This is a genomic window from Paragemmobacter straminiformis, assembly GCF_014243445.1.
GTDB classification, from domain to species: Bacteria; Pseudomonadota; Alphaproteobacteria; order Rhodobacterales; family Rhodobacteraceae; genus Paragemmobacter; species Paragemmobacter straminiformis.
The window spans coordinates 903,678-959,173 of record NZ_JACLQD010000002.1 but is presented as its reverse complement, the minus strand read 5'-3'; the positions used below and the strand labels follow the sequence as shown (position 1 = coordinate 959,173).

General features: G+C 65.5%; 55 protein-coding genes and 1 tRNA gene (2 of these 56 cut by a window edge). 35 read left to right on the top strand and 21 right to left on the bottom strand.

Annotation, left to right across the window (positions count from 1 at the left end):
* The 8 genes from H7F16_RS10450 to H7F16_RS10415 all read left to right on the top strand — a co-directional run.
* Positions 1–258: the 3' end of an ABC transporter substrate-binding protein gene (locus H7F16_RS10450; RefSeq protein WP_185797489.1), read on the top strand. 1,176 nt of this gene lie to the left of the window's left edge; only the last 258 of its 1,434 coding nucleotides appear in the window; its start codon lies beyond the left edge, outside the window; its stop codon occupies positions 256–258.
* A 115-nt stretch (positions 259–373) separates the two neighbouring features.
* Complete coding sequence (locus H7F16_RS10445) at positions 374–1,246, top strand: carbohydrate ABC transporter permease (RefSeq protein ID WP_185797488.1); 873 nt, start codon at positions 374–376, stop codon at positions 1,244–1,246.
* Complete coding sequence (locus tag H7F16_RS10440; protein ID WP_241741354.1) at positions 1,243–2,088, top strand: carbohydrate ABC transporter permease; 846 nt, start codon at positions 1,243–1,245, stop codon at positions 2,086–2,088. The genes H7F16_RS10445 and H7F16_RS10440 overlap by 4 nt, the downstream gene beginning before the upstream one ends.
* Positions 2,089–2,092: 4 nt before the next feature.
* Positions 2,093–2,293, top strand: coding sequence for a DUF2160 family membrane protein (locus tag H7F16_RS10435; RefSeq protein WP_185797487.1), 201 nt, complete (start codon positions 2,093–2,095; stop codon positions 2,291–2,293).
* Between the two features lie 3 nt (positions 2,294–2,296).
* Positions 2,297–3,340, top strand: coding sequence for an NAD(P)-dependent alcohol dehydrogenase (locus tag H7F16_RS10430; RefSeq protein WP_185797486.1), 1,044 nt, complete (start codon positions 2,297–2,299; stop codon positions 3,338–3,340).
* 12 nt (positions 3,341–3,352) lie between these two features.
* Positions 3,353–4,414 carry an ABC transporter ATP-binding protein gene (locus tag H7F16_RS10425; RefSeq protein WP_185797485.1) on the top strand — a complete coding sequence of 354 codons (1,062 nt, stop codon included), beginning with the start codon at positions 3,353–3,355 and terminating at the stop codon, positions 4,412–4,414.
* Positions 4,415–4,424: 10 nt separating this feature from the next.
* Positions 4,425–5,150: an SDR family oxidoreductase gene (locus tag H7F16_RS10420; RefSeq protein ID WP_185797484.1), complete on the top strand. Its 726-nt coding sequence runs from the start codon at positions 4,425–4,427 to the stop codon at positions 5,148–5,150.
* Positions 5,147–5,860, top strand: coding sequence for an HAD-IA family hydrolase (locus tag H7F16_RS10415; RefSeq protein ID WP_185797483.1), 714 nt, complete (start codon positions 5,147–5,149; stop codon positions 5,858–5,860). Before H7F16_RS10420 ends, H7F16_RS10415 begins: the two co-directional genes overlap by 4 nt.
* Here H7F16_RS10415 and H7F16_RS10410 read toward each other — a convergent pair.
* From H7F16_RS10410 to ccmI, 5 genes are all read right to left on the bottom strand, one after another.
* The gene (locus tag H7F16_RS10410; protein ID WP_185797482.1) at positions 5,857–6,771 is read right to left on the bottom strand and encodes a LysR substrate-binding domain-containing protein; all 915 of its coding nucleotides are present in this window, start codon (positions 6,769–6,771) and stop codon (positions 5,857–5,859) included. The genes H7F16_RS10415 and H7F16_RS10410 overlap by 4 nt on opposite strands.
* Before the next feature lie 69 nt (positions 6,772–6,840).
* Positions 6,841–8,205 carry a chromate efflux transporter gene (gene chrA, locus H7F16_RS10405; RefSeq protein WP_185797481.1) on the bottom strand — a complete coding sequence of 455 codons (1,365 nt, stop codon included), beginning with the start codon at positions 8,203–8,205 and terminating at the stop codon, positions 6,841–6,843.
* 148 nt (positions 8,206–8,353) lie between these two features.
* A complete protein-coding gene (locus H7F16_RS10400) occupies positions 8,354–8,581 on the bottom strand; it encodes a DUF1289 domain-containing protein (RefSeq protein WP_185797480.1) in 228 nt (75 codons plus the stop codon).
* Positions 8,571–9,062 (bottom strand): Holliday junction resolvase RuvX, encoded by a 492-nt coding sequence (gene ruvX, locus H7F16_RS10395; RefSeq protein WP_185797479.1) that lies wholly within the window; start codon positions 9,060–9,062, stop codon positions 8,571–8,573. Before ruvX ends, H7F16_RS10400 begins: the two co-directional genes overlap by 11 nt.
* On the bottom strand, positions 9,059–10,270 hold the full coding sequence (gene ccmI / locus H7F16_RS10390; RefSeq protein WP_185797478.1) for a c-type cytochrome biogenesis protein CcmI: 1,212 nt from the start codon (positions 10,268–10,270) through the stop codon (positions 9,059–9,061). The genes ruvX and ccmI overlap by 4 nt, the downstream gene beginning before the upstream one ends.
* Positions 10,271–10,525: 255 nt before the next feature.
* Between ccmI and H7F16_RS10385 the strand changes: the two genes are divergently transcribed.
* The 7 genes from H7F16_RS10385 (at position 10,526) to rarD (ending at position 18,387) form a co-directional block, all read left to right on the top strand.
* Entirely contained in the window at positions 10,526–11,773 is a 1,248-nt protein-coding gene (locus H7F16_RS10385) for a sarcosine oxidase subunit beta family protein (protein WP_185797477.1), read from the top strand.
* 96 nt (positions 11,774–11,869) lie between these two features.
* Positions 11,870–12,193 (top strand): sarcosine oxidase subunit delta, encoded by a 324-nt coding sequence (locus H7F16_RS10380; protein ID WP_185797476.1) that lies wholly within the window; start codon positions 11,870–11,872, stop codon positions 12,191–12,193.
* Positions 12,190–15,210 carry a sarcosine oxidase subunit alpha family protein gene (locus tag H7F16_RS10375; RefSeq protein WP_185797475.1) on the top strand — a complete coding sequence of 1,007 codons (3,021 nt, stop codon included), beginning with the start codon at positions 12,190–12,192 and terminating at the stop codon, positions 15,208–15,210. The genes H7F16_RS10380 and H7F16_RS10375 overlap by 4 nt, the downstream gene beginning before the upstream one ends.
* Entirely contained in the window at positions 15,203–15,751 is a 549-nt protein-coding gene (locus tag H7F16_RS10370) for a sarcosine oxidase subunit gamma (RefSeq protein WP_185797474.1), read from the top strand. The genes H7F16_RS10375 and H7F16_RS10370 overlap by 8 nt, the downstream gene beginning before the upstream one ends.
* Positions 15,752–16,038: 287 nt before the next feature.
* Positions 16,039–16,449, top strand: a complete 411-nt coding sequence (locus H7F16_RS10365; RefSeq protein ID WP_185797473.1) for a hypothetical protein — start codon at positions 16,039–16,041, stop codon at positions 16,447–16,449.
* A gap of 154 nt (positions 16,450–16,603) precedes the next feature.
* On the top strand, positions 16,604–17,206 hold the full coding sequence (locus tag H7F16_RS10360; protein WP_185797472.1) for a superoxide dismutase: 603 nt from the start codon (positions 16,604–16,606) through the stop codon (positions 17,204–17,206).
* A 191-nt stretch (positions 17,207–17,397) separates the two neighbouring features.
* Positions 17,398–18,387 (top strand): EamA family transporter RarD, encoded by a 990-nt coding sequence (rarD, locus tag H7F16_RS10355; RefSeq protein WP_338401992.1) that lies wholly within the window; start codon positions 17,398–17,400, stop codon positions 18,385–18,387.
* On the opposite strand, the gene H7F16_RS10350 is transcribed toward rarD, so the two are convergent.
* Positions 18,327–18,881, bottom strand: a complete 555-nt coding sequence (locus H7F16_RS10350; RefSeq protein ID WP_185797471.1) for an LOG family protein — start codon at positions 18,879–18,881, stop codon at positions 18,327–18,329. The genes rarD and H7F16_RS10350 overlap by 61 nt on opposite strands.
* Positions 18,882–18,988: 107 nt before the next feature.
* Between H7F16_RS10350 and H7F16_RS19635 the strand changes: the two genes are divergently transcribed.
* On the top strand, positions 18,989–20,380 hold the full coding sequence (locus tag H7F16_RS19635; RefSeq protein ID WP_241741353.1) for a LysM peptidoglycan-binding domain-containing protein: 1,392 nt from the start codon (positions 18,989–18,991) through the stop codon (positions 20,378–20,380).
* A 103-nt stretch (positions 20,381–20,483) separates the two neighbouring features.
* Positions 20,484–22,313, top strand: coding sequence for an ABCB family ABC transporter ATP-binding protein/permease (locus tag H7F16_RS10340; RefSeq protein WP_185797470.1), 1,830 nt, complete (start codon positions 20,484–20,486; stop codon positions 22,311–22,313).
* 12 nt (positions 22,314–22,325) lie between these two features.
* Here the strand turns inward: H7F16_RS10340 and H7F16_RS10335 are convergent, their stop codons facing one another.
* Positions 22,326–24,062: a calcium-binding protein gene (locus H7F16_RS10335; RefSeq protein WP_185797469.1), complete on the bottom strand. Its 1,737-nt coding sequence runs from the start codon at positions 24,060–24,062 to the stop codon at positions 22,326–22,328.
* Positions 24,063–24,233: 171 nt separating this feature from the next.
* Between H7F16_RS10335 and H7F16_RS10330 the strand changes: the two genes are divergently transcribed.
* From H7F16_RS10330 to der, 3 genes are read left to right on the top strand one after another with little or no spacing between them, the layout of a single operon-like run.
* The gene (locus tag H7F16_RS10330; protein ID WP_185797468.1) at positions 24,234–24,917 is read left to right on the top strand and encodes a hypothetical protein; all 684 of its coding nucleotides are present in this window, start codon (positions 24,234–24,236) and stop codon (positions 24,915–24,917) included.
* Positions 24,918–24,968: 51 nt separating this feature from the next.
* A complete protein-coding gene (locus tag H7F16_RS10325; RefSeq protein WP_338401991.1) occupies positions 24,969–26,318 on the top strand; it encodes an outer membrane protein assembly factor BamB family protein in 1,350 nt (449 codons plus the stop codon).
* Between the two features lie 47 nt (positions 26,319–26,365).
* Positions 26,366–27,838, top strand: a complete 1,473-nt coding sequence (gene der, locus H7F16_RS10320) for a ribosome biogenesis GTPase Der (protein WP_185797467.1) — start codon at positions 26,366–26,368, stop codon at positions 27,836–27,838.
* Positions 27,839–27,944: 106 nt separating this feature from the next.
* On the opposite strand, the gene H7F16_RS10315 is transcribed toward der, so the two are convergent.
* Positions 27,945–28,646 (bottom strand): hypothetical protein, encoded by a 702-nt coding sequence (locus H7F16_RS10315; RefSeq protein WP_185797466.1) that lies wholly within the window; start codon positions 28,644–28,646, stop codon positions 27,945–27,947.
* Positions 28,647–28,694: 48 nt separating this feature from the next.
* Entirely contained in the window at positions 28,695–29,984 is a 1,290-nt protein-coding gene (gene serS / locus H7F16_RS10310) for a serine--tRNA ligase (protein WP_185797465.1), read from the bottom strand.
* A gap of 306 nt (positions 29,985–30,290) precedes the next feature.
* Here serS and yajC point away from each other — a divergent pair, with 306 nt between their 5' ends.
* The 9 genes from yajC (at position 30,291) to H7F16_RS10265 (ending at position 36,615) form a co-directional block, all read left to right on the top strand.
* Positions 30,291–30,620, top strand: a complete 330-nt coding sequence (yajC, locus tag H7F16_RS10305) for a preprotein translocase subunit YajC (RefSeq protein ID WP_185797464.1) — start codon at positions 30,291–30,293, stop codon at positions 30,618–30,620.
* A 25-nt stretch (positions 30,621–30,645) separates the two neighbouring features.
* Positions 30,646–32,316, top strand: coding sequence for a protein translocase subunit SecD (gene secD, locus H7F16_RS10300; RefSeq protein WP_185797463.1), 1,671 nt, complete (start codon positions 30,646–30,648; stop codon positions 32,314–32,316).
* Between the two features lie 12 nt (positions 32,317–32,328).
* On the top strand, positions 32,329–33,306 hold the full coding sequence (secF, locus tag H7F16_RS10295) for a protein translocase subunit SecF (RefSeq protein ID WP_185797462.1): 978 nt from the start codon (positions 32,329–32,331) through the stop codon (positions 33,304–33,306).
* Positions 33,307–33,318: 12 nt separating this feature from the next.
* Positions 33,319–33,681 (top strand): MTH938/NDUFAF3 family protein, encoded by a 363-nt coding sequence (locus H7F16_RS10290; protein ID WP_185797461.1) that lies wholly within the window; start codon positions 33,319–33,321, stop codon positions 33,679–33,681.
* Positions 33,682–33,751: 70 nt separating this feature from the next.
* Positions 33,752–34,372, top strand: coding sequence for a heme ABC exporter ATP-binding protein CcmA (gene ccmA / locus H7F16_RS10285; protein WP_185797460.1), 621 nt, complete (start codon positions 33,752–33,754; stop codon positions 34,370–34,372).
* A gap of 103 nt (positions 34,373–34,475) precedes the next feature.
* Positions 34,476–35,132 (top strand): heme exporter protein CcmB, encoded by a 657-nt coding sequence (gene ccmB, locus H7F16_RS10280; protein ID WP_185797459.1) that lies wholly within the window; start codon positions 34,476–34,478, stop codon positions 35,130–35,132.
* Positions 35,133–35,187: 55 nt separating this feature from the next.
* Entirely contained in the window at positions 35,188–35,916 is a 729-nt protein-coding gene (locus H7F16_RS10275; protein ID WP_185797458.1) for a heme ABC transporter permease, read from the top strand.
* On the top strand, positions 35,913–36,074 hold the full coding sequence (gene ccmD, locus H7F16_RS10270) for a heme exporter protein CcmD (RefSeq protein WP_185797457.1): 162 nt from the start codon (positions 35,913–35,915) through the stop codon (positions 36,072–36,074). Before H7F16_RS10275 ends, ccmD begins: the two co-directional genes overlap by 4 nt.
* On the top strand, positions 36,067–36,615 hold the full coding sequence (locus H7F16_RS10265) for a DsbE family thiol:disulfide interchange protein (RefSeq protein ID WP_241741352.1): 549 nt from the start codon (positions 36,067–36,069) through the stop codon (positions 36,613–36,615). Before ccmD ends, H7F16_RS10265 begins: the two co-directional genes overlap by 8 nt.
* Before the next feature lie 7 nt (positions 36,616–36,622).
* Here the strand turns inward: H7F16_RS10265 and H7F16_RS19890 are convergent, their stop codons facing one another.
* Positions 36,623–36,751, bottom strand: coding sequence for a hypothetical protein (locus H7F16_RS19890; protein ID WP_277818367.1), 129 nt, complete (start codon positions 36,749–36,751; stop codon positions 36,623–36,625).
* Positions 36,752–36,857: 106 nt separating this feature from the next.
* The gene (gene acnA, locus H7F16_RS10260; protein WP_185797456.1) at positions 36,858–39,545 is read right to left on the bottom strand and encodes an aconitate hydratase AcnA; all 2,688 of its coding nucleotides are present in this window, start codon (positions 39,543–39,545) and stop codon (positions 36,858–36,860) included.
* 284 nt (positions 39,546–39,829) lie between these two features.
* On the opposite strand from acnA, the gene H7F16_RS10255 reads away from it, so the two are divergent.
* The gene (locus H7F16_RS10255) at positions 39,830–40,576 is read left to right on the top strand and encodes a DUF1223 domain-containing protein (RefSeq protein ID WP_185797455.1); all 747 of its coding nucleotides are present in this window, start codon (positions 39,830–39,832) and stop codon (positions 40,574–40,576) included.
* A gap of 6 nt (positions 40,577–40,582) precedes the next feature.
* Here the strand turns inward: H7F16_RS10255 and H7F16_RS10250 are convergent, their stop codons facing one another.
* From H7F16_RS10250 to dddP, 6 genes are all read right to left on the bottom strand, one after another.
* Entirely contained in the window at positions 40,583–41,473 is an 891-nt protein-coding gene (locus H7F16_RS10250; protein ID WP_185797454.1) for a lysophospholipid acyltransferase family protein, read from the bottom strand.
* A gap of 123 nt (positions 41,474–41,596) precedes the next feature.
* Positions 41,597–42,469: a DMT family transporter gene (locus tag H7F16_RS10245; protein WP_185797453.1), complete on the bottom strand. Its 873-nt coding sequence runs from the start codon at positions 42,467–42,469 to the stop codon at positions 41,597–41,599.
* A 311-nt stretch (positions 42,470–42,780) separates the two neighbouring features.
* Positions 42,781–43,821 (bottom strand): flagellar motor switch protein FliG, encoded by a 1,041-nt coding sequence (locus H7F16_RS10240; RefSeq protein ID WP_185797452.1) that lies wholly within the window; start codon positions 43,819–43,821, stop codon positions 42,781–42,783.
* Positions 43,822–44,035: 214 nt separating this feature from the next.
* A complete protein-coding gene (locus H7F16_RS10235) occupies positions 44,036–44,206 on the bottom strand; it encodes a hypothetical protein (RefSeq protein WP_185797451.1) in 171 nt (56 codons plus the stop codon).
* Positions 44,207–44,328: 122 nt separating this feature from the next.
* Positions 44,329–45,630: an adenylosuccinate lyase gene (gene purB, locus H7F16_RS10230; protein ID WP_185797450.1), complete on the bottom strand. Its 1,302-nt coding sequence runs from the start codon at positions 45,628–45,630 to the stop codon at positions 44,329–44,331.
* Between the two features lie 164 nt (positions 45,631–45,794).
* Entirely contained in the window at positions 45,795–47,129 is a 1,335-nt protein-coding gene (gene dddP, locus H7F16_RS10225) for a dimethylsulfonioproprionate lyase DddP (RefSeq protein ID WP_185797449.1), read from the bottom strand.
* 126 nt (positions 47,130–47,255) lie between these two features.
* Between dddP and H7F16_RS10220 the strand changes: the two genes are divergently transcribed.
* Complete coding sequence (locus H7F16_RS10220) at positions 47,256–48,038, top strand: heme-dependent oxidative N-demethylase family protein (protein WP_185797448.1); 783 nt, start codon at positions 47,256–47,258, stop codon at positions 48,036–48,038.
* On the opposite strand, the gene H7F16_RS10215 is transcribed toward H7F16_RS10220, so the two are convergent.
* From H7F16_RS10215 to H7F16_RS10200, 4 genes are all read right to left on the bottom strand, one after another.
* Positions 48,035–48,988 carry a hypothetical protein gene (locus tag H7F16_RS10215; RefSeq protein ID WP_185797447.1) on the bottom strand — a complete coding sequence of 318 codons (954 nt, stop codon included), beginning with the start codon at positions 48,986–48,988 and terminating at the stop codon, positions 48,035–48,037. The genes H7F16_RS10220 and H7F16_RS10215 overlap by 4 nt on opposite strands.
* 208 nt (positions 48,989–49,196) lie before the next feature.
* Positions 49,197–49,907: a hypothetical protein gene (locus H7F16_RS10210; protein ID WP_185797446.1), complete on the bottom strand. Its 711-nt coding sequence runs from the start codon at positions 49,905–49,907 to the stop codon at positions 49,197–49,199.
* Positions 49,908–50,077: 170 nt separating this feature from the next.
* Positions 50,078–51,487 (bottom strand): type I glutamate--ammonia ligase, encoded by a 1,410-nt coding sequence (gene glnA / locus H7F16_RS10205; protein WP_185797445.1) that lies wholly within the window; start codon positions 51,485–51,487, stop codon positions 50,078–50,080.
* Between the two features lie 62 nt (positions 51,488–51,549).
* Complete coding sequence (locus H7F16_RS10200) at positions 51,550–51,888, bottom strand: P-II family nitrogen regulator (RefSeq protein WP_185797444.1); 339 nt, start codon at positions 51,886–51,888, stop codon at positions 51,550–51,552.
* A gap of 169 nt (positions 51,889–52,057) precedes the next feature.
* Here H7F16_RS10200 and H7F16_RS10195 point away from each other — a divergent pair, with 169 nt between their 5' ends.
* The 4 genes from H7F16_RS10195 to H7F16_RS10180 form a co-directional block, all read left to right on the top strand.
* Entirely contained in the window at positions 52,058–53,560 is a 1,503-nt protein-coding gene (locus tag H7F16_RS10195) for an NAD(P)H-hydrate dehydratase (protein ID WP_338401990.1), read from the top strand.
* Between the two features lie 182 nt (positions 53,561–53,742).
* Positions 53,743–53,827, top strand: a tRNA-Leu gene (locus H7F16_RS10190).
* 24 nt (positions 53,828–53,851) lie between these two features.
* Entirely contained in the window at positions 53,852–55,186 is a 1,335-nt protein-coding gene (gene tig / locus H7F16_RS10185) for a trigger factor (RefSeq protein WP_185797442.1), read from the top strand.
* Between the two features lie 176 nt (positions 55,187–55,362).
* Positions 55,363–55,496 carry the 5' portion of a hypothetical protein gene (locus H7F16_RS10180; protein ID WP_185797441.1) on the top strand. Its footprint extends 736 nt past the window's final position, so only the first 134 of its 870 coding nucleotides appear in the window; the start codon lies at positions 55,363–55,365; its stop codon lies beyond the right edge, outside the window.

Here is a 55,496-nt window from a genome sequence, read left to right as displayed (position 1 = left end):
ATCACCAACACGGCCACCTATGACGCACCGGTCGTGAAAGAGATGAATGCCAAGCTCGGCGGCTATTACGACATGCTGCGCGATCAGGGCAAACTCTTTGCCGGTGCGCCTCCGTATCCGTTCCACGCGCAGGTGCGTGAAGCGACCGCGCCGATCTTCTACGACATCCTGACCGGCAAGATCGGGCCGGATGAAGGTCTCGACGCGATGGCCGCCAAGGCAGAGGAAGAACTGACCTCGCTCGGCTACCGCAAGTAAGGGTCTGCTCCCTGACCCGGTATGGGCCGCCCCTGCTTGGGCGGCCCGTATTTTCCGACGCCACGGGCGGCGGATTCGTGATTACACTTCCCCACCAGAGATAGAGGGTGAACCAATGCAGTCGAAAAAGCTGGGCTGGCTGTTGCTGTCGCCGACCCTGTTCATCCTGGGTCTCTTCGGAATCTTTCCGTTCATCTATGTCCTGTGGGTGTCGTTCCACGAGTGGAACCCCTTTGCCGCAAACCCTGAAAAGCTGTTCAACTGGGCTGCGAACTACCGCAAACTTGTGTTCGACGCGCAATTCCTTGCCTCGCTCGGGGTGACGCTGGCCTTTGTTTTCTTTGCCGTCGTGTCGGAAGTGGTGATCGGCTATATCCTTGCGCAGGCCTTCATGAAGGACTTTCCCGGCAAGGCCTTTTTCCGCACCATCCACACGCTGCCGCTGATCATGGCGCCGATCATCGTCGGGTCGATCTGGAAGCTGATGACGACGCCGTCGATCGGGATCATTCCGCATCTGCTGAAGAATTTCGGGATCGACCTGAATATCGGGCAAAGCGCGATTGCGGCCTTTTGCATCACGGTCATCATGGACATCTGGCACTGGACCCCGCTGGTCACGCTGTCGCTGATCGCGGCGCTTGTGTCGCTGCCTGCGGACCCGTTCGAGCAGGCGCAGATCGACGGGGCGAACAAGCGGCAGATCTTCTGGCATATCACGCTGCCGATGATCCGCCCCGCGCTGATCGCCACGGTGTTCATCCGCCTTATGGATGCGATGCGGACGGTGGACGAGGTGCTGATGCTGACAGGCGGCGGCCCCGGATCGGCCACGCGCTATGTCGGCGTGCATATCTACAAAGAGGTCTTTCCCAAGACGAATTACGGCTATGGCTCGGCCATTTCGGTGATCGTCCTGTATCTGACAATCGTGATCTGCTGGCTGCTTTACACCAGCCTGATCGCCCCGCGTAACAAGAGAGGATGACCGTTATGAAGCGGAGTAACCCTTGGCTGGCCGTCGCTCTTTGGACGCTTATCAGCTTCCTGACGCTGTTTCCGATCTACTGGCTGTTCGTCATTTCGGTGAAACCTGCGGTCGACCTGTTCTCGACCCCCGATGTGCTGCTGACCTCGATCGACTGGCAGAACTATATCAAGGTGATGAACGACAGCACGCTGCGCGGCTATATGATGAATTCGCTCATCATCTCGACCGGCAATGCGGTTCTGGTGACGACGCTGGGGTTTCTTGCCTGCTATGCGCTGACGCGGTTCGATCTGGCGGGCAAGGAGAGCGTGTTCTTCTGGACCATCACGAACCGGATGGCCCCGCCGGCCGTGTTCCTGCTGCCGCTGTATCTGCTGCTGACGCAGGTTTACGTGATCGGCGATTTCAAGCTGGCCGATACGCATTTGGGCATGATCCTTGTCTATTGCACCTTTAACCTGCCCTTTGCGATCTGGACGCTGCGGCCCACGCTCGACGGCATTCCGAAAGAGTTGGACGAGGCGGCCTTTGTCGATGGCGCAAGTGCATGGCAGGTGATTTCGGTGGTGATCTTTCCGCTGGCGCGGCCCGGTCTGGCGGTGACGCTGATCCTGACATGGGTCTTTGCCTGGAACGAGTATCTGCTGGCGGCGACGCTGACCAACTTCAACGCCCGCACGCTGACCACCGGCCTGTCGGAATATGTGACCACCACGGGCACGGAATGGGGGATCATGGCTGCGATTTCGGTCTTTACGCTGATCCCCGCGCTGATCGTCTTTGGCATGGTGCAAAAGCATATCGTGGCCGGCCTGACCTTTGGCGCCGTGAAAGGATGATGCGATGAGCGACGATAAAGAAGCGGCAAAACCCGGCTTTCTGCCCATCGAGACGAACTGGTTCGACCGTCTGTTCATCTCGGTCGTGATCTGGGTGGCGCTGTCCCTGTTCTGGCTGCGGTTCATCGAGCCGCTCGGGCTTTCGGTCTGGATCGCGGCTGCAATTTCGGTCGCCCTTGGCGCCCATATCATTCGGAAGGGGTGAGCGATGGAAGCTCTTGTTCTTGAGAAGAAAATGGATCTGTCGCTGCGCGATTTCCCGATCGAGCGCGACGAGGTGATGGGGCCGCATGACGTGCGGATCAAGCTGCACACGGTGGGCATCTGCGGGTCGGATGTGCATTACTACACCCACGGCAAGATCGGCCCGTTCGAGGTGAAGGCGCCGATGATCCTGGGGCACGAGGCTTCGGGGACGGTGGTGGACTGCGGGGCGGCGGTGACCACGCTGAAGGTCGGGGACCGCGTCTGCATGGAGCCGGGGATACCCGATCCGAACAGCCGCGCGACGCGGCTCGGCATGTATAACATCGACCCTGCGGTGCGGTTCTGGGCGACGCCGCCGGTGCATGGCATCCTGCGCCCGTCATGCGTGCATCCCGAGGCCTTCACCTTCAAGCTGCCCGACAATGTCTCGTTCGCGGAAGGCGCGATGGTCGAGCCGCTGGCCGTGGGCGTGCATGCCGCGACCAAGGCCCGCATCCGCCCCGGCGATATCGCGCTGGTGATGGGGGCGGGGCCGATCGGGCTGGTGACCGCGCTGTCGGCGCTGGCCGCGGGCTGCGCGCGGGTGTTCGTGACCGACATCGACGATGCGAAGCTGGAAATCGCCGCGGGCCTTGGTCCGATCACGCCGATCAACGTGCTGAAGGAAAACATGGTCGAGCGCATCCGGCAGGCGACCGACGGCTGGGGCGTCGAGGTGGTGTTCGAGGCCACGGGCAGCCCGCAGGCGGCGGCTACGGTGTTCGAGCCGCTGTGCCCCGGCGGCTGCGTGGTGATGATCGGCGGGCAGCCGAACCCGATTTCCTATGATGCGGGGGCCGCGATGGTGCGCGAGGCGCGGGTGGAGAACATTTTCCGCTATGCCCATGTCTTTCCGCGTTGCGTGGCGATGCTGTCTTCGGGGGCTATCGACGTGAAACCGCTGCTCACCCGCAAATTCGACTTCAAGGACAGTGTGCGCGCGTTCGAGATCGCCGCTTCCGCGCCCAAGGGCGATGTGAAGATGCAGATCGAATTGCCGCAATAGAAAGGGACGACCATGGGAAATGTTCAGATCAAGGGCGTGACGAAAAGCTACGGCGGCGTCCGCGTGATGCATGGCGTCGATGTGGAAATCGAGGATGGCGAGTTCGTGGTGCTGGTCGGGCCTTCGGGCTGCGGCAAGTCGACCTTGCTGCGGATGATCGCTGGGCTTGAAGAGATCAGCGGCGGGCAGATCAGCATCGGCGGGCGGGTGGTCAACGACATTCCGCCGAAAGAGCGCGATATCGCGATGGTGTTCCAGTCTTACGCGCTTTACCCGCACAAGACCGTGGCCGAGAATATGGGGTTTCCGCTGTTGATGGCCAAGCGGCCCAAGGCCGAGATCGCGGAAAAGGTGAACCGCGCGGCGGAAATCCTTGATCTGACGAAATATCTTGACCGATACCCCAAGCAGTTGTCGGGCGGGCAGCGCCAGCGCGTGGCGATGGGGCGCGCCATCGTGCGCGATCCGCAGGTGTTTCTTTTCGACGAACCGCTGTCGAACCTTGACGCCAAGTTGCGCGTGACCATGCGGGTCGAGATCAAGGAATTGCACCAGAGGCTGAAGACCACGACCGTCTATGTCACGCATGACCAGATCGAGGCGATGACGATGGCCAACAAGATCGTCGTGATGCGCGACGGGCGGGTCGAGCAGATCGGGCGGCCCCTCGACCTGTATGACCGGCCCGTGAACCTGTTCGTTGCCGGATTCATCGGCAGCCCTGCGATGAATTTCCTGCAAGGCAAGGTGGCGACGAGGGACGGCCGTCAGGTGGTGCTGACCGATCAGGGGATCGCCCTGCCGCTGGATGGCGTGCAGGTCGAGGACGGGCGCGCGGTGACCTATGGCATCCGGCCCGAGCATATCACCATCGGCGAGGGGGGCATTCCGGTCGATGTGTCGGTCTTTGAGCCGACGGGATCGGAGACGCTGATTTTCGGACGGGTCGGGGGCGTGCCCATCGATGCGCTGGTGCGCGAACGGATCGAGGAGGAACCCGGCAAGACGATGTCGTTCCGGCTTGATCCGCGCAAGGCGCATGTCTTCGATCAGGTCACGGGCCAGCGGTTGTAAGGAGCGGGACATGGATTTCACGGGAAAGCGGGTCATCGTCACCGGAGCGGGCAAGGGGATCGGGCGGGTGATTGCCGAAATCCTGACGGCGCGGGGGGCATCGGTCATCGCGCTGACGCGCAGTGCTGCGGATGTCGAGGCGCTGCGCAAGGATCTGGGCTGCGTGGCCATTCAGGTCGATCTGGCCGATGCCGAGGCCACGCGGGCGGCGGCGCGGGCGGCGATACCTGCCGACCTGCTGGTCAATTGTGCGGGCACGACCGAGTTGCAGCCCTTTCTGGATACCACGGTGGAAGCCTTTGACCATCTGATGGCGGTCAACACCCGTGCGCCGATGATCGTGGCGCAGGAATATGCGCGCGAGCGGATCGCGGCAGGCAAGGGCGGGGCCATCGTCAACGTCTCGTCCGTGGCCTCGTTCATCGGGATTCCGGACCATGCGGCCTATTGCGCATCGAAGGGCGGGTTGGACGGGTTGACGCGGGTGATGGCCAAGGAGTTGGCGCCCAAGGGCATTCGCGTCAATGCCGTGAACCCGACGGTGACGCTGACGCCGATGGCGGTCAAGGCGTGGAGCGACCCGCAGAAGGCGGCGGGAATGCTGAACCGGATTCCGGTCGGCCGTTTCGCGGAATCCTCGGATGTTGCCGAAGTCGTGCTGTTCCTGCTTTCGGACGAGGCGGCGATGGTCAACGGGCTTGCGATGCCGGTCGATGGCGGATTCATGATCGGATGAGGCCGGACGGGAACGGGGACGGGAACGGGAACGGGGACGGGGACGGGGTGCGGCTTTCGGGGATCGAGGGGTTTCTGTTCGACATGGACGGGACGATCCTGACCTCGATCCCGCCGGTGGTGCGGGCATGGACGGCATGGGCCGAACGGATCGGTGCGGATGCCGATGCGGTGATGGGCTTCATGCACGGGCGGCGGGCGGTGGATACGATCGAGCGCTTCTCGCCCGCGGGCACGGACATCGCCGCCGAGGTGCGCTGGCTTGATGCGCGGGAACATGCGGATCTGGACGGGGTGGCCGAGATTGCGGGCGCGGGCGATTTTCTGCGCGCCTTGCCGCCGGATCGCTGGGGGATCGTCACCTCGGCCAACCGGGCGCTGGCTTTGGCGCGGATCGGGGCGGCGGGATTGCCGCTGCCGCGCCTGCTGGTGTCATCGGACGATGTGACGGCGGGCAAGCCCGATCCGCAGGGCTACCGGATGGCGGCGGCGCGGCTGGGCGTCGATCCGGCGGCCTGCGTGGTGTTCGAGGATGTGACGGCGGGCATCATTGCGGGCGCTGCCGCCGGAGCGCGGGTCATCCGCATCGCGGGAGAGCATGGCGAGGACAGTGCCTTGGCCGTGGCGGCCATTGACGGATACGGGCAGGCGACGTTGCTGGCCGAGGGCGGGGCATGGGCCTTGCACCTGTCCGGCGCGGGGCGTGGCTAGGACAGCGACCAGTCCTGCAAGGAGCGTTCGGTAAAGGCCCAGTCGCGGAAGGCCCGCGCCCGTGCCTGCATCTGCGCCGGGCCGGGTGGCCCCCAGAGCAGGAAATAGCCGGTGTCTTCCAGCACCATCACGTCGGACAGGCGGACCAGACGCTGCGCCTCGATATCGGCGCGGACCATCGCGAGCGGGCAGAGGGCCACACCCTGACCCGAAAGGGCGGCGGCGCGGAGCAGGTTGAAATCCTCGAAGATCGGGCCGGTGGTCGGGGCGGGCTGCGCTGCCTTGGCGCGGTCGAACCACTCTTTCCAGCCGGTGTGATCGGTGTCGTGGAGCAGCCCCAGTTTGGCGATGGCCGAGGGCGTGTCATCTGCGGTTGCGATCTGTCGGGCCAGTGCAGGGCTGCAGACCGGAACGCAATGTCCCGGCAGGAAGGGTTCGATCCGCGCGCCGGGCAGCGATGCGCCGCCCTTGGAGAAGGCAAAGGCCATGTGGACATCGCGGAAGTCGATGTCGCGCCCGTGCAGGGCATAGACGATGCGGACGTCGATGTCCGGATGGGCGGCGCGGAAGCCTGCGAGGCGGGGAATGAGCCAGAGCAGGGCGATCGAGGGAATGGCCGCGACGACGAGCGGTTGGATCGTGTTCACCGCGCGGGCGCGCTGGCAGGCGGCCGAAATCTGGCTGAAGGACAGTGACAGGGTGCTGGCCAGTTCCTCGGCGAAGGGCAGGGGTTTGGGGCGGTTGCCGTCGCGGGTGAAGAGGGGGGTGCCGAACCACTCTTCGAGATGGCGGATCTGGTGGCTGACGGCGCTTTGGGTGACGTAAAGCTGGTCGGCGGCGGCTTTGAACGAGCCTGTCCTTACGACTGCCTCGAAGGCGCGCAGGGCGGTGAGGGGAAGAAAATCGGCCATCGGGTCCGCATGAGTTTTTCTCATACTCGGGCAAACGGGCCGTTCGGGCAAGAGGGGCGGAGGGGGAGGTCAGGCCCATCCCGCCAGATGCAGGGCAAGGCCGGCGGCGGCGGCCCCCGCAAGGACGGTTGCCGTGCCGAGTTTGAAGCGGAACACGGCTGTGAGCGCGAGGGCCGAAAGGGCTGCGGCGGGCCAGTTGGTCGAGGACAGGACCGGCAGTTCGAGGCTGAGCGGGCCTGCCGTGACGCGGGCGGTCGCGGTCCAGAGCACATGGATGGCGAACCAGAGGGCGAGGTTCAGGATCACGCCGACGACGGCGGCGGTGACAGCGGTCAGGGCGGCGGCGAGGGCGGTGTTGCGGCGCAACCCCTCCATGAAGGGCGCGCCGAGGAAGATCCACGCGAAGCAGGGGGCAAAGGTGACCCATGTGGCAAGCAGGCCGCCAAGGGTTCCGGCAAGCAGGGGGGACGACCAACCCGCATCGCGGAACGCGCCCATGAAGCCCACGAATTGCAGCACCATGATCAGCGGGCCGGGGGTGGTTTCGGCCATGCCGAGGCCGTCGATCATCTCGCCCGGTTGCAGCCAGCCATAGGTGCCGACGGCTTCCTGCGCGACCCATGCCAGCACGGCATAGGCCCCGCCGAAGGTGAGGACGGCGAGTTTCGAGAAATAGGTGGCGATGTCGGCAAAGACGCTGCCGGGGGCAAGCAGGACAAGGCAGGCGACAGGAAGCAGCCAGAGCAGGAGGGCCACGACCCCCGCACGAAGGGCGTTGCGCTGCGCGGTCGGGGGAAGGGCGAGGTCTTCGCCCAGCAGGGTTACGGCATCGGGCACATGCGGGCCTGACCCCGCCCCGTGACCGCCCGCGCCGCGAAAGCCTGCCACGCCCGCCGCCGATCCGGCCCAGCCGACCAGTGCGGCGGCGGCCACGATGAGAGGGAAGGGCAGCGAGAAGGCGAAGAGCGCGAGGAAGGATGCGGCGGCGACCACGCGCAGGGCGCCGGTCCTGAGCGCCCGTTTGCCGACGCGGACTACGGCTTGAAGCACGATGGCCAGCACCGCGGCCTTGAGGCCGAAGAACAGGGCCGCGACGATGCCGACCCCGCCCCAGATGGCATAGACCCAGCTCAGCCCCATGATGGCGAGGATGCCGGGCAGGATGAACAGACCGCCCGCGACCAGCGCCCCGCGCACGCCGTGCATGAGCCAGCCGATATAGGTGGCGAGTTGCTGGGCCTCGGGGCCGGGAAGAAGCATGCAGAAGTTGAGGGCGTGCAGGAAACGGCCATCGCCGAGCCAGCGCTTTTCCTCGACAAGGATGCGGTGCATGACGGCGATCTGTCCGGCCGGACCGCCGAAGGACAGGGCGGCGATGCGCGCCCAGACCTTTGTCGCCTCGGTCAGGGTGGGGTGCGGGGGATGGTCGGTCATGGCACCCTGTCGCGGAAGGTCATTTCCGAGGGGCATATTGCGCCCGCTGCGACGGTTTCAAGACGGATCGGGCATAAGAACGGGCGGCAAGGGATATTCGGGGGATTTTCCCTGTTTCGGGCCGTCTGGCGAAACCGTTTTTCTGCGGTCAGCCCATCCGTCCCATGCGACCGCCGCGCCGCTTGGCAAGGCGGGGGGCGCGGGCGGGGAGTTCTGCCATGATGGTGCTGCGTTCGGCAGGCGAGAGGCGCGACCACTGCGAGATTTCGTCGATGGTGCGGAAACAGCCGACGCAGATGCGTTCGGCGGGATGGATGGTGCAGAGCTTGATGCAGGGCGACTGGACCTCGTCGCGCTGCCAGACATCATCCTTCACGGGGTTGCTCCATACGCGACATGTGACCGAGGCGATCCAATGCTCCTTGCAGGATATAGCCTGCGGCGACCTGATCGATCACCTCTTTCCGACGCTTTCGCGACGTATCCGCCTCGAGCAGTGCCCTTTCTGCCGCAACGGTCGAGAGGCGTTCGTCCCAATAGGTGATGGGAAGGTCGGTCAGACGCGAGAGGTTGCGGGCAAAGGCGCGGGTGGCTTGCACGCGCGGGCCTTCGGAACCGTCCATGTTGAGCGGCAGGCCGAGGATCAGCCCATGCACGCCCCGCTTGGCGCAAAGCTCGAGCAGGGCTGCGGCATCGAGGGTGAATTTGACGCGGCGGATCACCTCGATCGGGGTGGCGACCGAACGGCGCAGGTCCGAGAGGGCGACGCCGATGGTCTTGTCGCCGAAGTCCAGCCCCGCGATGGCGCGGTTGGGCGGAAGGGTGGCCGCGAAATCGGCAAGCGTTTCGTGGATCATGGGGTGAGGCCCGCGTTCAGGGCGGCTTCCTTGAGGAAGCCTTGCTCGGAGGGGCGGCCCTCGAATTTCGCAAGCGCCTCGGTGTAGATTTTCTGCGCCTCGTCCTTGCGGTCAAGCACGCCGAGCGAGGTGATGAGCTTGGCCCAATCCTCGACCGGTCCGCCCTCGGTCGCGAGACTGTCGCCGAGTTGGGCGACCATGCCTTCGATCATGGCCTGACGGTCGCCTGCGGACATGTCCTGCGCCGCGGCCACGGCTCCGGCGTCGGGGCCTTTGGCATCGGGGAGGGTAAAGTTGATGCCGGCGCGGAAGGCCACGTCCTCGATCTGGGCGCGGACGGGTTCCATCCAGGGCGCATCGGCGGGGCCGTCGAGCAGCGGTTGCCACAGTTCGAAGGTGCGGTCGAAGCGGCCCACCTGTGCGGCCATGACGCCGTAGTAATAGCGGGCGGTCGGGTTCGATGCGTCGAGGGTGAGGGCGGCGGTGAGTTCGGCCTCGGCCTCGGGCGAGACAAGGCCGCCGGTGGCCATGACCATCACCTCGGCCAAGGCGGCGTGGTCCTCGGCGGTGGCGGATTTGCCCTTGAGGGCGATCAGTTTCTCCATCGCCGCGCGTGAGGCCGCGAGATTGCCCAAGCGGGCTTCGTTTGCGGCCAGAAGTTCAAGTCCGCGCTGGTCGTCCGGGCGGGTTTTCATGGCGGCGCGGAGTTCGTCCATCAGCTTGGCGAAGGCCGGATCGACGGGAGGAGCCTCGGGTTTGGGGGCATCGGCCTCCATCTGCGCTTGCGAGGGGCGCTTGGCGCGCATCTCGTCGGACATGGCGAGGCGTTCGGCAAGCGGCAGGTCGGGGTAGCCCGGTGCGCCAAGGCGGTCGTAGACGAGGGCCGAAGCGCCAAGCACGGGAAGGGCCAGAAGAAGCGCGAGGCGGGTCGCGCTGCGTGACGGTGGCGCGGCTTCGGCGCTGGCCTTGCGGTCGGCATCGAGCAGGCGGCGCGAGATTTCGGTGCGCAGGCGGGCGGCTTCCTCGGCGGGAAGGGTGCCGCGGGCGAGGTCGCGGTCCACCTCGGCCAGCTGGTCGCGGTAGACCTGAAGGTCATAGGAGGCGGCGGGGGCGATTGCGGGGCCAGCGCGCAGCAGGGCGCGGTAGATCGTGGCGGCCACGGCGAGAACCATCGCGGCGGCGGCAAGCCAGAATTGCCAGTTATCCATGCGTGACCTGCAAAAGAGCGCCCCTTGTGCCGCGCTGTGCCTGCGGCTTCGGCCTTGCATGTAATGCGGATCGGCGCGGGGAAAAAGCCAAAGAAACGGGAAAGTGAGGGTTTGGGCGGTTGCGCTGCGCTTTGTCGCGGCATGTGTCGCAAAATTCCCGATTGTGCCGCTTGCAGGGATGGTCCATGCGGGGCGATCAGGCCAGAAGAACGGCCAGAGTTATATGCACTTGTCCGGCGCCACGGGAGTCACACCATGAAACGCTATTCCGTCTTTGCCATCGCCCGCGAAGCGATGCGCCATCATACCGGCTGGGAGCGGGCCTGGCGCAGCCCCGAGCCGAAAAAGCAATACGATGTCGTGATCGTCGGGGCAGGCGGCCACGGGCTGGCGACGGCCTATTACCTTGGCAAGAACTTCGGCATCACCAATGTCGCGGTGATCGAAAAGGGCTGGCTTGGTGGTGGCAACACGGGGCGCAACACCACGATCATCCGGTCGAACTATCTTCAGGACCCGTCGGCGGCGATCTATGAAAAGGCGCGCAGCCTGTACGAGACGCTGAGCCAGGACCTGAACTACAACGTCATGTTCAGCCCGCGCGGCCTGCTGATGCTGGCCCAGACGCACCACGAGGTGCGCGGCTACCTGCGGACCGTTCACGCCAATGCGTTGCAGGGTGTCGCGACCGAATGGATCGAACCTGCCCGTGTCAAGGAGCTGGTGCCGATCATCAACATCGACGGGCCGCGCTATCCGGTGCTGGGGGCGCTGTATCAGGCGCGCGGCGGCACTGCCCGGCATGACGCGGTGGCCTGGGGCTATGCGCGGGCCTGTTCGGCGATGGGGATGGACATCATCCAGCAATGCGAGGTGAAGGGCGTGCGGTCGGAAGGCGGTGCCGTAACCGGTGTGGACACGACCAAGGGCTTCATCGGCACGAAGAAGCTGGGGATCGTGGTCGCTGGCCATTCGGGGCAGGTCGCGGATATGGCGGGCTTCCGTCTGCCGGTGGAAGCGGTGGCGCTTCAGGCGCTGGTGTCCGAGCCGATCAAGCCCTGCATGGATGTGGTCGTGATGGCCAATACGGTGCATGGCTATATGAGCCAGTCGGACAAGGGCGAAATGGTGATCGGCGGCGGCACCGACGGGTTCAACAACTTTACCCAGCGCGGCAGTTTCCATCATATCGAGGAGACGCTGCGGGCGCTGATCGAGACCTTCCCGATGATCAGCCGGCTGAAGATGCTGCGCCAGTGGGGCGGCATCGTCGACATGACGGGCGACCGTTCGCCCATCATCTCGAAAACCCCGCTGGGCAACTGCTTCATCAACTGCGGCTGGGGCACGGGCGGCTTCAAGGCCATTCCGGGTTCGGGCTGGGCGATGGCCGAGCTGATGGCCAAGGGCGAGCCGGGGGCCTTGGCCAAGGACTTCAGCATGTGGCGCTTCAAGGAGGGCCAGTTCATCGACGAGTCGGTGGCGGCAGGGGTGGCGCATTGATGTCGCCGCACGGAATGGAGACGCAAATTCCTTTGAAGGAATTTGCAAAGGTTTTCGAAAACTTTTGCGGCTGTGCCGCTGAAATGGAGCGCCAAGATGCTCGTTCTTGAATGTCCCTATTGCGGCGTGAAGGCCGAAGAAACCGAACTCTCGCCCGGATACGAGGCGCATCTGAAGCGCTTCGGACCGGGATCGTCCGACGAGGAGTTCGAAAGCTACATGTTCGCCCGGAAGAACCCCAAGGGGGTGCATTTCGAGCGCTGGCGTCATGTCTATGGTTGCGGGAAATGGTTCCTTGCCGCGCGCTGCACGGCAACGCTCGAGGTGTTCGGAACATATCCCGCGCAATCCTCGGAACCGCCTGCCGATCTGGTGGCGAAGATCAAGGCCAAGCGGCCGGACTGGAAGGGTTACAAATGAGCACCCGTCTTGCAAAGGGCGGCCGGTTGATCGACCGGACCGCGACACAGGAATTCTCTTTCAACGGCAAGCGGTTGAAGGGTTTCAAGGGCGATACGCTGGCGGCTGCCCTGCTTGCCAACGACCAGATGCTGGTGGGGCGTTCGTTCAAGTATCACCGCCCGCGCGGCATCGTGGCCGCAGGGCCGGAAGAGCCGAACGCGCTGGTCAACCTTGGCCGTGGCGGGCGGTTCGAGCCGAACCAGCGTGTCACGACGACCGAGCTTTTCGAAGGGCTCGAGGCCAAGAGCCAGAACCATTGGCCCAGCCTCGAATTCGATGTGGGCGTGGTGAACAACTATGTCGCGCGGTTCCTGCCGGCGGGGTTCTACTACAAGACCTTCATCCATCCGCGCCCCTTCTGGAAGCATGTCTTCGAGCCGATCATCCGCCAGTCGGCGGGTCTGGGCGCGGCACCCAAGGACCGTGACGCGGACCGTTACGAGCAGGCCTATGCCTTTTGCGACCTGCTGGTCGTGGGCGGCGGCATTGCCGGTTTGCAGGCGGCGCTGGTGGCGGGCCGTGCCGGTGCGCGGGTCATCCTGCTGGAGCAGACCGCGCATTTCGGGGGCCGTGCGGTTGTCGACGGCGAGGTGATCGACGGCAAGCCTGCCGATGCTTTCGTCACGGCGGCGCTGGCCGAGCTGGGCGGCATGGCAAATGTCACCGTCAAGGCGCGGACAATGGGCGCGGGCGTCTATGACCACGGCTATGTGCTGGCCGACGAGAAGGTCGCAGACCACACGCCGGGCGACGGGCGGCCCAAGCACCGCCTGTGGCGCATCCGTGCGGGCAAGATCCTGACGGCAACGGGGGCCATCGAGCGGCCGCTGTCCTTTGCCGGAAACGATATTCCGGGCGTGATGCTGGCGGCTTCGGTGCGTGACTATGTGGTGAATTTTGCCGTCTCGCCGGCGGATCGCACGGTCGTTGTCACCAACAACGACGATGCTTACCGGACGGCGATTGCGCTGAAAGAGGCGGGGCTGGCGGTTCCGGCCATCATCGACGCGCGGAGCAATGTGACGGGCGAGTTGCCGGCCAGGGCGCGCAGCTTGGGCATCCGCATCGAAGCGGGGCGCGGGGTTGCCAAGGTTCTGGGCGGCAAGCGTGTCACCGGCGTGTCGATCTGCCTGCAGGCGGGCGAGGGTGCGGTGATCGACGAGATCGCCTGCGATGCTGTGGCCATGTCGGGCGGCTGGTCGCCCGTGGTCCATCTGTGGAGCCATTGCGGCGGCAAGCTGAACTGGGACACGACCAACGCCCATTTCCGCCCCGATGCGGCGCGGCCCCCGCTGAACCATGACGGCGGCGCGATGGTCTATGCCGCGGGCATCGCAAACGGAGCCATGACCACGGCTGCGGTGCTTGCCGATGCCGATGCGCAGGCGCAGGCGGCGGTCACGGCGCTGGGGATGGCGCCGAAACCTGCCGAGCTGCCCTACGCCGCGCCCGTGGTCGAGGGCGCGATGGAAGCGGTCTGGATCATGCCGCAGGGTGCCACCGCACCGCTGAAATCGAAGATGTGGCTCGACTACCAGAACGACGTGAAGGTGTCGGACGTGCAGCTTGCCGCGCGCGAGGGCTACGAGTCGGTCGAACACACCAAGCGCTACACCACGCTGGGCATGGCGACGGATCAGGGAAAACTGTCCAACATCAACGGGCTGGCGGTTCTTGCCGGGGCGCTGAACGAGGATATCCCGCAGGTGGGAACCACCACCTTCCGCCCGCCCTATACGCCCGTGACGCTTGGCGCGCTGGCGGGCGAGGCGCGGGGCGAGATCTTCCAGCCTCTGCGCCGCACGCCGATGCACGCCTGGCACGAGAAGAACGGGGCCTATATGGAACCCGTGGGTCTGTGGCGCCGTCCCTATACCTTCCCGCGCACGGGCGAGACGCATGAGCAGGCCGTGCATCGCGAGGTGCTGAACACCCGCGAGAAACTGGGGCTGCTGGATGCCTCGACCCTTGGCAAGATCATCGTCAAGGGGCCGGATGCGGGGCGTTTCCTCGACATGCTCTACACGGGTGTGATGAGCACGCTGCCGATCGGCAAATGCCGCTACGGTCTGATGTGCAACGAGCAGGGCTTCCTGTCGGATGACGGCGTGGTCGCGCGGATCGACGAGGAGACGTGGCTGTGCCACACCACCTCGGGCGGGGCGGATCGCATCCATGCCTGGATGGAAGACTGGTTGCAGTGCGAATGGTGGGACTGGAAGGTCTATACCGCCAACGTGACCGAGCAATACGCGCAGGTCGCGGTCGTCGGCCCCAATGCGCGCAAGCTGTTGGAAAAGCTGGGCGGAATGGATGTGTCGAAAGAGGCGCTTCCCTTCATGCAATGGGCGGATGGCACGCTGGGGGGCTTTCCTGTCCGGGTTTACCGCATCTCGTTCTCGGGCGAGCTGTCCTACGAGATCGCGGTTCCGGCAAGCCACGGCGCTGCGTTCTGGGAGGCCTGCCACAAGGCGGGAGCGGAATTCGGCGCGATGCCCTATGGCACGGAAGCGTTGCACATCATGCGGGCCGAGAAGGGCTTCATCATGATCGGCGACGAAACCGACGGCACGGTCATTCCGCAGGACCTGAACCTCGACTGGGCGATTTCCAAGAAGAAGGACGACTTCCTTGGCAAGCGCGGCCAGCAACGCAACCACCTTGCCAGCCCCGACCGCTGGAAGCTGGTGGGTTTCGAGGCGCTGGACGGATCGGTCATTCCGGACGGGGCCTATGTGGTGGATAGCGGCGTGAACGGGAACGGGCAGCGCAACGTGCAGGGGCGCATCACCTCGACCTACTTCTCGCCCACGCTGAAGAAGGGCATCGCCATGGGCCTGCTGAAGCACGGACCCAAGCGGATGGGCGAGGTGGTCGAGTTCGGCACCTTCAAGAACGGCGTTCAGGGTACGCTGAAGGCGCGGGTCGTGGATCCGGTCTTCTTTGACAAGGACGGGGAGAAGCAGAATGTCTGATCCGGTAAGCGCGCTGGGTGGCGCAACCTTCGACGGCTTCGCGAGAGTGCGCGAGATCGGCCCGATCGGGATGGTCACGCTGCGGGCCAAGGACGTGGCGGGACTGGCCGAAGCGGTCAAGGCCGTGACCGGCACGGCACTTCCGGCCCCGCGCAAGATCGAAGTGGCGGGCGAGCGGGCCTGCGGCTGGATGAGCCCTGACGAATATCTGCTTGTCCTGCCCTATGCCGAAGCGGGGGCTGCCATCGCCTCGCTGTCCAAAGCATTGGCCGGGCAGCATTTCCTTGCCGCCGACGTGTCGGACGCCCGCGCGGTGTTCCGTGTCGAGGGGGAGAAGGCGGCGCAGGTTCTGGCGAAGCTTTCGCCTGTGGATTTTGCCGCGCTGCAACCGGGCGAATTGCGCCGGACGCGGGCGGCACAGGTGGCGGCGGCCTTCTGGGCCGATGGCGACGGTTTCACCGTGGTCTGCTTCCGCTCGGTCGGGAAATACGTCTTCGACCTGCTTGCAAGCTCGGCCATGGCGGGGTCGGAACTGGCCTGAGCCTGCGATTTTTCTGCGAAAAATCCGGCCCGTCGCGGTGAAGCCCGCGGCGGGCCTTTTCCTGTTCACACCCGCATAAATATCCTCGGGGGGCGGCGCGGCACGCGCCGTGGGGGGCAGACGGCCCCCCGCGACAGGGTTCGGGCCGGGTGCGACCTGTGAAGGCTGCGGGATTTTTCGCAGAAAAATCGGCTTCGTGCCAATCCTTGCGCGCGGTCCGGTTGACCGCGCGCCGCGGTTTCGGGCAGTCTTTGAAGGGCTTAATTATTTTTAACAGGATTGGTCTGATGCGTTTCGGATTTCTGGCGGCGCTGCTGTCACTCTCGCTTTTCCCGGCGCAGGTCGCCTCGGCCGCGGTCTATGACTGCGCGCTCGAGCAACTGGGTGCGAATATGGGATGGGTGCCGCCCAATGTGGTCGTGGCGCATGACGAGGCGGCGGGAAGCGCCAAGGTCAATGACGGCATCATCCTTGCCGTGGTCGGCCAGCCCATCGATGCCAAGGTCGAGACCGACAATGCCAAGCGCACCACGCTGTCATGGAATGTCCTGACCAAGGACGACAGCCAGCAAGGGGTGCGGATGATGTACCGCCTGACCATCGTGAAGGCCGATCTTTCCGCGCGGATCAAGGTTTTGCCCGGCGGCTACGGCAACAACTTCGATGCGGGCGGTGCCTGCAAGCGCGTCGCGGACTGAGGCGGGCGCGGGCGTGCCGCGCCGTTGCGGGTGGCCCGATACCGGACCGATACTGGTCCTGCGTGGAACGCGAGGGGCCGCTTGGGGTTGACCTTGGCGCGGGTTGCACCCTTATTGCATTCAATCGAACGCACAGCCGAACAGGAGACTTCCAATGGCCTTCACCCTTCCCGATCTGCCCTATTCCCATGACGCTCTGGCACCGCTCGGCATGTCGCGCGAGACGCTGGAATATCACCACGACCTGCACCACAAGGCCTATGTCGACAACGGCAACAAGCTGATCGCGGGCACCGAGTGGGAAGCGAAGTCGCTCGAGGATATCGTGCGCGGCACCTATCAGGCCGGGGCCGTGGCACAGAACGGCATTTTCAACAATGCCAGCCAGCACTGGAACCACAACCTGTTCTGGGAAGTGATGGGTCCGGGCGAGGCCAAGGCGATTCCGGGCGCGCTGGAAAAGGCGCTGGTCGAGGCCTTCGGGTCGGTCGCGAAGTTCAAGGAAGATTTCGCCGCTGCCGGTGCGGGCCAGTTCGGTTCGGGCTGGGCCTGGCTGGTCAAGGACAAGGACGGGTCGCTGAAAGTGACCAAGACCGAGAACGGGGTCAACCCGCTCTGCTTCGGCCAGACCGCGCTTTTGGGCTGCGATGTCTGGGAGCATTCCTACTACATCGACTTCCGCAACAAGCGTCCCGCCTATCTGACCAACTTCCTCGAGAAACTGGTCAACTGGGAAGCGGTTGCAGCCAAGCTCTGACCGGCCAATCGGTCGACACGGAACATGGCCCGTCGCAGGACACTGCGGCGGGCTTTTTCCTGCGCGCGCGGGAGAGGTTGCAGCCGCCGGGAGGGCTGTCTGCCCTCCCGGACCCACCCGAGGATATTTGGGGCAAGAGGAAGCGGGGCGGGCGGGAGTGGCGCGGGCGGGAGCGGGGCGGGAATGGCCTTGTGTTTGTCGTGCCTTGGCTTGCGGCGGCCTGCGAGGGGTGCGAGGAGGAGCGCGCAGCGGGAGGGCAGTCGGTGGGCGAGGCGGGCAAGGGAATCGTGGCGATCATGGCGGCCTGCCTGATCTGGGGGCTGGCGCCGATCTATTACCGGCTTGTCGATGTGCCGCCGATGGAGATGCTGGCGCATCGCACGCTGTGGACGCTGCTGTTCTTCGGTTTGCTGCTGGCGGTGCAGGGGCGGTTCCGGGCGGTGCCTGCGTTGATTGCCGGACCGCATCGGCTGCGGGTCTGGCTGGCGGCGGCGATCGTGTCGTTCAACTGGGGATTCTTCATCTGGGCGGTGAAGGGGGGCTATGCGCTGGAAGCGAGCCTTGGCTATTACATCTTTCCGCTGGTCGCCGTGGTTCTGGGCGTGGTTGTCCTGCGCGAGCGGTTGAGCATTGGGCAGGGGCTTGCGGTGGCCCTTGCGGCGGCGGCGGTGGGGGTTTTGACCTACGGGCTGGGGGTCGCGCCCTGGGTGGCGCTTGGACTGGCCTTTTCCTTTGCGCCCTACATGCTGTTGAAAAAGCGCCTCGACGCGCCTGCGGTCGTTTCGGTCACGGCCGAGGTCGCCTTGATGGCGCCCTTTGCCATCGGCCTTTTGGCGATGCAATGGGCCGGAGTGGTGCAGGGCGGGGCCTTTGGACGCGATGCGGGCATCAGCCTTCTGCTGCCCGTCACGGGGTTGATCACGGGCGGGCCGCTGATCCTGTTCTCGTGGGGGGCAAAGCGGGTGCGGCTGTCGACGCTGGGCCTTGTGCAATATCTGAACCCGACCTTGCAGATGCTTTCGGCGGTGGTCGTGTTCGCGGAGCCGTTCACCTTTTGGCACCGGATCGCCTTTGGCATGATCTGGGCAGGTCTGGCGGCCTATAGTTTCGAAAGCTGGCGTCAGGACAGGGCGGCGCGGAGTGCGGCGGTGAGCGACGGCGCATCGGGCACGGTGGTGTAGAAGTCGCGCATCGTCGCTTCGGCAAAGCCCTGCGCGATGATGTGGTCGATCAGCGCGGTGAGCGGGCGCCAGTAGCCGTTGGTGTCGAGCAGGAAGATAGGCTTCCTGTGCAGGCCGATCTGGCGCCATGTCAGCACCTCGAAGAACTCGTCGAGCGATCCCGCGCCGCCGGGCAGGACGACGATGGCGTCGGAGTTCATGAACATGACCTTCTTGCGTTCGTGCATGTCCTCGGTGATGACGAATTGCGCAAGGTCGCGCTTGCCCTTTTCGCGGCCGAGCAGGTGGGTGGGAATCACGCCCATCGTCTTTGCCCCCGCGGCGAGGGCGGCGCGGGCGGTTTCGCCCATCAGGCCCACGTCGCCCGCCCCGTAGACCAGCCGCCAGCCGTTTTCCGCGATGGCCGTGCCGAGGGCGCGGGCTTCGGCGGCATAGGCGGGGTCTTGACCGGAACGTGAGCCGCAGAAGACACAGACGGAGCGGAGCGTGGACATGGGCGCGGGTTTCCTTGGCGGGAATTGTCTTTGATCGTGGTATCGGGATTTGACTACAAAGGAAAGAAGGGCTCCGTTCAGGGGGCTTGAGGTCGGGGGAAGGTTCTATGGCGGCTTGGTCTGAGATGTCGGTCGGGGCACGTGTCGGTGCGGTTGCAGGGGTGGCGGCTGTTGTCGCGGCGATCCTGTGGGGGGCGTGGTCGGTGCGACCCGCGCCGCAGGAGGCGGCGGTGACGGAAGCCGCGCCGGAGGCGACGCCAGCGCCCGAGGCAACGCAAGCGCCCGAGCCGACGCCCGAGGCCGTGGCCACGCCCGAACCCGCGCCGAGTGTCGAGCCTGCCGCGACGCCGGAGCCTGCCGCGACGCCAGAGCCGGAGGCAACGCCGGAGCCCGAGGCGACACCCGGGGCAAGCACGGATGATGCGGCAGCGGAGGGGGGCGCAACCGATGTTGCAGCCGCGCCTGTGCCGCCTGTCTTTGAGCTGGTCAGGGTCGAGCGTGACGGAAGCGCGCTGGTGGCGGGAAGCGCCGCTTCGGGAGCCGAGGTGTCGTTGCGGATCGATGGTGCCGAGATCATCGCCGTTCCCGCCGACGGGGCGGGCAAGTTCGTCGCAATGTTCAACCTTGCCCCCAGCACCGCGCCACGCATGCTGGGGATGGTGATGCGTCTGGCCGACGGGACCGAGGTGGCCTCGGCCCAGACGGTCGCCATCGCGCCGACGCTGGCGCCCGCGCCGCAGGTGGCCGAGGCCGCGACAGGCGATGCGGCTTCGGGTGAGGCGGCTTCGGGCGAGGCCGCTCCGGCCACGGCTTCGGCAGAACCGGTCGCACCTGCCGCGCTGCTGGTGACGGAAGAGGGGGCCAAGGTGCTGCAATCGCCCGAGTCGCTGCCTGATATGGCGTCGAACGTGACCGTGGACAGCATCAGCTACACGGCGGATGGCGACGTTCGGCTTGCCGGTCGCGGTCTGGGAGGATCGGTGGTGCGGGTCTATCTGGACAACCGGCAGGTCGGTGACGGGTTGATCGATGCAGCGGGAAGCTGGGGGTTGACGCTGATCGGCATCGAGCCGGGGATCTACACCCTGCGGGTCGACCAGTTGGACGGATCGGGCACCGTGACGAGCCGCTTCGAGACCCCGTTCAAGCGCGAGACGGTCGAGGCATTGGCTGCGGCGGCAGAGGCGGCCACGGCAGCGGCGGAGCCTGCGGCGGATGGTGCCGCAACCGATGGCACGGGGGCCAATGGCACCGGGACTGATGGCACCGCGGCAGATGCCACCGGGGGCGAAGCAGAGGGCGCCGGGGCGTCTGCGGCGGCGACTGCCGAGGGGCCGGTTTCGGTGACGGTTCAGCCCGGGTTTACCCTGTGGCGCATCGCACGCGAGACGATGGGCGAAGGAGTGATGTATGTTCAGGTCTTCGAGGCGAACAAGGCCCAGATCCGCGACCCGAACCTGATCTATCCGGGGCAGGTCTTTACCATTCCGAAACCCTAGGCCCGCGCGCAGCGTGCAAAAGGGCAGTCCGTCTTGTGACTTTGACGCACTGGTCAAAACAGGGGCAAAGGCTTAGGTAGGGCGCCCAAGAGGAGCCCCGCCTATGCGCCGCATGACGATCACCACCGACGAAAAGCCCGCGAATGGATTGCAGACGATCCGCCGCGTGTTGCCCTATCTTTGGCCCAAGGGCGAGGGGTGGGTGAAACGGCGGGTCGTGATCTCGCTGGTCATGCTGGTGCTGGCCAAGATCGTCTCGGTCTCGACCCCGTTCCTTTACAAGGAGGCGGTCGATGCGCTGGCGGGCGACAAGCCGACGGGGGCGGCGCTGATCGGGCTGACGGCGGTGGGCTTGACCATTGCCTACGGGCTGGCGCGGTTGGGCAATACGGCGTTTCAGGAATTGCGCGATGCGATCTTTGTGCGCGTCGGGCAGCGGGCGCTGCGCAAACTGGCGCTGGAGACCTTTGAGCATATCCACGCGCTGTCCTTGCGCTATCACATCACGCGCAAGACGGGGGGCTTGAGCCGGATCATCGAACGCGGGGTGAAGGGCGTCGATTTCCTGCTGCGCTTCATGATCTTCTCGATCGGGCCGCTGATCCTTGAACTGGGCATGGTGGCGGCGATTTTCGCGGTCGTCTTCGGGTGGCAGTATTCGGCCGTTGTGATCGTGGTGATCACGATCTATGTGCTGTTCACCTTTCGCGTCACCGAATGGCGGGTGAAGATCCGCCGCGAGATGAACGAGCAGGACACCGACGCGAACCAGAAGGCCATCGACAGCCTGCTGAACTATGAGACGGTCAAGTATTTCAGCGCCGAGGCGCGAGAAGCCGCGCGCTATGATTACGCGATGGAACGCTACGAGACGGCGGCGGTCAAGACCGGGCAGTCGCTGTCTTTCCTGAACGCGGGGCAGGCCTTTCTGATCACCACGGGGTTGGTGATCGTGATGGTGATGGCGGCGCAGGGCGTGCAGGCGGGCAAGCTGACCGTGGGCGATTTCGTCATGGTCAACGCCTATATGATCCAGATCACCATGCCCTTGAACTTTCTTGGCACCGTGTACCGCGAGATCCGGCAGGCGCTGGTGGATATGGGCGAGATGTTCGGGCTTTTGTCGCAGCCCGCCGAGGTGGTGGACGCGCCCGATGCCAAGCCCCTTGTCGTGACGGGCGGGGCGGTGGATTTCGAGGCGGTGGAATTTGCCTACGAGGCGACGCGGCCGATCCTGAAGGGCATCACGCTGAATGTGGGGGCGGGGCAGCGCGTGGCGCTGGTCGGGCCTTCGGGGTCGGGAAAGTCGACCATCGGGCGGCTTTTGTTCCGCTTTTACGACATCGACGGCGGGGCCGTGAAGATCGACGGGCAGGATATCCGGTCGGTGACGCAGACGAGCCTGCATTCGCAGATCGGGGTGGTGCCGCAGGATACCGTGCTGTTCAACGACACGGTGCGCTACAACATCGCCTACGGACGCGACGGGGCCTCGCAGGCCGAGATCGAGGCTGCGGCGCGGGCGGCGAAGATACACGATTTCATCGTGTCGCTGCCCGAGGGCTACGAGACCAAGGTGGGCGAGCGCGGCTTGAAGCTGTCGGGCGGTGAGAAGCAGCGTGTCGGCATCGCGCGGACCTTGCTGAAGAACCCGCCCATCCTAATTCTGGACGAGGCCACCAGTGCCCTAGATACCCAGACCGAGCGCGACATTCAGGACAGTCTGCGCGAGATGGGGCAGGGGCGGACGGTGATTACCATCGCGCACCGGCTTTCGACCATCGCGGATGCCGATATGATCGTGGTGCTGGAGGCAGGGATCATCGTCGAGCGCGGGACGCATGACGAATTGCTGGCCAATGGCGGGCGCTATGCCGCGATGTGGGCGCGGCAATCGGCGGAAGAGGAAGAAGAGACGCTGGCGGCCGAGTGAGCCGCCAGCCGTTTACCCTGTTTTCACCAGCTGGAAGTCTGCGGATGTCAGGCTTGACGTGCCGTTGACGACGCAGACCTGCTGGCCATCGAGCAGGATGGCGGTCTGGTTCGACGTCGGGTTCGACAGGGTCGAGATGACGGGGGCGGTGCTGCCCTGCCATTCGATGCGGATGATATCGCCGCTCTGCCAGTCGGTGATGCCGGAATTGCCCGAGACGGCGGGATCGTCGTCGAGGATGAACAGGTCATTGCCCGTGCCGCCCGTGGCAATGTCGCCCTCTCCGAGACGGATCGTGTCGTTGCCCGCGCCGCCGACAAGGGTGTCGGCCCCGTCGGCCGTGGTCGCGCCCGCCGCGGCGGTGCGGTCGAGGGCGTAGCCTGCGAGCAGGTCTTCCCCTTCGTCGCCGTTGATGAGGTCGGCCCCGCCGCCACCGATGATGGTGTCGTTGCCGAGGCGACCTGCGAGGACGTCATTCCCGGCCGCAGCGCCAATCTGGCTGTCGAGGGTGCCATCGCCCGACAGGGCATCGTCGCCGTCGTCGGCATAGATCGAGTCGTTGCCCGCTCCGCCGAGCATGAGATCGTTGCCCGCCCCGCCGTTGGCGATGTCGTCTCCGGCGCCGCCGTTCACGGTATCGGCCCCGCCGCCGGCAATGACGTTGTCGGCGTCGTCGCCCGCATCGACGAGGTCGGCCCCTTCGCCGCCGTCGATGCTGTCGTTTCCGGCGCCGCCGAGGAGGGTGTCATTCTCCTCGCCGCCGGACAGCAGGTCGTTGCCGATGCCGCCGTCGAGCAGGTCCAACCCGCCGAGGCCGAGGATCGTGTCCGCGCCATCGCCGCCGGTGGCGGTGTCTTCGCCCGAGCCGCCGTCGATGCTGTCGTTGCCCGCGTCTCCGCCGAGGGCGTCGTCACCCGTGCCGCCGAAGAGCGTGTCGTTGCCGAGGCCGCCAAGGATGCGGTCATCGCCGTCGAAGCCGCCGATCAGGTCGGCCCCGTCATCGCCCTGAGCCGTGTCATTGCCGCTGCCGGCGTTGATCGTATCGTTTGCCGCCCCGCCGAGCAGGAAATCGGCCCCGGCGTCGCCTGCGAGGCTGTCGGCACCGTTTCCGCCTGCGAGCACGTCGTTGCCAAGCCCGCCGCCCATGGTGTCGTTGCCGTCGCTGCCGCCCAGCACGTCGTTGCCGCTGCCGCCATAGGCCAGATCGTCGCCCGTGCCCGCGTCGAGCGTGTCATTGCCCGCGCCGCCGTGCAGGCTGTCGGCGCCGCTGCTGCCCGAGAGGCTGTCATTGCCCAGCCCGCCATGAAGGAAATCATCGCCCGAGTCGCCCGAAAGCTGGTCGTTGCCTTCGCCCCCGAAGGCGATGTCATCTCCGCCCGACATGGACAGGGTGTCATTGCCGGTGCCGCCTTGCGCCCAGTCGTCATTTGCCGAGCCTGTCAGGCTGTCGTCGCCCTGATTCAGGATCCATGCGGTGTCGGGGCTATCGGCGGCGGCGGTTTCGGTGTCGTCGCCGCTGGTGCCGCGGATCACGGTGCCATAGTCGGCCGGATCGTAGAGGGCGGTCGCGTCGGGATCGCCGCTTTCGCTTTTCACGCCGGCGGTGTCGCTTGTGGGGATATAGCCGTCATCCGGTCCCGGAGGGTCGGACGGATCGGCGGGATCGGCGGTGCTATCCGTCGCGTTCGATACAAGGCTGTAGCCTGCAACGCTTGCAAAGAGCAGCGGCCAGAACAGGAATTCGAACATGACGGGCACCCGTGAAACTCGTGAACGTTTGCAACCTATACGGCGGAAATGGTGAAACTGTGACCCTTTGATGGTTCACTTTGGACAGGAGGTCGCCGTCAGGGGTGGGGTGCGGGCTTGGCAAGGAAACCCGCTTGCGTGTAAGACGGGGCAAAAGGACTGGAGAAGCCCGTGAGCAACCCCGACAGTTTCATCGACGAGGTGACCGAAGAGGTCCGCCGCGACCGGCTTTTTGCGATGTTCCGCAAATACGGCTGGATCGGGGTTCTGATCGTGGTCTTCATCGTCGGCGGCGCGGCCTTCAACGAATGGCGCAAGGCCGCCGCGGCAAGCCGTGCCGAGGTCTTTGGCGATGCGGTGCTGGATGCGCTGGATCTGGGCGGCGTGGAAGAGCGCCGCACGGCGCTGGGCGCGATCAAGGCCGATGGCGACCAGAAGGCCGTCTTGCAGCTTTTGCTGGCGTCGGATCCCGATACCGACCGCGCCGCGACGCTCGAGGCGCTTCAGGCGCTGGCGGATGATGCAAGCCAGCCGCAGAGCTACCGGGATCTGGCCGTGCTGCGGCGCGTTATGGTGCTGGGGGCCGAAGCATCGGTGTCCGAACGCCGCGCCGCGCTTGATCCGATTGCGGCGGCGGGTCGGCCCTTCCGCACGCTGGCGCTGGAGCAATTGGCCTATCTGACGCTGGAAGAGGGCAAGACGGACGAGGCGGTGGCCGCGTTGCAGGCCCTGATGCAGGATCAGGAAGCGCCTGCCGGATTGCGGTCGCGCGCGGAACAGATGATTGTGGCGCTCGGGGGCGAGGTAGCGCCTTCGACCGCACCGCAGCCGGCAGCGCCGGCAGACGCGGGCTGAGACAGTGCCTTGCCGATCCGGCGGGGCTGGCGTGACAATGGGAGCCGTGGCGTGAAGCACAGGGTAATCGGAACGATCTCGGCGCTGGCGCTGGTCACGGCGCTTGGCGCCTGCGAGCGGGAACTGGTGCTGCAAGGCGAGCGCTTCCCCGTGCGGGCCGATCTGGAAGCCTCGGTTCCGGTCGAGGGGCAGCCTGCGCCGGTCGCGCCGGCGGATCGGGTCGAGAACCGTGCCGAACCGATCAGCCTGCCTGCGGCGGTCGCAAATGCCGACTGGACGCATCGCGCCGGCAATGCGCGGCATTCGGGACCGCATGGCACCCTGTCGGCCAGCCCGCAGCGCATCTGGTCGGTGAACATCGGGCGCGGCGACAGCCGCAAGAACCGGCTTTCGGCAGCGCCTGTGGTTTCGGGCGGGCGCATCTTTACGATGGATTCGGAAGCGCGGGTTCAGGCGACGTCGGATCAGGGTGCCGTGCTTTGGGCAACGGACCTGACGGCGGGCTTCGACCGCGGCGGCGGCATTTCGGGCGGGGGCATCGCCTTTGCCGACGGCGTGCTTTACGCGGCAACGGGTTATGGCGAGCTTGTGGCCTTGAAGGCCGATGACGGCGCGGTGATCTGGCGGCAGCGGCTGGAAAGCCCCGTGACCGGCGCGCCTGCGATCGAAGGCGGCGTGGTCTATGCCGTGGGGCGCGACGGGTCGGGCTGGGCCGTCAAGGCCGAGACCGGCCGCGTGATGTGGACCGTGGCGGGCCCCGTGGGCATCACCGGCATGGTCGGCGCGGCAGGGCCTACGGTCAGCGACAGCCTTGTGCTCTTTCCCTTTGCCAGCGGCGGTTTGACGGCAGCGCTGAAGAAGAGCGGCGTGCAGGTCTGGCAGGCCCCCGTGACGGGGCAGCGCGTGGGCCGCGCCTATGCGGGTGTGACGGATATCACCGGCGATGCCGTGGTGCAGGGAGATGTCACCTATGTCGGCACGGCCTCGGGCCGGACGGCGGCGGTCGATACATCGAGCGGCGACCGGATCTGGACGGCGACCGAAGGCGCGCTGAACCCGCCGCTGGTGGTAGGCGGTTCGGTCTTTGTGGTGAATGACGAAAACCGTCTGGTGCGGATGGACGCGGCGACGGGCGCGGAAATCTGGGCTGTGGACATGCCCTATTTCATCAAGGGCAAGGCCAAGAAGCGCAAGGCCATCGTGCCGCATTTCGGCCCCGTGCTTGCGGGCGGACGCCTTGTCGTTGCATCGGGCGACGGGGAGCTTCGGCTGTTCGATCCGACGAATGGCGCGCTGGTGGGCGGGGCGGAAGTGCCCGGAGGTGCCGCGAGTGCGCCTGCCCTTGCGGGGGGGGCGCTGTACGTCGTCAGCGCGCGGGGGCAACTTCACGCTTTCCGTTGAGCGCGGGGGCGTGTATGCGGGCTGCTTCCTGAAGTAGGACTTGGAAGATGAGCTTCACTCTCGCCATTGTCGGGCGGCCCAATGTGGGCAAGTCGACGTTGTTCAACCGTCTGGTCGGGCGCAAGCTGGCTTTGGTCGATGACCAGCCGGGTGTGACCCGCGACCTGCGCGAGGGCGACGCGCGGCTGTTCGACCTGCGCTTTACCGTGATCGATACGGCGGGGCTGGAAGAGGTCACCGACGACAGCCTTCAGGGCCGGATGCGGCGGTTGACCGAGCGCGCGGTGGAAATGGCCGATATCTGCCTGTTCCTGATCGACGGGCGCATGGGCGTGACCCCGACGGACGAGGTCTTTGCCGATATCCTGCGGAAGAAATCGGCGCGGGTGATCCTTGGCGTGAACAAGGCCGAGGGCGCAGCCGGTGATGGCGGCGCGATCGAGGCCTGGAGCCTTGGGCTGGGCGAGCCGGTGCGGATGTCGGCCGAACATGGCGAGGGGATGGACGATCTTTACCGTCTGCTGCGCCCCCTGGTCGATGAATTCGCCGAGCGCGAGGCCGAGAACACCCCCGAGACCGAGGTCGACCTGCCCGAGGAACTGGGCGAGGACGAGATCGACGAGACGGCGCATCGCCCGACCGCGAAAAAGCCGTTGCAGATTGCCGTGATCGGGCGGCCCAATGCCGGAAAATCGACCTTGATCAACAAGATCATCGGCGAGGACCGTCTGCTTACCGGCCCCGAGCCGGGGATCACGCGGGATGCGATTTCGGTGCGGTCGGAATGGCAGGGCACGCCGATCCGGATTTTCGACACCGCCGGGATGCGCAAGAAGGCGCGCGTGACCGAGAAGCTGGAAAAGCTGTCGGTGGCCGATGGTCTGCGCGCCGTGCGCTTTGCCGAGGTCGTCGTCGTGCTGCTGGATGTGGAGATTCCTTTCGAGGTGCAGGATCTGCGGATTGCGGATTATGCAGAGACCGAGGGGCGAGCGGTCGTCGTCGCGGTGAACAAGTGGGATCTGGAAGACGAGAAGCAGGAAAAGCTGGCCGAACTGAAAGAGATGTTCGAGCGGTTGCTGCCGCAGCTGCGTGGTGCGCCGCTGATCACGGTTTCGGCCAAGACGGGGCGCGGGCTTGACCGGCTGCACGATGCCATCCGGCGCGCGCATGACATCTGGAACAAGCGCATCACCACGGCGCGGTTGAATTCCTGGCTGGGCGCCATGACCGAGGCGCATCCGCCGCCGGCACCGGGCGGGCACCGGATCAAGCTGCGCTACATGACGCAGGTGAAGGCGCGGCCGCCGGGATTTGTCATCATGTGTTCGCGGCCCGACGAGATGCCGGACAGCTACAAGCGCTATCTCGTGAACGGTTTGCGCGAGCATTTCGAGATGCCCGGAACGCCGATCCGGATCATGTTCCGCAGCCAGAGCGCGAAGAACCCGTTCAAGGACCGCAAGTTCCACACGCCGAGCCGGTTGCGCAAGCACACCGAGGGCGGGTGGAAGAAGGACTGAGGCCGCTTTCGGCGCAGGCGCCGGGGGGCTGGCCCCCCGGACCCCCCAAGAGTATTTCGACAAGGCTGAAGGGGACGGCGGTGCGGGGTTGCGCGCGTTGTCTGTTTCAGGCGCGGCGCAAGGTCGCGAGGGTCAGGGCCATGAGCGCCATGCCCGAGGCTGCGAGCGCGGCTGCTGTGGGGTTGGCGCCCCAGTTGACCACCGTCACCCCGAAAAGCGCCCAGATGACCGTCAGGCCATAGACGGGCATTCGTGGCTTTTTGCGCTGGATCAGCGTGGCGAGGACGAGGACGAGGCCGATCATCGTGGCGGCTGATGCCGTGTCGGCAAACGCGCCGTAGCCCGCAAGGACGACCCCGGTCGAGACGGCGGCGGCGGCGGACAGCCAGCCTGCGAGGATGGCGATGGGGGCCGAGAGAAGCCAGCGGTCGGTTTCGGTGTCGGCCTGCACAAAGGCCGCGAGCGCCGAGGCGGCCATGATCCAGATGACCACGGTGGCGGCGATCGGGGCTACGGGGGCGATGGAGAGCCATGCCGAGCCGAGGCCGACCGCAAGCGTGAGGGCAAGGCGCGGGCGGTCCCACGCGGGGCTGAGGCCGTGTTTCGCCACGCCGAGGACGGCATGGGCGAAAAGCCAGAGGTAGATCACGCTCCAGATGCCGAAGGCGAAGCCTGCGGGCTGGATCGAGGGGCGGGCGATCTGTACCGGGAACATCGAGGGGTCATAGCCGCGGAAGGGCGGCGTGAGGAAAGGGGCCGCGCCGAAGGCGAGGGTGACAAGAAGCAGCAGGAGCGCGCGTGTTTTCATATAGGTTATACGCGGGCGGGTCGGGGTTGGACCACCCGCGCGCTTGCCTTAGGCCAGCGAGCCGTCGGCGGCGATCCGCGTCTTGCCGCCGAGGTAGGGGTGCAGGACCGCGGGCAGGTCGACCGAGCCGTCGGCCTGCTGGCCGTTTTCGAGCACCGCGATGAGGCAGCGCCCCACGGCAAGGCCGGAGCCGTTGAGCGTATGCACGAATTCGGGCTTGCCGCCTGCGGGGCGGTAGCGGGCGTTCATGCGGCGGGCCTGAAAGTCACCGCAGACCGAGACCGAGGAGATTTCACGGTAGCGGTTCTGGCCCGGAAGCCAGACTTCGAGGTCATGGGTCTTTTGTGCGCCAAAGCCCATGTCGCCGGTGCAAAGCACGATGGTGCGATAGGGCAGGCCGAGCTTTTCAAGGATCGCCTCGGCGCAGGCTGTCATGCGTTCGTGTTCGGCCATGCTGGTTTCGGGGGTGGTGATCGAGACCATCTCGACCTTTTCGAACTGGTGCTGGCGCAGCATGCCCGTGGTGTCCTTGCCCGCCGAACCCGCCTCGGAGCGGAAGCATTGGGTATGGGCGGTCATGCGGATGGGCAGGGCGCTTTCGTCGAGGATGTCGCCCGCGACCGAGTTCGTGAGGGTGACTTCGGATGTGGGGATCAGCCACCAGCCATTGGTGGTCTGGTAGCTGTCTTCGGCGAATTTGGGGAGTTGGTTGGTGCCATACATCGCCTCGTCCTTGACGAGGACGGGGGTCCACATCTCGGTCAGGCCGTGTTCGGTGATGTGGGTGTCGAGCATGAATTGCGCCAGCGCACGGTGCAGGCGGATGACAGCCCCCTTCAGCACGACGAAACGCGCGCCGGAGAGTTTGGCGGCGGTCTCGAAATCCATGCCCAGTTTGACGCCCGCGATGTCGAAATGTTCGACGGGGGTGAAGTCGAAGGTGCGGGGCGTGCCCCAGCGGCGGAGTTCGACGTTGTCGTCTTCGTCGCGTCCCGTCGGGGCATCGGCATGGGGCAGGTTGGGGATGGTGAAGAGAAGGTCGCGCAGGGCGGCATCCTGTTCGGCGGCCTCGGCCTGAAGGCGGGCGACTTCGGCCTTCTTCTCGGCCACGAGGGCGCGGAGGCGTTCGAATTCGGCATCATCCCCGCGTGCCTTGGCGGCGCCCACCTCTTTGCTGGCGCGGTTCTGGTCGGCCTGAGCGGTTTCGGCGGCGAGGATTTTCGCACGGCGGGATTCGTCGAGGCGCAGGATTTCGGGCGAAGCCGCAGGCAGACCCCGGCGCGAGAGGGCCGCATCGAAGGCGGCGGGGTTCTCGCGGATGGCGCGGATGTCGTGCATGGGTCACCTCGGGTTCGAAAAACGTGGGTCCGATATGCCCGAACCGGCCGGAAAGGGGAAGGGGGGCGGCGCGCGTGTGGGCGAGGCGTGGCGCGGATCACGCTTGCGTCAGCGCGGCAGGAAAAAGGCGGCTGCCCGAAGGCTTGGACTGCGGAAATTCATGGCTATATCGGGGGCGGGCCGCGCCGCAGCGATGCGGCGGGAGGGTGCCTTGCGTGCCTTGCCTTCCCAAGCCCTGCCGACTAGGGTGCGCGCCAATCGCGGCGGGGGTTCCCCGTTGCCCCGAGAGATTTGAGAGGACAGCCGATGTTCGCAACCCCCGCCTTCGCCCAAGCCGCCGGTGCCGCCGGAGCAGGCAGCGCCTTTGCCTCGTTCGTGCCGCTGGTGCTGATTTTCGCGATCATGTATTTTCTGCTGATCCGTCCGCAGCAGAAGAAGGTCAAGGAACACCGCGCGATGGTCGAGGCGCTGCGCCGTGGCGATCAGGTCGTGACCGCCGGCGGGATCGTCGGCAAGGTGGTCAAGGTCGGTGACGACGGCATGGTCGAAGTCGAGATTGCCGATGGCGTCAAGGTCAAGGTCGTGCGCCAGACCATCACGCAGGTGATGAACAAGACCGAGCCGGCCTCGGCCTGATCCGTAACTTATCCGGAACTTACCCATGCTTCACGCGCCGCTTTGGAAGAAAATCCTGGTCTGGGCGGTTGTTGCCCTCGGATTCGCATTGGCGATGCCGAACCTGTTCTATGCGCAGGTCGAGGCCCGCAACGATGCCGAGGATGCGGTGCTGAAAAGCGGCTTCGCCACGACCGAACAGCAGGCGGCCATCGACGCCTGGCCGTCGTATCTGCCGCATGGGCTGGTGAACCTTGGCCTCGATTTGCGGGGCGGGGCGCATCTGCTGGCAGAAGTGCAGGTCGCCGACGTCTACAAGGCGCGGATGGACGGGCTTTGGCCGGAAGTGCGCGACGCCCTGCGCGACAAGCGTGACGAGGTGGGCAGCATCCGCCGCCAGCCTTCGCAGGATGCGGGAATGCTGCGGGTCGAGATCACCAAGCCGGAAGGTATGGCGGCGGCGGTCGAGGCGGTGAAGGCCCTTGCCACGCCGGTTACCACCCTGTCGGGTGTGGGGCAGACCGATCTGGATGTGACGGCCGAGGGGGCGACGCTGATCGTGACCCTGTCGGAAGCCGAACGCAGTGCGACGGACCAGCGCACGCTGCAACAATCGCTCGAGATCATCCGCACGCGGGTCGATCAGGCAGGAACGCGCGAACCGACGATCCAGCGCGAGGGGCAGGACCGGATTTTGATCCAGGTGCCGGGAATCGGGTCGGCGACCGAGTTGAAGCAGCTGATCGGCACGACCGCGAAGCTGACCTTCAACCCCGTCGTGCGGCGCGGGTCCGCCGAGGACAAGGCGCCGGGGGCGGGCAATGTCTCGTTGCCGTCGCTGGATGAAAAGGACGTGTGGTACACGGTCGAGGAAGCGCCGGTCGTTTCGGGCGAGGACCTGACCAATGCCAAGGGCGATTTCGACCAGAACGGCCGGCCTGCGGTGGCCTTCAAGTTCGACGTGTCGGGCGCGCGGCGCTTTGGCGATTACACGGCGGCGAACATCGGCTCGCCCTTTGCCATCGTGCTGGACGGCAAGGTGATTTCGGCCCCCGTCATCCAGAGCCATATCGCGGGCGGGTCGGGGATCATCACCGGCAATTTCACCGTCGAGGAGGCCAACCGTCTGGCGGTGCTTCTGTCGGCGGGGGCGCTGCCTGCGACGATGAATTTCCTTGAGGAACGGACCATCGGGCCGGAACTGGGGCAGGATTCGATCAACGCAGGCCGTTCGGCCACGGTGATCGCGGCGGTGGCGGTGAGTTTGCTGATGATCGCGTCATACGGGCTGTTCGGTGTCTTTGCCGTGGTGGCGCTGGCAATCAACATGGCGCTGATCTTCGGGGTGATGTCGCTGATCGGGGCGACGCTGACCCTGCCCGGTATCGCGGGGCTCGTGCTGACCATCGGCATGGCGGTGGATGCGAACGTGCTGATCTACGAGCGTATCCGCGACGAATTGCGGGCGGGGGCCAAGACCGCGGCGCGCGCCATCGAACTGGGCTTCGAGCGGGCGCTGTCGGCGATCATCGACGCCAACGTGACGACGCTGATCACGGCGGGGGTTCTGTTCACGCTTGGCTCTGGCCCCGTGCGGGGCTTTGCGGTGACGCTGGCCATCGGGATCATCACCTCGGTCTTTACTGCCGTCAACGTGACGCGGCTGATCGTGACGATGTGGTTCAACCGGCGCAAGCCGCAGACGCTTGTCGTGTAAGGAGAGAACATCATGGCATGGCGTTTCAAGCTTGCACCCGACAATACGAATTTCGACTTTTTCCGCTGGCAGTGGATCACCTTTGGCGGGTCGCTGTTCCTTTCGGCCCTGGCGGTGGTGCTGTGGGCCGTGATGGGGTTGAACTTCGGCATCGACTTCAAGGGCGGCACAACCCTGCGGACGGAATCGACCGTGGCGGTGGATGTGGGTGCCTATCGCTCGGCGCTCGAGGGGTTGCCGTTGGGGGATGTGTCGATCACCGAGGTGTTCGATCCGAATTTCACCGATACCCAGCATGTCACGATGATCCGCCTTGCCTCGACCGACGAGAAGCAGGCGGTGACGCCGGAAGAGATTGCCAAGGTGGAAGAGGTGCTGCGCGCGGCGATCGACCCCGACATGAAATTCCCCAGCGTCGAGACCGTGGGTCCGAAAGTGTCGGGCGAGCTGGTCTATACCTCGGTCCTGTCGCTGGTGGTCACGAGCCTGTTCATCATGGGCTACATGTGGCTGCGCTTCGAATGGCAGTTCGGCGTCGGCGCGGTGCTGGCGCTGCTGCATGACGTGCTGATCACCATCGGGATCTTTGCGCTGTTCCAGATCAAGTTCGACCTGACCATCGTCGCGGCGCTGCTGACCATTCTGGGCTATTCGATCAACGATACGGTGGTGGTGTTCGACCGGCTTCGGGAAAACTTGCAGAAGTACAAGACCATGCCGCTGCGCGACGTGATGAACCTTTCGGTGAACGAGACACTGGCGCGGACGCTGATGACCTCGGTCACCACGCTGATCGCGGTGGGGGCGATGCTGGTGTTCGGTGGCGACGTTCTGCGGGGCTTTTCGCTGGCGATCTTTATCGGGGTGCTGTTCGGCACCTATTCCTCGGTCTATGTGGCCAAGAACATCGTGCTGATGATCGGGCTGGACCGGAGCGAGAAAGCCAAGAAGACCGGAACGCCCGACCAGTTCGCCAATATCGATGCGTAAGGGGGCAGGGACGTGCGGCTGACCGAGATCAGTTACGGCACGGCCCAACCTGTCGAGGGCTATGGCCCCGGGTTCTTTCGCGTGGGTGGCCATGTGCTGCGCGGGGCCTGCCTGATTACCCCGTGGGATGCGGGGCTTTGGGGCGGGCTTGGGGACAGCGCCACGGTGTTGACGCTTGCGGGGCGGATCGACGTGCTGCTGCTGGGTATGGGGGGCGAGATCGCCCATGCGCCGAAGGGGTTCGTCGATGCGCTCGAGGCCGCGGGGATCGGGGTGGAGGCCATGGCCTCGCCCGCCGCATGCCGGACCTATAACGTGCTTCTGGGCGAAGGACGGCGGATCGCCGCGGCGCTTTTGCCCGTGGGCGGCCCGTGACGGGTCTTGTGACGGGGCTTGCGCAAATGTCTGTGCAGACATTTGCAAATTCCTTGCAAGGAATTTGGTCGTGCTGCTGAGCGTTTCGGATCTGGCCGTGGCACGGGGCGGAGTGACGGTGCTGGAGGGGATGACCTTTGGCGTCGCTGCGGGGCAGGCGCTGATCCTGCGCGGGCCGAACGGGGCGGGAAAGACCACGCTTCTGCGCACGCTGGCAGGTTTGCAGCCTGCGGTGGCGGGCGCGGTGTCGGTGCCGCCCGAGGCGATGGCCTATGCGGCCCATGCCGATGGCATCAAGGCGGTGCTGACGGTGGCGGAGAACCTCGAATTCTGGGCGGCGGTGCATGGCACGCGCGGGATCGGAGCGGCGCTTGAAGCGATGGACCTTGTCGGCCTGCGGAACCGGCGGGGGGCGCATCTGTCGGCGGGGCAGAAGCGGCGTCTGGGATTGGCGCGGCTTTTGGTGACGGGACGGCCGGTCTGGCTGCTGGACGAACCCACTGTATCGCTGGATGTGGCCTCGGTCGCACTTTTTGCGGGCGTGGTGCGCGGTCATCTTGCGGGAGGGGGCGCTGCATTGATCGCCACGCATGTCGATCTGGGGCTGGGCGAGGCGGTTGTGCTGGATCTGTCAGCCTTCAAGGCGAGGGCCGCGGCAGGGACGGGCGCATTCGACGAGGCTTTCGGATGAGGGCGCCTGTGGTTCCGGTCGCAGGGGGGCTGTCTGCCCCCCGACGCGCCTGTGGCGCGCCCCCCCCCGAGGATATTTCGCGCAAGAGGAAGGGGGCCGGGGCATGTTCCGGCTTCTGACGCGGGATCTGCGGCTTGCGGTGCGGGCGGGCGGGGGCTTTGGCCTTGGACTGGCGTTCTTTCTGCTGGTGGCGGTGCTGGTGCCTTTGGGCGTGGGGCCCGAGGGTGCGGTGCTGGCCAGGATTGCGCCGGGCATCCTGTGGGTGGGGGCGCTGCTGGCCTGCCTGCTGAGCCTTGACCGGATATTCGCGCTGGATTTCGAGGATGGCTCGCTGGACCTGCTGGCGACATCGCCCATGCCGCTGGAAGGCGTCGTCGCGGTGAAGTCGCTGGCGCACTGGCTGGTGACGGGGGTGCCGCTGGTGCTGGTGTCGCCTGTCCTTGGTGTGCTGTTGAACCTTCCGGTGCAGGGCTACGGCTGGCTGGTGCTGTCGCTGGCCCTCGGGACGCCCGCGCTGTCGGTGATCGGCGCCTTTGGCGCGGCGCTGACCGTGGGGGTGAAGCGGGGCGGGCTGTTGCTGAGCCTGCTTGTTCTGCCGCTTTACGTGCCGACGCTGATTTTCGGGGCCGAGGTCGTCAAGCGCGGGGCGGCGGGCCTGACGGTGGGGACACCTGTGCTGCTGCTGGCGGGGATCACGCTGGGGGCCGCGGCGCTGCTGCCCTTTGCCAGTGCGGCGGCGCTGCGCGTCAATTTGCGCTGAGACTTGACGGACAGGTGAGTTGCGGCGGCGGGAGAGAGGTTTTAAGCGGGGAACCATGTCGATCTGGGAATATGCCAATCCGAAGAAGTTCATGCAGACCTCGGGCCTTGTGCTGCCCTGGGTCGCGGGTCTGTCGGCGCTGTGCATCGTGGCGGGGCTGGTCTGGGGATTCTTCCTGACGCCCGATGACTACCGGCAGGGTTCGACGGTGAAGATCATCTACCTGCATGTGCCGAGCGCCATGATGGCGATCAACGCGTGGGGGATGATGCTGGTCACCAGCCTGATCTGGCTGGTGCGGCGGCATCATGTGAGTGCGCTGGCAGCCAAGGCCGCGGCCCCTGTGGGGCTGACCTTTACCGTCATCGCACTGGTCACGGGGGCTTTCTGGGGGCAGCCGATGTGGGGAACCTGGTGGGCCTGGGACCCGCGTTTGACGAGTTTCCTGATCCTGACGCTGTTCTATCTGGGCTATATCGCCCTGTGGCAAGCGGTCGAGGACCCCGATACGGCGGCCGACCTGACGGCGGTGCTGTGTCTTGTCGGGTCGGTCTTTGCGCTGTTGTCGCGCTATGCGGTGCTGTTCTGGAACCAGGGGCTGCATCAGGGGGCGTCGCTGAGCCTCGACAAGAAGGAAAACGTCGCGGATGTGTTCTGGGTGCCGCTGGTCGTCTGCATCGCGGGTTTCGTGCTGCTGTTCCTGACGCTGGTGCTGGTGCGGACGCGGACCGAGATACGGGCGCGGCGCTTGTCGGCGCTGCTGGCGCGGGAGCGGATGGCATGATGCCCGATTTGGGGAAATACGCTTTTGCGGTGCTGGCCTCGTACGGGGTGTCGGTGCTGCTGGTTCTGGGAATCGTGGTGCTGTCGGTCTGGCAGGGCGCGCGGGTGAGGCGGGCTCTGGCCGAGGTCGAGGCGCGGCAGGGGAAAACGGATGGCTAGGTGGTTGATGGCGGTTCCGCCCGTTCTGTTCGTGGCGGTGGCGGGCCTGTTCTACGGAGGCATGTATCGGGAGAACCCGACGGAATTGCCCTCGACCTTTGTCGGGCGCGAGGCTCCGGCGGTGCCTTCGGCGGGGCTTGAGGGTTTTGCGCTGCTGAAGGATGCCGATCTGCGGACGGGCAAGGTGACGGTGGTGAATTTCTGGGCGAGCTGGTGTCCGCCCTGCCGTGCCGAGCATCCGGTTCTGACGAAGATGGCGGCGGATGGCGTGCGGGTGGCGGGCATCAACATGCGCGACGATGCGGAGAAGGCGGCGGCCTATCTGGCCGAGGAGGGGAACCCCTTTATCGGGTTGGGGTTTGATCCGAAGGGGACGACGGTGGTGGACTGGGGTGTCACCGCGCCGCCGGAGACCTTTATCGTCAAGGGCGATGGCACCGTGGCTTTCCGCTTCATCGGGCCATTGGTCGGAACGGATTACGAGACGCGCTTCGTTCCTGCGCTGGCCGAGGCGCTGGCCGAGGAAAAGACGGGCGGCTGAGGCGCTGTCAGAGCGCCGCGAGGATCAGGAACAGGACGGTCAGGGCAAGGAAGCCTTCGCCCCACGGCAGGGCGGGCAGCGTGGCTGCCTGCGTGCGTTCGGTGCCGAAGCGGCTGGGTGTGGCGGCCTGCGTCATGAAATATCCGTTTGTGCCCGACGGGCGCGGCATCGAATTCCATGGACATCATAGCAAAGAGGCCCGGAAATCCGGGCCTCTTTCTTGGAAACAATGGGTTTCCGGTTCAGGATGCGGCGAGGTCGCGCAGCACGTAATGCAAGACGCCGCCGTGTTCGACATATTCGATCTCGATTTCCGTATCGATGCGGCACTTGATCTGGATGGTTTTGACGGTGCCATCTGCATAGGTGATCGTGCAGGGGATCAGCGAGAGCGGTTTGAGATCGCCTTCGAGGCCCGAGATCGAGACGGTTTCGTCGCCCTTGAGCCCCAGCGATTTGCGCGTGTCGCCGCCGGTGAATTCGAAGGGGATCACGCCCATGCCGACAAGGTTCGAGCGGTGGATGCGTTCGAAGGATTCCGCGATCACGGCCTTGACCCCGAGAAGGGCGGTGCCTTTGGCGGCCCAGTCACGCGAGGAGCCCGCGCCGTATTCGATGCCGCCGAAGATCACCAAGGGGGTGCCGTTGGCCTGATAGGCCATCGAGGCGTCGAAGATCGAGGTTTGCTTGCCGTCGGGGCCTTTGGTGTAGCCGCCCTCGACGCCGTCGAGCATCTCGTTCTTGATGCGGATGTTGGCGAAGGTGCCGCGCATCATGACTTCGTGGTTGCCACGGCGCGCGCCGTAGGAGTTGAACTCGGACACGGGCACCTGCCGTTCGGTCAGGTATTGACCGGCGGGGGTGCTGGCCTTGAACGAGCCTGCGGGCGAGATGTGGTCGGTGGTGATCATGTCACCCAGAAGGGCAAGGATGCGGGCGCTTTCGATGTTCTTGATCGTGCCCGGGGTCTTGGCCATGCCGCGGAAATAGGGCGGGTTCTGGATGTAGGTCGAGGACGCGGGCCAGTCGTAGGTTTCGGCCTCGGTGATCTCGACCGCCTGCCACTTTTCGTCGCCCTTGAAGACATCGGCGTATTTCTTGAGGAAGGCTTCGCGCGTCACGGTGGCGTGGACGAGGTCGGCGATTTCCTTGTTGGTGGGCCAGATGTCTTTCAGATAGACGGGCTGGCCGTCCTTGCCCGTGCCGAGCGGTTCGGTCGTCAGGTCGATGTTCATGTCGCCCGCGAGCGCATAGGCCACCACGAGCGGCGGGCTGGCAAGGTAGTTGGCGCGGACGTCGGGCGAGATGCGGCCTTCGAAGTTGCGGTTGCCCGACAGGACCGCGGTTGCGACGAGATCACCCTCGGCGATGGCGGCCGAGATTTCGGGCTGCAAGGGGCCGGAGTTGCCGATGCAGGTGGTGCAGCCGTAGCCGACGAGGTTGAAGCCCACGGCGTCGAGGTCTTCTTGCAGGCCAGCGGCGTTGAGGTATTCGGACACGACCTGCGATCCGGGGGCGAGCGAGGTTTTCACCCAGGGCTTGCGGTTCAGACCCAATGCGCGGGCCTTGCGTGCCACGAGCCCCGCGCCGATGAGGACGTAGGGGTTCGAGGTGTTGGTGCAGGAGGTGATCGAGGCGATCACGACCTTGCCCGAGGAAAGCTTGTAATCCTCGCCCTTCACCGCCACTTCGACGCCCATCGGGCGCTTGAAGGAGGCGTCCATTTCCTTGGCGAAGGAAGCCTTCGCGTCGGTCAGCGGCAGATAGTCCTGCGGGCGCTTGGGGCCGGAGATGGCGGGCACGATCTCGCCCATGTCGAGGTGCAGCGTCGAGGTGTAGACGGGGTCATAGTCGGGGCCGCGCCACATGCCGTTGGCCTTGGCATAGGCTTCGACGAGGGCGATGCGCGATTCCTCGCGGCCGGTCTGGCGCAGGTAGCGGATGGTTTCCTCGTCGATGGGGAAGAAGCCGCAGGTGGCGCCGTATTCGGGGGCCATGTTGGCAATCGTCGCGCGGTCGGCGAGCGGCAGGTGGTCGAGGCCGGGGCCGTAGAATTCGACGAATTTGTTCACCACGCCGTGCTTGCGGAGCATTTGCACCACTTTCAGCACGAGGTCGGTGGCGGTGGTGCCTTCGGTCATCGCGCCCGTCAGCTTGAAGCCGACGACTTCGGGGATGAGCATCGAGACGGGCTGGCCGAGCATCGCGGCTTCGGCCTCGATGCCGCCCACGCCCCAGCCGAGGACGGCGAGGCCGTTGACCATGGTGGTGTGGCTGTCGGTGCCGACGAGGGTGTCGGGATAGGCCACCTCATTCCCGTGCTGGTCTTTGTCGGTCCAGACGGTCTGGGCAAGGTATTCGAGGTTGACCTGATGGCAGATGCCGGTTCCGGGGGGAACGACGCGGAAGTTGTTGAATGCCTTCTGGCCCCATTTCAGGAACACGTAGCGTTCCATGTTCCGCTCATATTCGCGGTCAACGTTGGCTTTGAAGGCGCGGGGGGTGCCGAATTCGTCGATCATCACCGAGTGGTCGATCACGAGGTCGACGGGGACGAGCGGGTTGATCTTGGCGGCCGAGCCTTTCAGCCCGAGGATGCCGTCGCGCATGGCCGCAAGGTCCACCACGGCGGGAACGCCGGTGAAGTCCTGCATCAGCACGCGGGCGGGGCGGTAGGCGATTTCGCGCGGGTTCTTGCCGCCGAGTTTTGCCCAGTCGCCGAAGGCGCGGATGTCATCGACCGAGACGGTCTTGCCATCCTCGAAGCGGAGCATGTTTTCCAGCACCACCTTGAGGGCGGCGGGAAGGCGCGAGAATTCGCCCAAGCCTGCCGCTTCGGCGGCGGGGATCGAGTAGAAGCTGACGGTCTTGCCGCCTGCGGAAAGGGATTGGCGGGTCTTGGCGCTGTCGTGTCCGACGGTGACGGTCATGCGGGCCTCCTGACGCTGGGTTGCGGTGCGCTGGCCTTTGGCGGGCCGATTTTCTGCCCCTTTGCCTGTGATTCATCAGTCTGGCAAGGGAGTCGCGGTCTTTGTATGCAATTGTATGCCAAAAATAAAGCCCCCCGTTTCGCATGGATTTGCACGCTGCGGATGGCTTGGCTTGTTGCAAAAGCGGGCGGAACACTCGCAAAACCTTGATTGGCGGGAAGAAGCGGCTTTGATGTAGCAGGGTGTGACGCGGAATACCGGAAGTGGGGCAGGGTTTGGGGCAGATGCGACATATCGTCAGCGCGGTTGCGGTTGCCCTGCGCAAGGGCAGACCTGCGGCCTTGGCGGGCCTCGTCGGATCGTTGCTGACGACGCAGGCCACCTTGGCCGGAGACGGCAAGGATGCGGTGGTGGTGGAACTCTATACCTCGCAAGGATGTTCCTCGTGCCCGCCGGCGGACGAGTTCATGGGCGAACTGGCGCAGGCCGAGCATGTGATCGCGCTGTCGCTGCATGTGGACTATTGGGACTATATCGGCTGGGAGGACAGTTTCGCCAACCCTGCCTATACCGAGCGGCAGAAGGCCTATGCGCGGGCGGCGGGCAGCCGGATGATCTATACGCCGCAGATGGTGGTGGGCGGTGTGGACCGTGTCGAGGGCAACGAACCCGATGCGGTGGTGCGCCTGATCGGTCGGCACCTGAGCGCGCCGCGACCGGTGGCGCTGACCGTGACCCGCGACGGGGATCGCGTGACCATCCGGGCCGAGGCGAACCCGCCGCTGGCCAAAGGGGTGACCGTGCAGCTGGTGCGCTATTCGCCGGTCGAGACGGTCGAGATCACGCGGGGCGAGAATGCGGGGCGGGTGATGAGCTATCACAACGTCGTCACGCTGTGGCAGAAGATCGGCGAATGGCCGGGGACTGCGCCCTTCGACATGGTGGCCGATGCACCCGGGGACGAGCCTGTGGTGGTGATCGTGCAAGAAGCGGGGCCAGCCGCCATTCTTGCCGCCGCGCAGGTCGACTGAGCGCGGCTAGCGTTTCCAGCGCTTGTGGATCCAGAGCCATTGGTCGGGATGGGCGCGGACCTGCGCCTCGAGCGAGGCGTTGAGCGCCTTGGTCATGGTCAGCGGGTCGGAATGCGGGACCGGGGCTTCCACGATCAGATCGAAGCCGGTGCCGGTGGCCCCTGCCGTGCGCCTGCCGTAGACCGGCACGAGCAGCAGCCCGTATTTCAGCGCAAGTTCTGCGGCCGAGGTGGCGGTGCGGGCAGGGCGGCCCAGAAACGGCAGGCGGGGACTGCGGGCCACCGACTGGTCGATGAGCATTCCGACCATGCCGCCACGCCGCAGGAAGCGCACCATCTCGGCAAGACCGCGGCGGCCACGGGGGAAGATGGGCGTGCCGATTTCGGAGATCGTCTTGCGGTAATGGGCGTCGAAATAGCCGTTGCGGAAGGGTTTGTAGAGCGCGCCGACGGGGTGGCCGAGCGACGACAGGACCGCACGCGGCACGTCGTAATTGCCGAAATGGCCCGAAATGAGCAGCACGCCCTGTCCGCGTTCCTTGGCCGCGATCAGGGCGGCGAGACCTTCGCCAAGGACGGGTGAACTGGCCACGGCCTTGCGGAAATCGGCGCCGGAATAGACCTCGATCAGGGTGGCGCCCGCGTTGTGGCTGACGCGGTGGATCAGGCGGCGGACCTCGGCCGCGGGGAGGTCGGGATAGACGAGGGCGAGGTTTTCGCGGATGCGGCGCGGATAGCCCGCCAGAGGGGCGATGACCCGCGCGGTGACAAAACCGCAGAGCGGGCTGCGCCAGCGGTAGGGCAACAGCCGGATGCCGCCGATCAGCGCACGAAGGACGAGGTTTTGCAGGAAATCGACAAGGCCATAGCTGAGCTTGTCTTCGCTACGCGGCGACATGGGAAACCGTTTTCACTGATACAGGCACACGCGCCGTGCGGCGCAGTCCAGACATAGACGCGGGGCGCGCGCTTCACAAGCGCCAGAGCAGCGGTTCGGGAGGGCGCAAAGGTGGCGGGGTGGTCAGCCCTGCTTGGCCCGCGTTTCGCGGTGCCAGACGTAAAGGCCTGCCGCGACGATGATGCTGGCCCCGAGGATCGTCAGGGCATCGGGATATTCGCCATAGAGGACGATGCCCCAGAAGGTGGCCAGCACGATTCCCGCATAGCCGAAGGGGGCGACCGAGGACGCCTCGGCGATCGAGAAGCTGCGGATGAGGGCGAGTTGTGCGGCCGTGCCGAGGCAGCCCACGGTGATGAAATAGGGCAGGTCGGAAAGCGGGATGGGCACCCATGCGCCGGGCAGCAGGGCGCTGGTGGCGAGCGTGCCGAAGAGTGCCGCGTAGAACATCGAGGTCCATGCCGTTTCCTGCGCCCCGACAAGGCGCGTGAGCAGCGCACTCGAGGCGTAGCACACCGCGCAACAGAGCGGCAAAAGGGCGGCGGGCGTAAAGACGCCGAGGCCGGGGCGGATGACGATCATCGCGCCGATCATGGCCGCGACGACGCCGAAGATGCGGCGGGGGCCGAGCTTCTCGCCCAGAAAGAGAGCTGCGCCCAGCGTGATGAGGACGGGGTTGATGTCGGTCAGGGCCGTGGCCTCGGCCAGACCGATGTAGTTGAGCGAGGTGAAGAAGAAGCCCGTCGCGCCAAGCTGCGTGGCCGACCGCAGGATATGCAGTTTCGGGTGGCGGGTGCGCAGCACGGGGGGAAGCCTGCGGTTGAGCAGAAGGACCACCAGCAGCAGTTGTCCGAAAAAGCGCGCCCAGACCACCTGTTGCGTCGGGTAACGCTGCACCAGACCCTTTGCCAGCGCATCCATCGCGGTGAAGAGAAGGATGGCGAGGAGCATCAGCAGGATGCCCTTGCGGGTGGAAGCGGATGTGGGGACGAGCATGACGCGCCTGTGTTGGGTCGGGCGCAGGCTAGGGGGAGGCGGCAGCAGGGGCAAGGGGTTACGGGTTGGGGCGCTGGAGTTGCCTGCGCCGTCTTGGCCCGTCGGGAAAGCGTTTCTGACCGGGAATGGCGGCGGCCAACGGGCCTGCGGAACTGTCACGCGCGGGTCAGTGTGGCAAAGCGCGCGGGGGTAGCGGTGATGGACTGGCGAGCGGTCCTTTCGGATTTCCACATCGGGACGAGGACGATTCCGTCGGTGCGAGGCGGTGGCTTGGCGAATGGCGTGGGTCTTGGTCCCCCTTGGGCGCGCGATCAGCGATCATCGCGTTGCAGGGTGATTTCGCCGGCCGATTCGAGTTGGCGGATGGCGGCGATGATGGCGCCTGTGGCGGCTTCGGCATCTGCCTCGCGAACGGAGCCGAGGGCTTCGGCCTCTTCCCGCAGCGATTGGGCCATGCGTTGCGAGATGTTGGCGAGGATGAAATCGGCCACGGCGGCGTTGCGCGGGTCGGCGGCGCTGGCGGCCAATGCGGTGGTGAGTTGCGCGGGATCGACGAGGCGGATGATCTTGGGCAGGTCGCGCGGCGCGATGCGCGCGGGGATATGGGCATAGGTGAAGATGGCCTTGCGCACTTCGGCCGCGAAACCGGCGTCCTGCTGGTCGAGCCCGTCGAGCACGCGGTCGCGCGTGGCCGAGGGTGAGACGTTGAGGATTGCGCCGACACGTTCGACAGGCCCCGCCTCGAAGGCGCGGGCGGGTTGGGCGTCGAGTTGCGCGGCAAGCGACAGTCCGATGCGGCGGACGGTTTCGGGATCGACCCCGCCGGTCAGCGAGATGGCATAGGCGATGCGGCGCGCCTGATCGCCGGGGAGCTGGGTGAGGAGTTCGGCCGCCTTGGGCACGGGGAGCTTGGACAGCATCACGGCGGCGACTTCGGTGGATTCGGTGGTGAGGACGGGAAGCAGGCGTTCGGGCGGCAGGCTGGCCAGAGTATCCCACGGGTCGGCCTTGGCGGCAGTGCCCGCAAGCCGGCGCAGGCGGCTGGCGGCGGTGGTGGAGATATGGCCATCCATCAGGCCAAGCGCCCCCTCTACCCCTGCGGGGAAGGCAAGGCCGGTGTCTTCGAGAAGGGTGACGAATTCGTCGACCACGGCAGAGAGCGTGGCGCGGTCGATCAGGCGCATCTGGCCCATCTGCTCGGCCAAGGCGGCTTGCAGGTGGTCGGGAAGCGAGGAGAGCGGCAGGCGGCTGCCTTCGGCCAGAAGGAGGCGGACGATGATGGCAGCCTTTTCCCGAGGGCTGGGCGAGGGGCGGCCGGGAAGGTGCGAGGGGGCGAGGGTAAGGTCTGTCATGGGGCCTTTGCGGAGTTTCCGGCAAGGGCAGCATGGGGCAAGGCGGTTAAGCGACGGTTAGCGGCGGGCGCAGGGGGTGCGTCATTGACGGGCGGGCGTGGAAGGGGGGGGGGCGTGGAAGGGGGGCTGTCTGCCCCCCATCGTCGCCTGGCCCTTGGCCAAGCGACGCCCCCCGAGGATATTTTCACGAATGTGAAAGCCGCAAGGTCGCGCGTCAGGACGAGGTGACGGGCTGGCAGGTGCCGGTCGCCGCGTCATAGAGCGTGCCTTCGGCGCAGGCCGAGGCGGAGATATTGGATTTCATATGGTCACAGCCGCCTTCGGCAAGGGCGAAGGTCGGGGAAAGCATAAGGGCAATCACGGCGAGGGTCGTCTTGATCTTCATCGGGCGTCCTCCATCTTGGTTGCGGCGCAGGGTCGCGCGAAACAGAGGGTAGCACGGAATCGGACGGGGCAAGGGGGATTTCGCACCCGCCTTGCCCCGGTCAAAGGCTTTGCGCCGCGGGATCAGCCGAAAACGCGCTTGAAGATCGTGTCGACGTGCTTGGTGTGGTAGCCGAGGTCGAACTTCTCCTCGATCTCGGCGGGCGAGAGGGCGGCGGTCACTTCGGGGTCGGCCAGAAGCTCGGTCTTGAAGTCGGCACCCTTTTCCCAGACCTTCATCGCGTTGCGCTGGACGAGGCGATAGCTGTCCTCGCGGCTGACACCGGCCTGGGTGAGGGCGAGAAGCACGCGCTGCGACATCACGAGACCTTTGAACTTGTTCATGTTGCGCAGCATGTTTTCGGGGTAGATCACCAGCTTTTCCACGACACCCGCCAGACGGTGCAACGCGAAGTCGAGGGTGATGGTGGTGTCTGGCCCGATGGCGCGTTCCACCGAGGAATGCGAGATGTCGCGTTCATGCCAGAGCGCCACGTTCTCGAGCGCGGGCACGACCGACATGCGCACAAGGCGGGCGAGGCCGGTCAGGTTTTCGGTCAGCACGGGGTTGCGCTTGTGCGGCATGGCCGAGCTGCCCTTCTGGCCGGGGGAGAAGAATTCCTCGGCCTCGAGCACTTCGGTGCGCTGCATGTGGCGGATCTCGATGGCGATGTTTTCGATGCTGGAGGCGATGACGCCCAGCGTGGCGAAGAACATGGCGTGACGGTCGCGGGGGATGACCTGCGTGCTGATCGGCTCGGGCGTCAGGCCGAGTTGGGCGCAGACATGTTCCTCGACGCTGGGGTCGATGTTGGCGAAGGTGCCGACCGCACCCGAAATGGCGCCCGTGGCGATCTCGGCCTTGGCGGCCAGAAGGCGGGCGCGGTTGCGGTGCATTTCGGCGTAGAAGCGCGCGAAGGTCAGGCCCATCGTCGTGGGTTCGGCATGGATGCCGTGGCTGCGGCCGATGCGGACGGTGTCCTTGTGCTCGAAGGCGCGGGTCTTGAGCGCGGCGAGGACGCGGTCCAATCCGGCAAGCAGCAGGTCGCTTGCACGGACGAGCTGGATGTTGAAGGTGGTGTCCAGAACATCCGATGAGGTCATGCCCTGATGCACGAAACGGGCGGTATCGGAGCCGATGATTTCCGAAAGGTGGGTCAGGAAGGCGATGACGTCATGCTTGGTCACGGCCTCGATCTCGTCGATGCGGGCCACGTCGAAGGTTGCGTCCTTGGCTTTCCAGACGGCGGCGGCATTCTCTTGCGGGATCACGCCAAGGGCGGCTTGCGCGTCGCAGGCATGGGCCTCGATCTCGAACCAGATGCGGAATTTGGTCTCGGGCGACCAGAGGGCGACCATTTCGGGGCGGGAATAGCGGGGGATCATGGGCAGCGCCTTCCTGAGCAGGGGATGGCGCGGCCTTAGACCGCTTGGGCGCGCAAGGCAAGGCGGGCCGGCCCTTTTGCCCCTTTCATACTTGCACAAATATCCTCGGGGGGGGGCGCGCGGCACGCGCGACGGGGGGCAGACAGCCCCCCTTTATGCGGGTGCTACGACAGGCGCGGGTCGAAGGGGTAGCGGGTCAGGTTCTCGTGTCCCGTTTCGGTGATCAGCACCTGATCCTCGAGCTTGATCGAGAAATCGCCGCCTTCGGGGCTGACGAGGGCCTCGACGCACAGCACCATGCCCGGTTGCAGCGCCACGTCGAAGGCACCTTCGACCCACGTGTCGGGATAGGGGACGAAGGGCCATTCGTCGCAGAGGCCCACGCCGTGCATCTTGCAGGAGTATTTCTGCTTCCAGAAGCTGGTCCCGAGCTGGTGGCCGCCGTGGGTCAGTTCTTTGATGGTGACGCCCGGCTTCAGCATGGCCATGTTGGTGTCGATATGCGCGCGGGCATGGGCGAAGGCGTCGATCATGTCGGGGCGGGGTTTCTGGTCGCCCACCCACCATGTGCGGGAAATGTCGATGCAGATGCCGTAGCAGCCGATCAGGTCGGTATCGAAGGCCACGATCTCGTTGTTCCGGATCAGGCGGGGGCCGCATTCCTGAAACCACGGGTTGGTGCGGGGGCCGGATGCCAGCAGGCGGGTTTCGATCCACTCGCCGCCGCGCTTGATGTTGCCCTTGTGCAATTCGGCCCAGACATCATCCTCGGACATGCCGCCAAGGGGAATGCGGGTGCGGGCTTCATGCTCCATCTCGGCAATCGCGCTTTCGCAGGCGTGGTGGGCGCAGCGCATGGCGAGGATTTCGTCGGGGCCCTTGATGGCGCGGGTGCGTTCGGTGACCTCTTCGCCTTCCATCACCTGAAAGCCTGCGGATTCGAGGGCGCGCAGGCCGTTGATCATGATCTTGTCCACCGCAAGGCGGCGGTTGGTGCCGGCGTGTGCCCGCATCACCTCGTCCACCTGTGCGGCGAAGGAGCGGGCGTCTTGCGCCACGGCATCGCCGCAGACGTTGTAGAAGAAAGAGGCACCCGAGCGCAGTTCCTTGACCAGCGGGTTGAAGGTCACGAGGAAGGGGGAGTTCTTGTATTCCCACACGACCATATGGCCGTCGGCGCAGAGCAGGCAGGCGCGGAACGGGTTGTGACTGTTCCAGAGCTGCATGTTCGTCGTGTCGGTTGCGTAGCGGATGTTGAGCGGGTCGAACATCAAGACCCCGCCATAGTCGCGGTCGATGAGCGATTGCGTGAGGCGCTTCCAGCGGTATTCGCGCATGCGTTCGAGGTTGGGCGGTGTCAGCCCTGCCGCCTGCCATTCGGCAAAGGCGGTCTGGGTGGGGCCGATCTCGACCCGGTCATTGTCGTTGGGGGTGCCGTCGCCAAGGGTTGCGCCGCGCGTGGGGTCGATCTTGCGGCGGTCGGCGTAATGCTGGTCCATCTGGCGGCGATCCCCTGTTGCTGTGGAAAGGGTCGGGCAGGGCGCGGTTTTGCGCTGGCTTGGGCGCGACAGGTCGGTGTCGTTTTGGTGCGGGCGCGCTGTGGGACGGGCGCATAGCCTTGGGGCATGACCGCGCCGATCCTGCAACAGAGACTGCCCTTTGCCCCGTGGATGGAGGGGCGGACGTGGCGTTTGCCGGGGATCGTGCCGCTTGGCGACGGGAATTGGGTGCTGCGGGACGAGGCCTTTGCGGGCCAGATGGCCGAGCGCGACCGTCTGATCGCCGGGCGTTTGCCGCTGGTGCATGACCTGCTGCCCGAAGGGCGGGACGCGGTGGACGAGCTTTACCGTGCCGTGCTGGGCAAGATTGCAGGCGATGCAGGCTATCGGGTCGGTCTGTCCGAGGTGGCAAGGCCCGACGGGGTGGTGGTGCCGCTCGATCCGGCGCGGCCGCTCGTCACGCTGGGACGGCTGGTGCAGGAGGATCTGTGCCTGATGCAGGCGCGGGGGGACGAGCATGTGCTGACCGGGGCGATCCTGTGCTTTCCGGCAAGCTGGACGCTGGCGCAAAAGATCGGCAAGCCGCTGACGGGCATCCATGTGCCTGTGCCGCATTACGATGACGGGATGGCCAAGCGGGTGCAGCGGCTGTTCGATGCGATACGGGTGGAGCAGCCGTTGATGCGCTTCAATGCGCTGATCTATGACGATCCGGTCCTGCACCAGCCGCGCATCGAGGGGGCGGCGCGGCCGCGTCCGGTCGAGAAGATCTACCTGCGGTCGGAACGCCAATGCCTGATGCGCCTGCCCGAGACGGGGGCGGTCGTCTTTTCGATCCATACCTATGTGGTCAGGATAGCGTCGCTGTCCGTGGCCGAGCGCGAGGGGCTGGCGGCGGCGGGTCTTTAGACCATCAGGCCCATGAGGCTGTGCGCGAAGGGAAGTTGCGACAGGCCGAGGATCGAGCAGGTCAGCGCCATGACGCGGGCCGAGGCGTTGACGTTGCCGCCCTTGAGCAGGGAATAGGTCAGCATCGCGGCCCCTGCGGGCAGAAAGACGACCATCAGCGTCATGTCCATCGTCGAGGCGGCGAGGCGGAGTTTCACCGTCTGCGGGGCCTGACCGTCGGCGGGCTGCGGGTAGAGTGCCGCGCGCAGGCGGGCCATTTCGGGATTGGCCGGGCGCAGCGAGACGGGTTCGGTATTGGCGGGCTGCATCGAAGGCGCGGGTTTGCTGGCCAATGCGGCGGCGCGGGCGCGTTCGGTCTTGGCGGCTTTGAGCGCCTGTGCCTTCTCGGCGAAGCTGACGGCGCTGAGGTCGTCGGTTTCGGGGAAGGCGCGCAGGACCTTGGTCGTTTCCGAGCGGACGGGGGCCGAGGCGGGTTTGGTCGTCACTTCGAAATCGGGCAGACGGTCGAAGAGATCGTCGATCAGGTCGGCGGTCACGGGGCCGGTGACCTGATGCCAGAGCATGCGTTCAGGGGCGAAGCGGGCCTTGAGACGTTCCGCGATGAGATGGCAAAGCTCGTCATGGCGGCGGCGGTCGATCGGATCGGCATAGCCGTCGGGGCCGGGGCCGACCGAGATCATCAGGCTGGCGGGTTTGCCCGGTTCGACGCCGTCGCGGCAGTAGCTGAGCGTGAAGCGCGCGCCTTCGACATCGAGAAGGACCAGATCGTCGCAATCCCATGTGATCATGCGCTTGCCGGCACCCGACCGTTGCAGCGCGCCGTCAAGTTCCTTGACCAGAAGCGCAAGGTTGAGCGCGGGGTCATGGTCGAAGACAAATTGCGCAATGGTGCTGTTCTGGTTCGGCGGAGGGAAATCCGCGTGAATGGCCTGGTGCTGCGCGATCGTCATGGCTTGCCCTCTGACAATTCCGTTCACCAGTTTTAATAAATGTGAATTGTGCCGAGATTCGGATCAATTTGTGATTATTAAACGGTCCTGTCCGGGGTATTGCCGAATTCTCGCCTGTTTTGGTATGCGGGTGTCGCGGTTTCTGCTTGAGGTTGAGTAAGGCAGACTGTCCGCGGCACCGCGGATGCCTTGTCGGGGATGCCGACGATCAGAGGAGGTGGGAGAGGCTGCTCTGCCAGATGCCCAGCACCCCGGCGACCACGGCCATCGCCTGTGCCGAGAGGCGCATGTTGCCGCCGCGCAGGAGCGAATAGGTGGTGAGGGCCGCGCCTACGGGAAATGCCACGACAACCAGCGTTGCGTTCATGGCGTGGCTTGCGAGGCGCAATTGGGCCGAAGCGGGGGTGGTGACGGCGTCGGAGCCGACGCTGTCGGCATAGAGTGCGGCGCGCACGCGGGCGAGATGTTCATGTAGCGGGGCGGGCAGGTCCGGCAGGTCGTTTGCCGCAATTGTGGCCGAGGGATGGTCTTGCGGCAGGGACGGTTCGGCCGTGGGGGCCGAGACATGCCAGAAATTCGCCTCGTCCGGTGCCAAGGTGTTAACGGCGTGGGACAGGCGCGCCCTTGCGCGGTGGCGGCTGGCACGGATGCGCGGGTCGAGGGTCTGGTCGGCTTCGGCCACGGGTTCGGGGCCGAACACATCCGAGAAGATGTTCAGCGCGACGAGGGATTGGCGGGGGTCGAGGGCGGCATCCTCGCGTTGGGGAGAAAGGCGCAGGGGGCGGCGCGGCGTGATGGAACGCGCGGGCGCCGGATCCTGCTGTTGCAGGAACATGGCTTCCAGATCGCCCGAAGGAAGCGGCGGATCGGCAAGCGGTGCGTGGCCTTCGATATCGAGCATGGCGAACTTCCAACTCATTAAAAACACAAGTATTGACAGACTCCGGTTTAATTGTGGCGAAAACGGGGCAGTTTTATCTGCGACCTGCGGCAGTTAGGGAAAATATAGCCGGCGATTGTTTCGCAACCTGTGGCGGAAATGCGAAAGGGCCGCCCGAAGGCGGCCCTTTGCAAGACGATCCCTGCCGATCAGCAGGAGTAATACATCGCGTATTCGACCGGGTGGGGGGTATGCTCGAAGGCATAGACCTCTTCCCACTTGAGGGCCATGTAGGCCTCGAGCTGGCTCTTTTCGAACACGCCGCCCTGAAGCAGGAAGTCGTGGTCTTTTTCAAGCTCTTCCAGCGCCTCGCGCAGCGAGCCGCAGACGGTCGGGATTTCGGCCAGTTCTTCGGGCGGCAGGTCGTAGAGGTCCTTGTCCGAAGCGGGGCCGGGGTGGATCTTGTTCTTGATGCCGTCGAGACCGGCCATCAGCAGGGCGGCGAAAGCCAGATAGGGGTTCGCCGACGGATCGGGGAAGCGGGCTTCGACGCGCTTGGCTTTGGGCGATTCCGTCCACGGAATACGGACGCAGCCCGAGCGGTTGCGGGCCGAGTAGGCGCGCAGAACCGGTGCTTCGAAGCCCGGGATCAGACGCTTGTAGCTGTTGGTGGACGGGTTGGTGATGGCGTTCAGCGCCTTGGCGTGCTTGAGGATGCCGCCGATGAAGTAGAGCGCCTCGACCGAGAGGTCGGCGTATTGGTCGCCCGCGAAGAGCGGCTTGCCGTCCTTCCAGATCGACATGTTGACGTGCATCCCCGAGCCGTTGTCGCCCTTCATGGGCTTGGGCATGAAGGTCACGGTCTTGCCATAGGCGGCCGCGACGTTGTGGATGACGTACTTGTACTTCTGGATGTTGTCGGCCTGTTCGACCAGACCGCCGAAGATCATGCCGAGTTCGTGCTGGCAGGTCGCCACTTCGTGGTGGTGCTTGTCGACCTTGATGCCCATGCGCTTCATGGTCGAGAGCATCTCGCCGCGCAGGTCCTGGGCTTCGTCGATCGGGTTGACCGGGAAGTAGCCGCCCTTGTAGCCCGCGCGGTGGGCGAGGTTGCCGCCCTCGAAGGAGGAGTCGGTGTTCCATGCCGCCGCTTCCGCGTCGATCTGGTAGGACACCTTGTTCGGCGCGACCTGATAGCGGACGTCGTCGAAGATGAAGAATTCGGCTTCGGGGCCGAAGTAGGCCGCGTCGCCCACGCCCGAGGATTTCAGGTAGGCTTCGGCTTTCAGCGCGATCTGGCGCGGGCAGCGGTCATAGGCTTCGCCGGTGTCGGGCTCGACCACGTTGCAATGCACGCACATGGTCTTTTCGGCATAGAAGGGGTCGATGTAGACCGAAGTGGCATCGGGCATGAGTTTCATGTCCGACTGGTCGATCGACTTCCAGCCAGCGATCGACGAGCCGTCGAACATGAAGCCTTCCTCGAAGAAGTCTTCATCCACGAGGTCGGCTATCAGCGTGACGTGCTGAAGCTTGCCTTTGGGGTCGGTGAAGCGGATGTCGACGTATTCGACGTCCTCGTCCTTCATCAGTTTCAGAGCATTCGCTACTGCGCTCATCATGATGCCTTTCGGGTTGAGTGTTTCGGTGCGGTCGGGCCGGAGGGGCCGTTCCGGATGGATCAGACCGCGTCGTCGCCGGTTTCGCCGGTGCGGATGCGGATGGCCTGTTCGACGGAGGAGACGAAGATCTTGCCGTCGCCGATCTTGTCGGTGCGGGCGGCGCCGATGATCGCCTCGATGGCGGCATCGACCATGTCGTCGGTCAGGACGACCTCGATCTTCACCTTGGGCAGGAAGTCGACGACATATTCGGCACCGCGGTAGAGTTCGGTGTGACCCTTCTGGCGCCCGAAGCCCTTGACCTCGGTGACCGAGAGGCCCTGAATGCCGGCTTCCTGAAGGGCTTCCTTCACTTCGTCGAGCTTGAAGGGTTTGATGACCGCTTCGATTTTCTTCATGGGCCGACTCTCCCCCTGCCTGTCTTTTGCCCTCTGACCACTTCTTGTTGGCAGGGACAATCTGCTAGGGTCGGGGCGGGGCGCTTCGTCGCGGGTTTTGGCGGGGTGCGTCTGATTTTTAATCAAAGCGCCTATTTTATGTGCGTTTTGAAAACAGGGTGGATGCGCGGTGGCAAAGATTCTGACTTCTGCACAAATGCGCGGCATCGAAGCGGCGGCGATGGCCTCGGGGCGGGTGACGGGGCTCGAGCTGATGGAGCGGGCGGGGCGCGGGGTGGTTGAGGCCATTCTGGCGCATTGGCCGGAGCTTGGGGCGGGGCATGGCAAGGCCATCGTGCTTTGCGGGCCGGGGAACAATGGCGGGGACGGCTATGTGATCGCGCGGCTGCTGCGCGCGCGGGGTTGGGAGGTTGCGCTGCACGCGCTGGCCCCCGCCGCGACAGCGGATGCCGCCACGATGGCGCAGGAGTGGGGCGGGCCGGCCGCAGGTTTCGAGGCGCTGGAATGGGAGGCGCTGCGCGGGGCTGCGGTGGTTGTGGACGCGGTGTTCGGAACCGGTCTGACACGTCAGGTTGCACCCGGGGTCTGGGGCGCGCTTGCAATGGCGCAGGAGGCGGGCGCGCGTCTGGTGGCGGTGGACATATTGTCGGGGCTGGATGCGGACAGTGGCGCGGTGCGGGCCGAGGGCGGCTATCTGGACCATCCTGCGGCGCTGACGGTGACCTTTCAGGCCGCGAAACTTGGCCACCATCTCGGGGCAGGCGGATCGCTTACGGGGCCGCTGGTCGTCGTGGATATCGGATTGGACCGCGAATTGGCGGCGCTGGACGGAGCGGTCGAGGCGGCCGAGGTGTCAGCAGAGCGGTTGAAGAAGGTCGAAGGACATAAATACAGCCACGGACACGCGCTGGTGCTGGCAGGCGGCGTCGGGCGTGGCGGCGCGGCACGGTTGGCGGCGCGGGCGGCGCTGCGCGTCGGAGCGGGGCTGGTGACTTTGGGATGCGAGGCCGGAGCCGTGGCCGAGAATGCGGGACGGCTGGACGCTGTGATGCTGCGCGAGGTGGCCGGAGCCGAGGCGCTGGCCGCAGTCTTGCAGGACGCCCGGATTTCGGCGCTTGTGGCGGGCCCCGGTCTTGGTTTGGGCGCGCGCGAGGCCGGGCTGGTTGCGGCGGCACTGGGCGGCGCGCATCGGCCCGCGGTGGTGCTGGATGCCGACGCGCTGACGCTTGTGGCGCAGGACGCGACGCTATTTGCGCTGTTGCATGACCGCTGCGTTCTGACCCCGCACGAGGGCGAGTTCGCAAGGCTGTTTCCCGATCTTGCGCCTCGGCTCGGGCGGGGGAAGGTCGAGGTCCTGCGCGGGGCGGCAAAGCGGGCGGGATGTGTGGTGCTGCTCAAGGGCGCCGACACGGTGATTGCCGCAGCCGACGGGCGCTGTGTGGTCCATGCGGCGCTGCGCGAGAGGGCGGCACCCTGGCTTGCCACGGCCGGGTCCGGCGATGTGCTTGCGGGGATCATTTGCGGGTTGGTGGCGCGGGGCTGGTCCGGCTTTGCCGCAGCCGAGGCGGCGGCCTTTCTGCATGTCGAGGCGGCGCGGGAATTCGGGCCCGGATTGATCGCCGAGGACCTGCCCGAGATGCTGCCTGCGGTGTTCCGGCGGCTGGGGGTTTGAGCGGCAATTTTCCGCAAGGAAAGTTGCAAATTCCCGGGAAGGAAACCGGCGGGGCGGCCTTGATCGTTTCGCGGCATTTTCCTCTCGCATCCCCCTTGGCGCTTTGCTAGAAGGGCGCGGAATTTTCGGGGTGCGCTTGGACCGGACCGGAAGGGACGGACATGGCGTGCTTTGGGCAATTTGCGGGTGTGGCGAAACTGGTAGACGCACCAGATTTAGGTTCTGGCGCCGCAAGGCGTGGGGGTTCAAGTCCCTCCACCCGCACCAGTGGATGAAAAGAAGGACGGAAACATGCAGGTCACCGAGACCCTGAACGAAGGTCTGAAGCGCAGCTACACCATCACGGTGACGGCCGCCGAACTGGACGCCAAGGTTCAGGAAAAGCTGGTCGAGGCTCAGCCCGAGATCGAGATGAAGGGTTTCCGCAAGGGCAAGGTGCCGCTGCCGATCCTGAAGAAACAGTTCGGTCAGCGCATGATCGGCGATGCCATGCAGGACGCCATCGACAGCGCGATGAAAGAGCATTTCGACAAGTCGGGCGACCGCCCTGCGCTTCAGCCCGAAGTGAAGATGGTCGACGGCGAGACCTGGTCGGAGGGCAAGGATGTCGTGGTCGAGATGACCTATGAAGCCCTGCCGCCGATTCCGGAAGTCGACTCCAGCAAGATCACGCTGGACCGTCTGGTCGTGAAAGCGTCGGACGCCGATGTCGAGGAAGCGTTGAAGAACCTTGCCGGCACCGCGCAGAATTTCGAGGACCGCAAGAAGGGTTCGAAGGCCAAGGACGGCGATCAGGTCGTGATCGACTTCAAAGGCTCGGTCGATGGCGTGCCGTTCGAGGGTGGCTCGGCGGATGACTACGCGCTGGTGCTCGGGTCGAAGTCGTTCATTCCGGGGTTCGAGGACCAGCTGGTCGGCGCCAAGGTCGGCGACGAGGTTTCAGTCAACGTGACCTTCCCCGAAGCCTATGGCGCGGCACACCTTGCCGGCAAGGCCGCTGTCTTTGCCTGCACCATCAAGGCGGTGAAGGAAGCCAAGCCTGCCGAGATCGACGACGAGCTGGCCAAGAAGTTCGGCGCCGAGGATCTGGCCGCGCTGAAGGGCCAGATTTCGGAACGTCTCGAAGTCGAATACAAGGGCGCGTCGCGCGCCGTGCTGAAGCGGGCGCTGCTGGACCAGCTGGACGGTATGGTCAAGTTCGACCTGCCCGCCAAACTGGTTGAGGCGGAAGCCTCGCAGATCGCGCACCAGCTGTGGCACGAAGAGAACCCGCACGAGCATGGCCATAACCACGGGGCCATCGAAACCACCGACGAGCACAAGTCGCTGGCCGAGCGCCGCGTGCGCCTTGGCCTGCTGCTGGCCGAAGTCGGTCGCAAGGCCGAGGTCACCGTGACCGACGCCGAGATGACGCAAGCCGTTCTGGCGCAGGCCCGCAACTATCCGGGCCAAGAGCGCGCCTATTTCGACTTTGTCCAGAAGAACCCGCAAGTGCAGCAGCAGCTGCGCGCGCCGATCTTCGAGGACAAGGTTGTTGACCATATCGTTGCCGGGGCCAAGGTCGCCGACAAAGAGGTCAGCAAGGAAGAGCTGCAAAAAGCAATCGAAGCGCTCGACGAGCTGTGATACGAACAAAGGCCGGGGGGAAACCTCCGGCCTTATTGCTGAAGCGGCCCGATGTGCGGGCCCTGTGTGACGAGTGGAGGGTCCGGCCGTAACCGGACTGTCGGATGTGCGGGCCTTTCAGGGGGGCCTTTTATATGGTGTTTGGGTTTAGACGACTGAAGGCCGGGTCTGTCGCCGTGCGACCTGATGATGTGCCGGAGATGCCCGCCGAAGCGGCCGGTGAACGGTTCATCTTTACCGGCAAGCCCGCAATCGGTGGTCGGCCCGTCCCGTTCCAGCCCAAGGGCAACGCGCTTCCCGTCTTTTTCCT

What these genes read in the sequence shown, in the direction of transcription:
- H7F16_RS19635 (WP_241741353.1), top strand. Translation starts at nt 18,989, where the DNA reads ATGGCGGCTTGGTCTGAGATGTCGGTCGGGGCACGTGTCGGTGCGGTT.
- H7F16_RS10380 (WP_185797476.1), top strand. Translation starts at nt 11,870, where the DNA reads ATGCTCGTTCTTGAATGTCCCTATTGCGGCGTGAAGGCCGAAGAAACC.
- H7F16_RS10265 (WP_241741352.1), top strand. Translation starts at nt 36,067, where the DNA reads ATGGCTAGGTGGTTGATGGCGGTTCCGCCCGTTCTGTTCGTGGCGGTG.
- serS (WP_185797465.1), bottom strand. Translation starts at nt 29,984, where the DNA reads ATGCACGACATCCGCGCCATCCGCGAGAACCCCGCCGCCTTCGATGCG.
- H7F16_RS10215 (WP_185797447.1), bottom strand. Translation starts at nt 48,988, where the DNA reads ATGACGATCGCGCAGCACCAGGCCATTCACGCGGATTTCCCTCCGCCG.
- H7F16_RS10415 (WP_185797483.1), top strand. Translation starts at nt 5,147, where the DNA reads ATGAGGCCGGACGGGAACGGGGACGGGAACGGGAACGGGGACGGGGAC.
- dddP (WP_185797449.1), bottom strand. Translation starts at nt 47,129, where the DNA reads ATGGACCAGCATTACGCCGACCGCCGCAAGATCGACCCCACGCGCGGC.
- H7F16_RS10440 (WP_241741354.1), top strand. Translation starts at nt 1,243, where the DNA reads ATGACCGTTATGAAGCGGAGTAACCCTTGGCTGGCCGTCGCTCTTTGG.
- H7F16_RS10335 (WP_185797469.1), bottom strand. Translation starts at nt 24,062, where the DNA reads ATGTTCGAATTCCTGTTCTGGCCGCTGCTCTTTGCAAGCGTTGCAGGC.
- chrA (WP_185797481.1), bottom strand. Translation starts at nt 8,205, where the DNA reads ATGACCGACCATCCCCCGCACCCCACCCTGACCGAGGCGACAAAGGTC.
- H7F16_RS10315 (WP_185797466.1), bottom strand. Translation starts at nt 28,646, where the DNA reads ATGAAAACACGCGCGCTCCTGCTGCTTCTTGTCACCCTCGCCTTCGGC.
- H7F16_RS10435 (WP_185797487.1), top strand. Translation starts at nt 2,093, where the DNA reads ATGAGCGACGATAAAGAAGCGGCAAAACCCGGCTTTCTGCCCATCGAG.
- H7F16_RS10275 (WP_185797458.1), top strand. Translation starts at nt 35,188, where the DNA reads ATGTCGATCTGGGAATATGCCAATCCGAAGAAGTTCATGCAGACCTCG.
- purB (WP_185797450.1), bottom strand. Translation starts at nt 45,630, where the DNA reads ATGATCCCCCGCTATTCCCGCCCCGAAATGGTCGCCCTCTGGTCGCCC.
- H7F16_RS10370 (WP_185797474.1), top strand. Translation starts at nt 15,203, where the DNA reads ATGTCTGATCCGGTAAGCGCGCTGGGTGGCGCAACCTTCGACGGCTTC.
- H7F16_RS10240 (WP_185797452.1), bottom strand. Translation starts at nt 43,821, where the DNA reads ATGACAGACCTTACCCTCGCCCCCTCGCACCTTCCCGGCCGCCCCTCG.
- glnA (WP_185797445.1), bottom strand. Translation starts at nt 51,487, where the DNA reads ATGAGCGCAGTAGCGAATGCTCTGAAACTGATGAAGGACGAGGACGTC.
- H7F16_RS10385 (WP_185797477.1), top strand. Translation starts at nt 10,526, where the DNA reads ATGAAACGCTATTCCGTCTTTGCCATCGCCCGCGAAGCGATGCGCCAT.
- H7F16_RS10420 (WP_185797484.1), top strand. Translation starts at nt 4,425, where the DNA reads ATGGATTTCACGGGAAAGCGGGTCATCGTCACCGGAGCGGGCAAGGGG.
- H7F16_RS10220 (WP_185797448.1), top strand. Translation starts at nt 47,256, where the DNA reads ATGACCGCGCCGATCCTGCAACAGAGACTGCCCTTTGCCCCGTGGATG.
- ccmB (WP_185797459.1), top strand. Translation starts at nt 34,476, where the DNA reads ATGTTCCGGCTTCTGACGCGGGATCTGCGGCTTGCGGTGCGGGCGGGC.
- H7F16_RS10410 (WP_185797482.1), bottom strand. Translation starts at nt 6,771, where the DNA reads ATGGCCGATTTTCTTCCCCTCACCGCCCTGCGCGCCTTCGAGGCAGTC.
- H7F16_RS10245 (WP_185797453.1), bottom strand. Translation starts at nt 42,469, where the DNA reads ATGCTCGTCCCCACATCCGCTTCCACCCGCAAGGGCATCCTGCTGATG.
- H7F16_RS10425 (WP_185797485.1), top strand. Translation starts at nt 3,353, where the DNA reads ATGGGAAATGTTCAGATCAAGGGCGTGACGAAAAGCTACGGCGGCGTC.
- secF (WP_185797462.1), top strand. Translation starts at nt 32,329, where the DNA reads ATGGCATGGCGTTTCAAGCTTGCACCCGACAATACGAATTTCGACTTT.
- ccmD (WP_185797457.1), top strand. Translation starts at nt 35,913, where the DNA reads ATGATGCCCGATTTGGGGAAATACGCTTTTGCGGTGCTGGCCTCGTAC.
- H7F16_RS10340 (WP_185797470.1), top strand. Translation starts at nt 20,484, where the DNA reads ATGCGCCGCATGACGATCACCACCGACGAAAAGCCCGCGAATGGATTG.
- secD (WP_185797463.1), top strand. Translation starts at nt 30,646, where the DNA reads ATGCTTCACGCGCCGCTTTGGAAGAAAATCCTGGTCTGGGCGGTTGTT.
- H7F16_RS10365 (WP_185797473.1), top strand. Translation starts at nt 16,039, where the DNA reads ATGCGTTTCGGATTTCTGGCGGCGCTGCTGTCACTCTCGCTTTTCCCG.
- ccmI (WP_185797478.1), bottom strand. Translation starts at nt 10,270, where the DNA reads ATGGATAACTGGCAATTCTGGCTTGCCGCCGCCGCGATGGTTCTCGCC.
- H7F16_RS10430 (WP_185797486.1), top strand. Translation starts at nt 2,297, where the DNA reads ATGGAAGCTCTTGTTCTTGAGAAGAAAATGGATCTGTCGCTGCGCGAT.
- yajC (WP_185797464.1), top strand. Translation starts at nt 30,291, where the DNA reads ATGTTCGCAACCCCCGCCTTCGCCCAAGCCGCCGGTGCCGCCGGAGCA.
- acnA (WP_185797456.1), bottom strand. Translation starts at nt 39,545, where the DNA reads ATGACCGTCACCGTCGGACACGACAGCGCCAAGACCCGCCAATCCCTT.
- H7F16_RS10235 (WP_185797451.1), bottom strand. Translation starts at nt 44,206, where the DNA reads ATGAAGATCAAGACGACCCTCGCCGTGATTGCCCTTATGCTTTCCCCG.
- H7F16_RS10200 (WP_185797444.1), bottom strand. Translation starts at nt 51,888, where the DNA reads ATGAAGAAAATCGAAGCGGTCATCAAACCCTTCAAGCTCGACGAAGTG.
- tig (WP_185797442.1), top strand. Translation starts at nt 53,852, where the DNA reads ATGCAGGTCACCGAGACCCTGAACGAAGGTCTGAAGCGCAGCTACACC.
- H7F16_RS10350 (WP_185797471.1), bottom strand. Translation starts at nt 18,881, where the DNA reads ATGTCCACGCTCCGCTCCGTCTGTGTCTTCTGCGGCTCACGTTCCGGT.
- H7F16_RS10375 (WP_185797475.1), top strand. Translation starts at nt 12,190, where the DNA reads ATGAGCACCCGTCTTGCAAAGGGCGGCCGGTTGATCGACCGGACCGCG.
- H7F16_RS10210 (WP_185797446.1), bottom strand. Translation starts at nt 49,907, where the DNA reads ATGAGTTGGAAGTTCGCCATGCTCGATATCGAAGGCCACGCACCGCTT.
- H7F16_RS10445 (WP_185797488.1), top strand. Translation starts at nt 374, where the DNA reads ATGCAGTCGAAAAAGCTGGGCTGGCTGTTGCTGTCGCCGACCCTGTTC.
- ruvX (WP_185797479.1), bottom strand. Translation starts at nt 9,062, where the DNA reads ATGATCCACGAAACGCTTGCCGATTTCGCGGCCACCCTTCCGCCCAAC.
- der (WP_185797467.1), top strand. Translation starts at nt 26,366, where the DNA reads ATGAGCTTCACTCTCGCCATTGTCGGGCGGCCCAATGTGGGCAAGTCG.
- H7F16_RS10255 (WP_185797455.1), top strand. Translation starts at nt 39,830, where the DNA reads ATGCGACATATCGTCAGCGCGGTTGCGGTTGCCCTGCGCAAGGGCAGA.
- H7F16_RS19890 (WP_277818367.1), bottom strand. Translation starts at nt 36,751, where the DNA reads ATGACGCAGGCCGCCACACCCAGCCGCTTCGGCACCGAACGCACGCAG.
- H7F16_RS10250 (WP_185797454.1), bottom strand. Translation starts at nt 41,473, where the DNA reads ATGTCGCCGCGTAGCGAAGACAAGCTCAGCTATGGCCTTGTCGATTTC.
- H7F16_RS10360 (WP_185797472.1), top strand. Translation starts at nt 16,604, where the DNA reads ATGGCCTTCACCCTTCCCGATCTGCCCTATTCCCATGACGCTCTGGCA.